This window comes from Microbacterium commune, assembly GCF_014836945.1.
Lineage (GTDB): Bacteria > Actinomycetota > Actinomycetes > Actinomycetales > Microbacteriaceae > Microbacterium > Microbacterium commune.
Genome location: NZ_JACSPX010000003.1, coordinates 513,192 through 563,932, shown reverse-complemented (window position 1 = coordinate 563,932; position 50,741 = coordinate 513,192). Strand labels below are relative to the sequence as shown.

Here is a 50,741-nt window from a genome sequence, read left to right as displayed (position 1 = left end):
GCTATCGATCACATGATGGACCGGGAAGATGTGACGTTCTGGGACCCGCGAAAGAAGCAGCTGGCGCTCATGGTCGCTCTGGCCGATCTTGCCTATGTCATCAGCCGCCGCTACCCCGTCCGAGATGGGTTCCTGTTGAAGCCCGTCATGAACCCAGAGGAGATCATCGCCTAACCCCGAGGGTCCGCGTTCATCGCGTACCCTCTCCCCCGATTAGCTCAGCGGAAGAGCGACGGCCTTCTAAGCCGGATGCCGCAGGTTCGAATCCTGCATCGGGGACCCTTAAGTCGCCTGTGGACAAGTTGTGCAATGCGCACTAGCTCAAGGCGAAATGACGCCTGATGCCCTGGTAGTTACACCGCGAGAAGCGCTGCTAATGCGACAGTTTGCACCCCTCAACTGACCCCGCGACACGCGGAGAGGCGCATAGTTCCGCGGAATTCGCTGGTGCGCCCATGTCAAACCATGAACCTACCCAGGGCAATTCGGAGTTACACCAAGAGCGCATCTCCGCAGGTTCGTTGCGGTTCGCCCTGGCCCGTCGTGGGAAACTAAATGCGATGAAAGGGAACGGTACCCCGTCCTCTTTATCGCACAACAGAAAAAGCGCACCCGCCTAAGACGGTCCAGGTCCGGCGGGTGCTAACCACAGAGACGGTCTAGGTCGGAGTGGGTACGTCAAGCGTACCTGCTCCCTCTCCGAATCAGGAGATGGGGAGAAGTAAACATGAAGCGCAATGGTTGGGGAACCATCCCGGAAGCGGCAGAAGTGTTGGGGGTGAGCAGCAAGACGGTGCGCCGGCGCATCGCGGACGGGAGCATCAACGCCCGCAAATTCGGGCCGCGTCTCATTCGCGTTGAGATGTCCAGCCTCGAAGAATTCGGCCGGCCACTCACCTACCGAGGAGCGGGCCATTAAGCCAGAGCGCCGCCCCGGTGAAACCGGAACGGCGCAGGAATCGGCTGGGCGGCTGATTAGTAAAGAGCATATCGGGTACTTCGGACCTTTGCGCATCAGCCGCACCGCATCCGAGACAATCACTGGATGGGTTGATCGGCTTGCCTCTGGCACGCTCAGCCTCGCAGCTCTCCCAGCGCCACTCTTTGCCCTGTACGAGCTCGGCGTGACGGATGGCCGGCAGCAGATGGAACCCGAGGTGCGGGCGGCGAAGCTCGACGCCGACCGGCTCTGGCTTCGTTCCTTCGGTGAAGCCGACCGCCGCGAATACCTCCTCGACAGGCTCGACCGTGCCGCAACGCTCGCGAACCGCCCCGATGTGGATGACGTTCTCGATGAGGCGTGGCGGGTCTACTGCGCATCGCTGAATGACGTGCGTTCGGAGGTGAGCGCATGACCGAGACCTTCTCTGCCGAATGGCTCATGCGACAGACGTTCCCGCCAGTGAAGTACGTCGTCCCCGATGTGATCCCCGAGGGCATGACACTGCTCGTCGCCGCACCGAAGATCGGCAAGTCATGGATGGTACTCGGGCTCGCTATCGCCCTCAGCGACGGCTCTGAGGCGTTCGGATGCATCCCCGTGGGCGAACCCCGCCCGGTGCTCTACCTGGCGCTGGAAGACGGCCCACGACGCTTGCAGGACCGCATGATTCGCCTGTCGGCATTCGCAGCATCCCCGCTCCTCGAGTTCCTGACCGGGCTCGGTGAGGCGAAGGTGATCGACACTATCGCGGCGTTCCTGACGAAGCACACGGGCAGTGACCCTGTGGTGATCCTCGACACGCTCGGCAAGGTGATGCCCCCGGCCGGCAACGCTTCCCAGTACGGGCACGACTACCGGATGCTCTCAGCACTGAAAGCAACCACCGACGCTGTACCGGGCTCGAGTCTCGTCATCGTGCATCACACCCGAAAGGGCGAGGGTGGCGACTTCCTGGACGCTGTGAGCGGCACCCAGGGCATCGCGGGCGCAGCGGACACCGTAATCGTGCTCAAGCGGGATCGGCACGAAAAGACCGCAACCATGCAGGTCACCTCGCGTGATGCCGCGGAAGGTGAGTACGCGCTGACGATGGTCGATGGCGCATGGCTGCTCGACGGTGGCGACCTACTCACGGCCGCTCGATCAGCGCAGACGATCAAGCAGACACAGGGCGTCGGTGATCGCATGGCGGAACTTATCGAGATCGTCGGTCGACACCCGCAGGGGATCGCCCCGAAGGGCCTGCGTGACCTGCTCCCCGGCGTATCGAACGTCGATGAGTACCTGCGTCGCGCTGTCACGGCGGAGCGAATCCAGAAGATCGGCCGCGGCCTCTATGCCCCCGTTAGTTATGAGAGTTTCGTGAGTTTTGAGGACGATCCCGACGCCGACTCTCACACTCCTCTCACTAATCACAGGGGGTTAGTAGGCGGTTGGGAAGATCCCGGCGTCTGCTCTCACGGCGTCACGGTCGGTGCTCGATGCAGCAAGTGCGGAGGTGCGGCCGCATGAGTGCTCCTAAGCCCCTGAACCTCCGAGCGATGTCCGACGCATGGGACGACCCCGTGGCCTTCGCCCGAGAACTCCACCGGTACTACTCCCAGCTCGAAGCATCCGGGCACCGACTCCCCACACACGACTGGACCAACACAGAAAGGAACAACACATGATCCGCACAGCAATGCTCTGCGACCACTGCGATGCAGTCTTCGCGCTCGAGGAATCCCCCCGACGCGGAGGGCTCGTCACCCGAGCCCACGAAAACGGGTGGTCATCCACCTACCAGCACGGCACCTGGACCAACCAGTGCCCCGACCACACCAACACCGCCGCAACCGCGGCAGAAAGCGAGTAACCACCATGGCTCACATCGAACGCAACCACCCCGTCCACACGCTGCTCGACCTCGCAGCGCACGGCAAGAACCTCAACAGCAACATCCTCGACCAGATGCTCATCGACGTACCCGCCGAACACCTCCCCGAAGGCAACAGCCTCAACCGATTCCGCAGCGACATCCTCGCCCACGCGAAACAGCTGACCGACCTCTACAACTCCGGAGCACACGGCCCCGCAGCCCGACAGGCAGCAGAAGCCGCCGCCGAGATCGCAGACCGCATGAACACCGAACAGCGATCCCTGCGCACCAACACCACCACCGCCCAGAACCGCGAGATCGAAGACATCGTTGCTCGCGTCTTCGACAACTGAAACGAGACACCATGACCTACCCCGACATCCGAACCAGCAACATCGACGGCAGCAGCATCCGCGCACTCGCCGGCATCCCCGACACCCTCAAAGAACAGGGCATCAGCATCCCCAAGGGGATCACGGAAGCACAGCAGCGACACGCTCACATCCTCGAGCACATCGCCGCCACCGCTGCGGCCGTCAACGTCGAAGACGCACACACGGCCGCAGCCCGAGCCCTCGCAGGCGGTGAAGGGAACGCCGCGCAGCTCACCGCCGCCGCCGCAACCCAGATCGTCAACAGCAAAGACCCCAGCGCACCGCTCAGCAAGATCCTCAACCGTGCACGCGACCTCGCAGCGCACGACCTGCAGGCCGCATACGCCGAACCGGGAGACACCTGGATCACCAAGCACCTCCGACCAGCGCTCGAAAAGGCGATCGCAACATTCACCACCGAGGCAGAGTACGCGGCCCCCATCGACCCGTTCATGGACCCCACCGCCGCCGACTACCTGACACGCAACCCCCGGGTCGATGACGCATGGCGCACCATCCGCACCATCTACGAAACGACCCGCACCCTCCGCCGCTACCGCTGCATCCCCACCACCACCCGCAGCGCAGACGCCTACGAATGGGAAGGCGACGGGGAACACCACGAACACCGAGGCGGACAGCACCTCATCGCCAGCATCCGCGACAACCTCCGTGACAACAACATCACATGGTTCGTCGCAGCCCTGCAGCACGGCATGACACCCGTCCTCCTCACCGAACAGGAGGTCGCGGGCGCATGAACACCAAGGGGAGTGGGGCCGGGCGCAGAAACCGCCCCACCCCCCTGCGGGTGACCCCCCTCAGCCCCTCCCGGGTCGCTGGGGTTAGCCGCCCACATTCTGGGTGCGGAAATGGCTCGGTTTTCCGGGCCTGTGCCCACGAAACCCGCGGAATGACGCGGAAGGAGCAGCGATGGAAGTAGCAAGAATGAGCAATTACAGGGCGCCTAAGGGGCTGAAACAGGCGGGTAAGGCGCTGTGGAAGGACGTTTCGAGCGGGTACACGTTGCGTCCGGATGAGCGTCGGGTGCTCGAGGCGGCGTGCAAGACGGCGGATCTGATCGATCATCTTGAGGCGTCTTTGGTGGGTCAGCCGGCGACGGTGACGGGCTCGAAGGGGCAGGAGGTCGCGCATCCGCTGATCGCTGAGGTTCGGATGCAACGGGTGGCGTTCGCGGGGCTGTTGAAGGCGTTGCGTCTGCCGGATGAGGGCTCGTATGAGGGTCGGAATCAGCAGCGGGATGCTGCGGTGTCGCGGTGGGCTCAGGCCTACGGCAAGTGAAAGGGAGTTACGGAATGAGTAATGAAGCAGAGCGGATTTCCCGCAATAACGAGTTGGCCGATCGGATGATCGCCGCTTATGTCCATCGTGCGGGATCTGAGGACCCGCTGACGTACCTGACGGAGTTCGTCGAGTCGATGGGCTCGGAGCAGGAAGCAGTGGATCGGCTGGCGGAGTTGGTGTTGACGCTGGCGGAGAAGGCAGCGCAGGCGTCAACGGTGGTCGATATTTGGGACCCGCGCCGGCGTGTGGACCCGACGAAGGCGATGCGGCTGGCGGATTCCGCTTCCAGTGCGTTCGTCGCGCTGGGCAACGAATTGATCGAGGAGGCGCAGCGTGGCTGACAGGAAAATCAGGATCGTACTGAGCGCAGATATCGCGCAGTACAAGCGGGCGTTTCTCGAGGCTTCGGAGGCGGCGAAGAGGGCCGCGGATGAGGGCACGAAGGCGTCGAAGCAGGAGTCGGAGGCGGCACGTAAGGCCGCTGAGGCTGCGAAGCAGAAGCTGGATGCGTGGAAGTCGCTCGGTACGGGTTTGCTGGCGGTGGGCGGCACAATGACGGCTCTGACGCTTGCTGTGGCGAAGACGGGTATTGAGTACAACACTCTGCAGCAGACTTCCCGTGCGGCGTTGTCGACCCTTCTGGGTGGTGCTCAGGCGGCGAATGCGCAGATGGACAAGCTGGATGCTTTCGCCCGCACGTCGCCGTTCTCGAAGCAGACGTTCATCACGGCTCAGCAGCAGATGCTCGCGTTCGGTATTGAGTCGAAGAAGGTCATCCCGTATCTAGATGCGATCGGTGAGGCTGTTGCTGCGGCTGGCGGGTCGAACCAGGAACTTGGGGAGATCGCGTTCATCATGGCGCAGATCAGCTCGGCCGGGAAGATCACGGCGCAGGATCTGATGCAGTTCGGTCAGCGTGGTGTGAACGCGGCGGAACTGATCGGGTCGCAGATGGGTAAGACGGGTGCTCAGATCCGGGCAGACATTACCGCCGGAACACTCGACGCGGATCGGGCGTTGGATGCTCTTGCTGCGGGGATGAAGGAGAAGTTCGACGGTGCGTCCGCGAACGTCAAGATGACGTATGCCGGGGCGATGGATCGCGTGAAGGCCGCGTGGCGTGACCTGTCCGCGGATCTCACGAAGCCCCTCGTTGATCCTTCCGGTGGTGGGTTGTTCGTTGACCTACTGAACCGTCTGGCGGATGTGCTGCGCATGTTCCAGGCGCTCCCTGAGCCGGTGAAGCTGGCCGGCGGTGCCCTGTTCGCCCTGGTGGGTATTACGGCGACGGTGACGGGTGCGGCGATCCTCGCGAAGATCAAGTGGATGGAGTTCTCAGCCACGCTCGACACTCTCGGGCCGATGGGCGCCCGGGTGAAGGGCATCCTGGGCGGGATTGGCAACTTCCTGTCCGGACCGTGGGGTGTCGCGCTGCTCGGTGCGACCGTCGCGCTGGGCGTGTTCATGCAGAAGCAGGCTGAGGCGAAGCAGCGCGCGGAGGCATACGCTGCGGCAATCGACACCGCCACAGGTGCTCTCAGCGCCCACGGCGACGAGTTGATCATGAACGACCTCACCAACCGTTCGTCCGTGATGTGGTGGCAGGACACCTCGATTGCGGACGCGGCGGAGAGTCTGGGTATCTCCCTCAACGTCGTCTTCGATGCGGTGAAGAACGGCGGCGACGCGATGACCGAGCTCGAGCGGCAGTTGGATGCGAAGCAGGCCGCATTCAAGGGCACCGCGGACGAGGCGGAACAGTTCGCCCTGAAGGTGGACAAGGTGCGCGGCGGTGTGCAGCGCATGTCCGGTGAGCTTGGCGATGCGACTGAGATGGCCCGTCAGCAGGCGGAGATGAGCGGCGAGCAGACGGATGCGTCCGGTCAGGTGTCCGAAGCGTTCGCGGAGCAGGAACAGGCGTCCAAGGAACTGCAGGACGCGCTGCAGGGTGTCGTCACCGCCTACGAGGAGATGGCGCACGGGCAGATGGATGTGGCGAAGTCGCACGATTCTGCTCTGAGCGCGATCAACTCACTGACTGAGGCGACGAAGAATGAGGAAGCGGCGATCGAGGGCACGAATGATGCGTCGATCAAGCTGCGCGATTCTCTCCGTGATGTGGAGCAGAAAAGCTACGACTCTGCCGTGGCGATCGTGCAGAACACGGGTGACATGGCTGCGGCGCGTGCCGAGTGGGATGCGGGCCGTGAGGCTGTCATTGCCCAGTTGAAGGCGAAGGGTCTTGATGAGGCCGCGGCGCGTGCGTGGGCGGATAAGAACCTCGGCTCAGCGAAAGACGTGGAGCTTGCGTTGGCTGCGGTGAAGGATCAGGCGAATGCACTGCCGAACAAGAAGGAGATTGCGATCTCCGAAAGCGGTAGTGAGGCGCTGGCGGTGCGGTTGGCGAACCTCCGTGACCTGATGTCGTCCATCCCGAACGTCAAGAAGGTCACGCTCGAGTCGTATGTGGTCGGTAACCGGACTGTGGGAATCCCTGGGCAGGCGACGGGTGGTCCGGTGTTCGGTCCCGGCCCGAAGGGTAAGGATTCGGAGCTTCGGATGCTCGCACCGGGTGAGCATGTGGTGACGGCGGCTGAGGTGGATGCGGCTGGTGGCCATTCGGCGATCATGCGGTGGCGTCAGTCGATCCTGAATGGCTCCATCCCTGGCCTTGCTACGGGTGGCCCCGTTCGACCCGAGTCCGTCCCGGTGTCCGCTCGCGTGGTCACGGGCGCCCCCGTGGTGAACGTCGCCGCGCCGTCGATGCCGTCCGAGTTCGTGCTGAAGGACATGGACGGGGCGCTGATTGGCCGTATGCAGGTGGAAGCCGCGGGAGTTGTGGCCGGCAATTCGGCTCGAGTCGCATCCGGCATCCGCTCCCGTCGCCGCAGTGACGCCTAGAACGCCACCAAACGCGCTGTGAGCGCCTGAAACCCCCTCCCCGGTATCAACTACTAGGGAGGGGGTTTCATCGCGTTACAGCGCATTCCGTCACACTATCCACCATGAATCGTGGGGCCGTCGAACTCGGGCGGCTGCTCTACGTCGTCGAAGCGTTGCAGATGCCCGCAGTGTGGGCACACGAACCCGGTCGCGGTGGTGTGCATCACGATCCCGTCTTCGGGGCAATGCGGCTGACCAAACTCATCCATGCGGGAATCGTAGCCTTCGAGGCTCAACCCACGTTTCAGCCCATGACCCTACCCCCTAGGGGTATCTGGGCAAAAGAAAACCCCCGGTAAACCGGGGGTTTCGTAAGTGCGCGATACTGGGATCGAACCAGTGACCTCTTCCGTGTCAGGGAAGCGCGCTACCGCTGCGCCAATCGCGCCTAGAAGGCTGTTCAGTTGTCAGAGAGGTGGCGACGGGATTCGAACCCGTGTAAACGGCTTTGCAGGCCGGTGCCTAGCCTCTCGGCCACGCCACCGCGAAGTGGATTCGAACCCACATGCCGAAACCCCCTGAAGGGGGCTCCTGCACTCGAGCGGATGACGAGACTCGAACTCGCGACCCTCACCTTGGCAAGGTGATGCGCTACCAACTGCGCTACATCCGCATATTCTGTTGTCGTTCCCGGCGTCCCGGGCACTTGAAATACATTAGCCCAGGATCGGCGCATCGCCAAACCGCTCCACGCCGCCGGGCGTGTCTTCTGATGCGGCTCGCGCCGCCACGCCCGGCCCGTCGCGCGGTGTCAGGAGGCGGGTGCGGATCGGGTATGCTTGCTGACTGTGCCACCGTGCACGACACAACTCCACATGGGCGATTGGCGCAGTTGGTAGCGCGCTTCCTTCACACGGAAGAGGTCGTCGGTTCGAGTCCGGCATCGCCCACCATCCAGAAGCCCCGACAGTGATCTGTCGGGGCTTCGTCGTGTGCAGGCTTCGTCTCTGCCCACGAGCCTCGTCTCCTGCACGCAGGGCCTCCGAGCAGCCTGACCTGTAGCACAGACGGTCGCGAATCGCGCCCCCGTTCACACATTCGCGTTCGGTGATCAGGCTGGAGGCATGCCTCACCGGATCGCAGACGACGCCCCTCTTCTTCTCGTGCACGGCTACGACCTCGGCGCCCGCATCTGGTCCCGCGTGCGCGATGGCGCACGCGGTGCGCCGATGCGACTGCTCGGCCATCGAGCCGTGTTCGTGCGAGGCGCGGAGGGCGTCGGGCTGTTCTACGACGAGACCCGCGTCGCCCGCCACGGCGCCATGCCGCGCTTCGTGCAGGAGACGCTGTTCGGCCACGGATCGGTGCACAGCCTCGACGGGGCCGAGCACCGCCACCGCAAGGCGACGTTCGTCGACGTCGCATACGAGGACGAGCAGGTGCGGCGTCTGCAGCCGGACCTCGAGCGCGAATGGCAGCGCGAGCTCGACGACTGGCTCGCCGGCGGAGACCGCACCGCGTACGACGCCGCGGTCGGTGCGTTCGGGCGCGCCGGGATGCAGTGGGCCGGCCTCCCCGGCTCCGACGACGCGCGCACGGGGTGGGCGGCGCGGCTCGCGCAGATCGTCGACGGCTTCGGCCGGCCGCTCTCCCTGGACTTCGCCGCGGCCCTGTTCAACCGCGTCTGGTCCGATCGGCGCGCCGCACGACTGATCCACGATGTGCGCGCCGGCAGACTCGTGCCACCGCAGGGCACGGCACTGTACGAGTGGGCCTGGCATCGGGGGCCCGACGGAGGGCTGCTGCCGGAGCGCCTGGCCGGCGTCGAGCTGCAGAACAGCATCCGTCCGCTCATCGCGGTCGCCCGCTTCGTCGCGTACGCGGCCAAGCAGCTGCTCGAGAACCCCGACTGGCGCCTGCGCATCCACGCCGAGACCGCCCGCAGCGGACAGCTCGTGGGTGGGCAGCTCGCCGTGGCCTTCGCGCAGGAGATCCGTCGGACCTCCCCGTTCGTGCCGATGCTGCCCGGTCGCGCGATCACCGACATCGACTTCGACGGCCAGCGCGTCCCGGCCGGCGGACGGGTCGTCATCGACATCCTGGGCACCGACCTCGATGACGCGTCGTGGGACGACGCGCACGAATTCCGACCGGAGCGCTTCATCCACCGACCCGACTACGAGGCGATCCCCGCGTTCATCCCGCACGGCGGGGCCGAGGTCGTCACCGGTCACCGCTGCCCGGGCGAGAAGCTCGCGATCGCCGGCCTGTCAGCCGCGATCGCCGTGCTCAGCGACCCGCGGGTGCGCATCTCACCCGAAGGCCTCGACGTCGATCGACGACGACTGCCCACCATGCCCGCCTCAGGCGGATGCGTGTATGCGGCAGCAGCGCAGCAAGCCGACCCCACCGATGACCGCGAGAGCGGCGAGCAGAGGAGCACCTCATGAAGGCACTGACCTGGCACGGCAAGCGCGACGTCCGCGTCGAGCAGGTGCCCGACCCGAGCATCCTCGAGCCGACCGACGCGATCATCCGCGTCACCTCCACCGCCATCTGCGGCTCGGATCTGCACCTGTACGAGCTGCTCGGACCCTTCCTCGACCGAGGCGACATCCTCGGTCACGAGACGATGGGCGAGGTCGTCGAGGTCGGCTCGGAGATCCGCACCCTCGTGCCAGGCGACCGCGTCGTGATCCCGTTCAACATCTCATGCGGCACGTGCTGGTTCTGCCGGCGGGGGCTGCAGTCGCAGTGCGAGACCACGCAGGTGCGCGAGTACGGCAGCGGCGCCGCGCTGTTCGGGTACACCAAACTGTACGGGCAGGTCCCCGGCGGCCAGGCCGAGTATCTGCGGGTGCCCCTGGCCGACTACAACCACGTGAAGGTCGGCGGTGAGCTGCCGGACGATCGCTACCTGTTCCTCAGCGACATCCTGCCCACCGCGTGGCAGGGCGTCGACTACGCCCACATCCCCGTCGACGGCACCGTCGCCGTGCTGGGTCTGGGCCCGGTCGGGCAGTTCGCCGCCCGCATCGCGCGCTCACGCGGACACCGCGTGCTGGCCGTCGACCCGGTTCCCGAACGTCGCGCCATGGCCGCCCGTCATGACATCGAGGTCTTCGACCTCGACGACGACGCGATCCCGCATCTGCGTGATATCACGGCGGGCCGCGGCCCGGACTCGGTGATCGATGCGGTCGGACTCGAAGCCCACGGCAATCCGGCGATCTCCGTGGTGCAGCAGGCGGTCGGGCTGCTGCCCGACCCACTGGCGCGCCCGATGCTCGAGCACGCCGGCGTCGACCGTCTCGCCGCGCTGCACGCCGCGATCGACCTCGTCCGCCGCGGCGGCACGGTCTCGCTGAGCGGCGTGTACGCGGGCGACGCCGACATCCTGCCGATGAAGACGATGTTCGACAAGCAGATCACCCTGCGGATGGGCCAGTGCAACGTGAAGCGCTGGACCGACGACCTTCTTCCTCTGGTGGAGGACGACGCCGATCCGCTGGGAGTGATGGATCTCGTCACACATCGTGCGCCGCTCGATGATGCGCCCGACCTGTACCGCACCTTCCAGCGCAAGGAGGACGGCTGCATCAAGGTCGTGCTGAGTCCTGGTTCGGCTCCCGCTGCACACGCCTCCGACGCTCAGGGCGACCTATGATCGGCTTCACCGGCACACGATCCCTGCCGCATCCCGAACGGTGGCGCACATGAACGACTCACGCATCGTCATCTCCGGAGCGAGCGGCCTGATCGGCGGCGCGCTCACGCGATCACTCCGCGCGGACGGCACCCGCGTGGTGCATCTCGTTCGTCGTCCCGCCCGCGGCGCCGACGAGGTCGAGTGGCTCACCGGCAGTCCGCTCGACCCAGACGTGCTGGCCGGCGCGGCCGCGGTCGTCAATCTCAACGGCGCGAGCATCGGCAGGCTGCCGTGGGGGGCGAGCTACCGGGACACCCTCCGCCGGTCGCGGCTGGAGCCCACCGCGGTGCTGGCTGATGCGCTGCTCGCTCTGGGGACCGCGGCTCCCGCCCTGCTGTCGGCATCCGCCGTCGGCTACTACGGCAACCAGCCCGGCGCCCGGCTCGACGAGGCAAGCGCACCCGGCGAGACCTTCCTCGCCGAGATCTGCGTGGAGTGGGAGCGGGAGGCGATGCGAGCCGCCGACGCCACCAGGGTCGCGCTGCTGCGCACCGCGCCGATCCTGCATCCGGATGCCGTGCTGAAGCCGATGATCGCCCTCACCCGGGTGGGACTCGGCGGCCCGCTCGGGTCGGGGCGCCAGGTGTGGCCCTGGATCTCGCTGGAGGACGAGGTCAGCGCGATCCGGCACGTCATCGACTCCGACCTGCACGGTCCGGTAAACCTCACCGGACCGCACCGGGCGACCGCAGGCGGGATCGGACGCACGCTGGCCTCCCTGATGCATCGCCCGTACCTCATCCCCGCGCCGGCGTGGGCGCTGCGCCTGGGTCTCGGTCGTGCAGCAGCCGATTCCCTGCTGCTGGCGGATGCCGACGCCGTGCCCGACGCGCTCACCGGCAGCGGCTTCGAGTTCCGGCACCCGACGGCCCCGGCGGCGCTCGCCGCCGTGCTGGGCTGAGCCCCGCCGTCCTGGGCTGAGCCCCGCCGTGCTGGGCTGAGCGGCGCCGGTCGCCCGGTGCGGGCGTCAGGGTGCTTCCGACCTCAGAGGTGCGCCTGACCTCAGAGGCGCGCCCACCCGTAGCGGCTGATGAGCGCCTGTGCGACGCGTCCGTATCGACCGGAGTCCAGCACGGATGCCTCCCGACGCATGCCGTCGTGGTGCACGCTGTACAGCTGCTCGATGTCGACCCAGGATTCGCGCCCCCGCGAATCCCAGCTGCCCGAGCCGATCAGGATGAAGTCGCGGTCGCGATCATGGCGTGTGCTCGTCATCCGCACGGCGTACACCCGGTCGGCGCTCTGCCTGCCGATCACGAGCACCGGGCGGTCCTTGCCGCGTCCGTCGTTCTCCTCGTACGGCACCCAGGTCCAGATGACCTCCCCGGAGTCCGGCATCCCGTTGCGCGAGGGCGAATAGCCGACGCTGACAGCGCCGACGCGGGCCGGATCCAGCCGGACCGTCTCGGATCCGGGCATCCGTCCCGCGTCGACGTCTCGCTGCCCGCCCTCACCCTCGACGCGAAGCCGCGCGCGAGAGCGGGGGCGGGACTGCTGCCCGCCCCCGCCTCGCCCTGACAGCGCCCTGCCGAGGATGTCGCCGATGACCGAGAGGAACCTGCTGCTCGAGCTCACCCGCCCACACTAGCGGCGGGCGCCGGCTCCAGCGCGTAGCCCTCCTCGCCGTGGACGGCGAGGTCGACGCCGGCGAGCTCGTCCTCCCCGGTGACGCGGAAGCCGATCGTCTTCTCGATCGCGAAGCCGATCGCGTAGGCCACGACGAACGAGTACACCATCACTCCCCCGGCCGCGATCACCTGCACAGCGAGCAGCCGCAGGTCGCCGCCGGTGAACAGGCCCTGGCCGGTGGCGAAGAACCCCAGGTACACCGTGCCCAGCAGCCCGCCCACGAGGTGCAGTCCGACGACGTCGAGCGAGTCGTCGAAGCCGAGCCGGAACTTCAGATCCACTGCCAGCGCGCACGCGACCCCGGAGAGGGCACCCAGCAGCAGCGCCCACCCCGGCGTCAGGTCGGCGCACGCGGGAGTGATCGCGACGAGTCCGGCGACCAGGCCGGAGACAGCCCCGACCGACGTCGGCTTGCCGACCCGCAGCTTCTCGACCAGCACCCAGCCGAGGATGCCGGCGGCCGCGGCCCCGAGCGTGTTGATCGCGATCAGGCCCACTCCGCCCATGTCCTCCGACAGCCACTCCGCGCCGGCGTTGAAGCCGAACCAGCCGAACCACAGCAACGCAGCGCCGAGCAGCGTGAGCGGCACGTTGTGCGGCTTGTTCAGCTCGCGTCCGAAGCCGATGCGCTTGCCGAGCACGAGGGCGAGGGCGAGGGCGGCCGCGCCGGCGTTGATGTGCACCGCCGTTCCGCCGGCGTAGTCGATCACGGCCACACCGCTGTCCTCCCCGAACAGGGTCGCGCCCAGGTGCATGATCCACCCGCCGCCCCACACCCACGCCGCGATCGGGAAGTACCCGATCGTGCCGAAGACGCCCACGAAGATCAGCCACGGTCCGAACCGGGCACGATCGGCGATCGCCCCGGAGATCAGCGCGACGGTGATGATCGCGAACGTCGCGCCGTAGGCGACGCCGAGCAGGGCCACGTTGGCATCCGGTGCCGAGGCCGCCGCCGCCAGACCGAGGTCCGCGAACGGATCCCCGGCGAAGTGCGCGGGCGACGACACACTGCTCATCGAGTACCCGTAGAGCACCCAGAGCACCGCGATCAGACCGATCGCGCCGAAGCTCATCATCATCATGCTCACGACGCTCTTCGCCCGCACCAGACCGCCGTAGAAGAACGCCACCCCCGGCGTCATCAGCAGCACGAGCGCGGTCGCGGTGATCACCCACGAGACGTTGCCTGTGGCATCCATATCGAAACCTCCTCCGTAGAACGAATGAGGTCAGTCTGTGCGCGCGATGTTTCGAGCGACGACGCGCCGTGTTGCGGGCGTGTTACAGCCAGGCGGCCGGTGTGACGATCGTGTTACTCGGCCGCCGAATGCGTCAGCGCGTTCAGACGCGAGATCGCCCGCAGGTACTTCTTGCGGTACCCGCCCGCGAGCATCTCGTCGGCGAAGACCTGATCGAGCGACACCCCGGTCGCGACGATCGGCAGCTGCGCGTCGTACACCCGGTCGACGAACGCCACGAAGCGCAGCGCCTCGGACTGATCGGTCAGTGTGCGCACCTCGCGCAGGCCCACCAGTGACAGCCCGTCGATCAGGCGGATGTAGCGCGACGGATGCACCTGTGCCAGGTGCTGGATGAGCGCCGCGAACTCGTCGTCGGAGGCAGCGCCGGATGCCGACGCGCTCTCGACGGCCCGGGCGTAGCGCGCGTCATCCGCCACGAGCGCGCTGCCGTCGAGCGCGCGCTGCCGATAGTCGACGCCGTCGATGCGCAGCGTCTCGAAGCTCTCGGACATCGCGTGGATCTCGCGCAGGAAGTCCTGTGCCGCGAAACGTCCTTCGCCCAGCGCGTTGGGTGGGGTGTTGGAGGTGGCGGCCAGTTTCGTTCCCGACGCCACGAGTTCACCCAGCAGCCGCGTCATCACCATGGTGTCGCCCGGGTCGTCGAGCTCGAACTCGTCGATGCACAGCAGGTCTGCGCCGCGCAGCAGGTCGACCGTGTTCTTGTAGCCGAGCGCACCGACCAGTGCGGTGTACTCGATGAACGAGCCGAAGTACTTCCGGCGTGCGTGAAGCGCGTGGTAGACGGACGCCAGCAGGTGGGTCTTGCCGACGCCGAACCCGCCGTCGAGGTAGACGCCGGGCTTCATCGGCGTCTCCTTCGGCGCCCGGCGGAACAGGCCCGCCTTCTTCGCCGGCGCCGCTCCCTCGCCGACGAAGCGCTGCAGCAGCTGCTTGGTCGCCTCCTGCGAGGGGTAGCGGTCATCGGAGCGGTAGCTGTCGAAGGTCGCCGCGTCGAACTGCGGAGGGGGGACGAGGCTTGCCAGCATCTCGGTACCGGTCACGACAGGCGTGCGCTCGGTGAGGTGCACGACGCCCGTGCTGATCTGCTGGGTCATCACGTTCCTGAGGTCATAGTCTTACGATCCGGATGCGGGTGCGCGCCGGGGGATCTATCGTCGTAGGGGGACGGCTCAACTTTACGCCGTCGCATGCCCACCCGAGCCCGACCCAGAGGAGCCACTGTGGCCGTCGATCACGACACGTCATCCCCCAAGTTCGCCGAGTACGCCGAGCCCGGCCGCCTCGTGTCGACCGAGTGGCTCGCCGCCCACCTGGGCGCCCCCGGCCTCGTGGTCGTGGAATCCGACGAGGACGTGCTGCTCTACGAGACCGGGCACATCCCGGGCGCGGTGAAGATCGACTGGCACACCGAGCTCAACGACCCCGTCGTGCGCGACTACGTCGACGGCGAGGGCTTCGCCGAGCTGCTGAGCCGCAAGGGCATCGCCCGTGACGACACCGTGGTCATCTACGGCGACAAGAACAACTGGTGGGCGGCCTACGCACTGTGGGTGTTCTCGCTGTTCGGACACCAGGACGTGCGCCTGCTCGACGGCGGTCGTGACCGGTGGATCGCGGAGGGACGCGAGATCACCACCGACAAGACCGTGCGAGCGCGCACCGAGTACCCGGTCGTCGAGCGCGACGATTCGCAGCTGCGTGCGTACAAGGACGACGTGCTGGCGTTCATCGGCACCGGGCCGCTGATCGACGTGCGCTCCCCCGAGGAGTACAACGGCGAGCGGACCACCGCGCCCGCGTACCCCGAAGAGGGCAGCCTCCGGGCCGGCCACATCCCCACCGCGCAGAGCGTGCCGTGGGGCAGGGCGGTCGCGGAGGACGGCGGCTTCCGCTCGCGCTCCGAGCTCGAGGCGATCTATCTCGACGAGGCCGGCATCGACGACTCCGACGATGTCATCGCCTACTGCCGCATCGGTGAGCGCTCCAGCCACACCTGGTTCGTCCTGAAGCACCTGCTCGGGATCGAGAAGGTGCGCAACTACGACGGCTCGTGGACCGAATGGGGCAGCGCGGTGCGCGTGCCGATCGTCAGCGGCAGCGAGCCCGGCTCGCTCTGACAGGCCCGGCCCGCGGCGAGGTGGGATGATGGCAGGGATGACTGACACGCACGTCCCCGCCACCCTCGCCGAGTTCCGCGACGAGTTCCTCGAGCTGCCCGAAGCGGATCGACTCGAGCTGCTGCTCGAGTTCGCGAACGAGCTCCCTCCCGTCTCCGATGAGATCGCGGCTCACCCCGAGATGGCCGAGCGGGTCGCCGAATGCCAGTCCCCCGTGTACATCTACATCGAGGTCTCCGACGGCGTCGTCACCATGCATGCGACGGCGCCGCCGGAGGCCCCGACGACACGCGGCTTCGCGAGCATTCTGGCCCAGGGGCTGACGGGTCTCACGGCCGACGAGGTCCTCGCCGTGCCGAACGACTACCCGCAGAGCATCGGCCTGACGCGGCTCGTCTCGCCGCTGCGGATCGGCGGCATGACCGGGATGCTGATGCGCGCGAAGCGCCAGGTCGAGGCCAAGCGCTGAACGACGACGGTCGGCGCCGCTCCCGGCGTCAGGCCAGACCCTGCGCGGTCAACCAGCCGGTGATGGCCGACGACCAGGCGCTCTCGTCGTAGTTCCAGAGCTTGGTGTGCCGCGCGACGTGGAACTCGGGCATCGTGACGAGATCCGGTCGGGCATCGGCCAGGGCGTGCGACGCGTCAGCGGGGACGAATCCGTCGTCGTCGCTGTGCAGGATCAGGATCGGGGCGTCGAGCTCCGACGCCCTGGCGACCATGTCGAGCCTGTCGAACGGGATCGCCTCCTCGGCGCCGCTGAGCCTGGCCAGGAACCTGTTCCCGAGCGCTCCCATGGCGAGACCGGGCAGCGGCTCGCGCAGTCCCGACTCGCGCGCCTGGAAGCGCAGCACCGTGCGCCAGTCGACCACCGGCGAGTCGAGGATGACGCCGGCGATGGCATCCCGCTGCTCGGATGAGACGGCGGTCTGCAGCGCGATCGCCCCGCCCATCGACCAGCCCATCAGCACGACGCGCTGCGCGCCCTGCCGCAGCGCGTATCCGATCGCGGCGTCGACGTCGCGCCACTCGGAGGCGCCCAGTGCGTAGGAGCCGCCCCGCGTGCGCGGCGCCTCGCCGTCGTTGCGGTACGACACGACCAGGGTCGGCAGACCCAGCGCGTGCATGACGGGGACCGCGCGCAGGCACTCGGAGCGGAGGGTGCCGCGACCGTGCACCTGGATCACCCACGTCGACGAGTCGGCCGGGAACAGCCAGGCCGGGCAGGGGCCTGCCGGCGAGCCGATCAGCACGCTCTCCCAGGGCAGGTGCAGCTCGCTCGGCGACTGGTGGTACCAGCCGCTGAACGCCGCGTCGCGATCGACTCTCGCGCCCGGCTCGATCTGGGTGAGCAGCTTGCGGCGCACGCTCGTGGCGTCGGCGCTGAGCACGGCTCCGAGCTTGACGTATCCGTAGGTGCCCGTGGTGAACAGCCCGTACCGCCCTGGCAGCTCGGTGTCGGGCGTGCGCGAGAGCTCGATCGTCTGGGCGCCGGTGTCGACAGCGAGGATCTGGGTGTCGTTCCGGCGCACGGAGGGCATCACCACCCGGCGTGCCGTCGCGAGGACGGCGGCCGCTCCTGCCGCGGCTCCCGCCGCGATGGCAGCGGGGACGGCGAAGGCTACGGCGTGCCTGAGACTCTTCATCGCCTCCCGACTCTAGCCTGTCCACGTGAGCGCACACCCGGATGCCGCAGCGCTGTTCGACGCAGCGGCGGCAGAGCTTCGTGAGACGGCGTTCCGCAGCGACATCGTCGTGCGGGAGATCCCGTCACCCGCCGGGCTCGCGCCCTTCGCCCTGGCCCTCGCCGCCGACGTGCGACCCGATGATCACGGCGACTCGGTGTACGGCACCGGGCGGTTCGTGCTGCTGCACGATCCGGACGAACCGGACGCCTGGGGCGGCGCGTGGCGCATCGTCGCGTTCGCGCAGGCCCCGCTCGAGCCCGAGATCGGCACCGACCCGCTGCTGGCGGACGTCGCCTGGTCGTGGCTGGTGGACGCCCTCGACTCGCGCGACGCGGGCTATCACTCGGCGTCCGGCACGTCGACGAAGATGCTCTCAAAGGGCTTCGGCGCGCTGGCGGCGGAGGGCGACGGGGCGCAGATCGAGCTGCGCGCGTCGTGGACTCCGGATGCTCCGCTGGGCCCGCATGTGGAAGCATGGGCGGAGCTGGTCGGGATGCTCGCAGGGCTCCCGCCGGGATCAGAGGACGTCGCCGTGTTCGGCGCGAGAAAGGGTGCACGTGGCTGAGTACTCCGTGATCGACGACCGTGCGGAGTTCGAGCGGGCAGCCGAGACGCTCGCCGAGGGGTCAGGTCCGGTGGCCGTCGACGTGGAGCGAGCATCCGGATTCCGCTACTCCCAGCGCGCGTACCTGGTGCAGGTGTTCCGCCGCGGGGCGGGTGTGTTCCTGTTCGACCCGCCCGCGATCGGCGACTTCCACCCGCTTCAGGATGCCATCGGCGACGCCGAATGGGTGTTCCACGCCGCCAGCCAGGATCTGCCCTCGCTGCGTGAGCTCGACCTCGAGCCGGCGCGCATCTTCGACACCGAGCTCGCCTCCCGGCTTCTCGGCAGCGACGGCTTCGGACTCGCCGCGGTCGTCGAGCACACCCTGGGCATCACCCTGGCCAAGGCGCATTCGGCCGCCGACTGGTCGACCAGGCCGCTGCCGGGCCCGTGGCTGGAGTACGCGGCGCTGGATGTCCTTCATCTCGTCGATGTGCGCGATGCGCTCGTCGACGAGCTCGAGGCCGCGGGAAAGACCGAGATCGCCGCCGAGGAGTTCGACGCGACGCTGCACCGTCTGCCGAAGCCGCCCCGCGAGGAGCCGTGGCGCCGGCTGAGCGGGCTGCACAAGGTACGCGGTGCCCGCCAGCTGGCTGTGGCCCGGGAGCTGTGGACGGCACGCGAGCAGTACGCCGAGCAGATCGATGTCTCGCCCGGCCGCCTCGTGCCCGACCGCGCGCTGCTCGCCGCACTGCTGGCCGCGCCGCGGTCGAAGCAGGAGCTCGCCGGACTCAAGACGTTCAACGGGCGTGCGAGTCGGACGCAGATCGATCGCTGGTGGGCCGCGATCGAGCGCGGTCGCACCACCGAGGACCTGCCCCGCGAGCGCGTGCCGAGCGATGCTCTCCCGCCGCCCCGAGCGTGGGCCGATCGCAACCCGGACGCCGACCTGCGGCTGAAGGCCGCCCGCCCCGTGATCGAGGCGCTCGCCGACGAGCTGCACATGCCGACCGAGAACCTGCTGACCCCCGAGCACCTGCGTCGTGTCGCCTGGCAGCCGCCGGCCGATCTGACCGCCGAGTCCGTCGCCGCCGCGCTGCTCGAGCTCGGCGCTCGCCCCTGGCAGGTTGCGCATACCGCACAGAAGATCGTCGATGCGTTTGTAGAGGGGCCGCAAACGGCCGTCGAGGGGCTCCCGAACGCTTCGTAGGTTCGATCCAACCGATTCAGAGCGGCCATACCCCGCTCCTAGGCTGGACGCGAACCCCAACCTATGGAGGCAGAGTGGCCGAGATCTCGGACGTCTACTTCGTCGATGGAGTGCGCACCCCGTTCGGGCGCGCCGGCGAAAAGGGCATGTACTGGAACACCCGCGCGGATGACCTCGCCGTCAAGGCGACCATCGGCCTGATGGAGCGCAACGCCGCCGTGCCGGCCGACCGCATCGACGACGTCGCCATCGCCGCGACCTCGCAGACCGGCGACCAGGGTCTCACCCTCGGCCGGTCTGTCGCCATCCTCGCCGGCCTTCCGCAGACCGTCCCCGGCCTCGCCGTCGAGCGCATGTGCGCCGGCGCGATGACCAGCGTCACCACGATGGCCGCGTCGATCGGCGTCGGCATGTACGACGTCGCCCTGGCCGGCGGCGTCGAGCACATGGGCCACCACCCCATCGGCGGCAACGCCGACCCGAACCCGCGCTTCGTCGCGGAGAAGATGGTCGACCCCGGCGCCCTGAACATGGGGGTCACCGCCGAGCGCATCTTCGACCGCTTCCCGCACCTCACCAAGGAGCGCTCCGACCGCTTCGGCATGCTCAGCCAGCACAAGGTGCAGGCCGCGTACGACGCGGGCAAGATCCAGCCCGACCTCGTGTCGGTGGCGATCAAGGGAGCCGACGGCGCCTGGGGACTCGCGACCGAGGACGAGGGCCGTCGCCCGCAGACCACGATGGAGGACCTCGCCGCGCTGAAGACGCCCTTCCGTCCACACGGTCGCGTCACCGCCGGCACCTCCTCGCCGCTGACCGACGGTGCGACCATGTCGCTGCTGGCCGGCGGCGGTGCGGTCAAGGAGTTCGGGCTCACCCCGAAGATGCGGATGGTCTCCTTCGCCTTCGCCGGCGTGCAGCCCGAGATCATGGGCATCGGTCCGATCCCCTCGACCGAGAAGGCCCTGAAGAAGGCCGGCCTCGAGATCTCCGACATCGGTCTGTTCGAGCTGAACGAGGCGTTCGCGATCCAGGTGATCTCCCTGCTCGATCACTTCGGCATCGCCGACGACGACCCGCGCGTGAACCAGTGGGGCGGCGCGATCGCCCTGGGACACCCGCTCGCGGCATCCGGAGTGCGTCTGATGATCCAGCTCGCCGCGCAGTTCGCCGAACGACCGGACGTGCGCTACGGCCTGACCGCCATGTGCGTGGGGCTGGGCCAGGGCGGCTCGGTCGTCTGGGAGAACCCGTTCTACGACGGCAAGAAGAGGAAGTGACGGCGATGAAGGACACGACCAACGCCCCGTATGCCGGCATCGACTTCACACCGCTCTCCGCTCTCGCCGACGGAGAGGTGGTCACGCACTCCCCCGTTCGAGACATCCGCCTCGGCTCGGGCCGGGTCCTCGCGCTCATCACCCTCGACAACGGTCGAGACCACACCAGGCCGAACACGCTGGGCCCTGCCACGCTGATCGAACTGGGCGAGACGCTCGAGTCGCTGAAGGCCCGTGCGGCGGCGGGCGAGATCCAGGCGGTCGGCGTCACCGGCAAGCAGTACATCCTCGCCGCCGGAGCCGACCTCTCCGACATCAGCCGGCTGGGCTCGAAGGACAACGCGCGCCTGATCGCGCAGCTCGGACACAAGGTGCTCGGCTCGCTGTCGGAGCTCGGCGTGCCGTCGTTCGCGTTCGTCAACGGGCTCGCGCTCGGCGGCGGCATGGAGATCGCCCTGAACTCCACCTACCGCACGGTCGATGCATCGGCTGCGGCGCTCGCGCTGCCCGAGGTCTTCCTCGGCATCATCCCCGGCTGGGGCGGCGCCTACCTCGTGCCGAACCTCATCGGCATCGAGAAGGCCCTCGAGGTCGTCATCTCCAACCCGCTCAAGCAGAACCGCATGCTCAAGCCGCAGCAGGCGTTCGAGCTCGGTCTGATGGATGCCATCTTCCCGGCATCCACCTTCCTGGAGAGCTCGCTCAGCTGGGCGGATGACGTGCTCGGCGGAAAGAAGGTCGAGCGCAGGAACGAGCCCGGCAAGATCGAGCGCACGGTCAAGTGGCCGATCGCGATCAAGACGGCACGCGGCATGCTCGAGTCGAAGATCGGCACCGTTCCGCGCTCGCCCTACGTCGCGCTCGACCTGCTCGACAAGGCCAGGAGCGGCACCAGGGCCGAGGGCTTCGCCCGAGAGGACGAGGCGCTGGCCGAGCTCGTCACCGGCGACCAGTTCGCCGCGTCGATGTACGCCTTCGACCTCGTGCAGAAGCGCGCGAAGCGCCCCGTCGGCGCTCCCGACAAGGCTCTGGCGAAGAAGGTCACCAAGGTCGGCATCATCGGTGCGGGTCTGATGGCCAGTCAGTTCGCGCTGCTCTTCGTGCGCAGGCTCCAGGTGCCGGTGCTGATCACCGACCTCGATCAGGCACGTGTGGACAAGGGCGTGGCGTACATCCACGACGAGATCGGAAAGCTCGAGCAGAAGGGCCGCCTCGACGGCGACACCGCCAACAGGCTGCGCTCGCTCGTCACGGGCACGACCGACAAGAGCCAGTACGCCGACTGCGACTTCGTGATCGAGGCCGTGTTCGAGGAGGTCGGTGTCAAGCAGCAGGTGTTCGGCGAGATCGAGAAGATCGTCGCCGACGATGCGATCCTCGCCACGAACACCTCGTCGCTGTCCGTCGAGGAGATCGGCTCGAAGCTCGCCCATCCCGAGCGCCTGGTCGGCTTCCACTTCTTCAACCCGGTTGCGGTGATGCCGCTGATCGAGATCGTGAAGACGCCGCACACGGCGGAGGCCGCGCTGTCGACGGCGTTCGTCGTCGCGAAGGGTCTGGGCAAGAACGCGGTCCTCACCGCGGACGCACCCGGATTCGTCGTGAACCGTCTGCTCGCGAAGGTCATGGGCGAAGCAGCACGCGCCGTCTACGAGGGCACGCCGATCGCCGACGTCGAGAAGGCCTTCGGTCCGCTCGGTCTGCCGATGGGGCCGTTCCAGCTGATCGACCTCGTCGGGTGGAAGGTCGCCGCACACGTGCAGGACACCATGGTGCGCCACTTCCCCGATCGCTTCTACGCCAACGAGAACTTCCACGCTCTCGCCCAGCTGGATGCCGTCGTCGAGAAGGACAAGGGCGGCCGGGTCGTCGGCTGGACCAAGAGCGCCGAGAAGGTGCTCAAGGGTCACGTCGGCAGCTCTCCGGCATCCGCCGACACCATCCTGCAGCGCGTGCAGGACGGCCTGGCGCAGGAGATCCGCCTCATGCTGGACGAGGGCGTCGTGCCCGAGGTGGAGGACATCGACCTCTGCCTGATCCTCGGCGCGGGCTGGCCGTTCATCGACGGCGGCGCCTCGCCCTACCTCGACCGCGAAGGCGCGTCGGAGCGGGTCTTCGGCGGCACGTTCCACACCCCGCCGATCCGCGGGATCGCGCAGAGCTGACGCTCGAGCGAGCAGGGGTCGCACCGTCTGGTGCGGCCCCTGTCGCCGTTCCGCGTGGCCCGCTCAGCCCGCCGGTGCGGGTCGGTGGTCGTCCTCACCGCGTCGCGGCCAGTGCGCGAAGGCCCGCTCCGCGAGCGCGGTGATCGTGAGCGACGGGTTCACGCCGGGGTTCGCCGGCACAGCCGAGCCGTCGACGACGTGCAGCCCCGGATGCCCCCACACCCGGTTCCAGGCATCCACCACGCCACGGTCGGGCGAGTCGCTGATCACCGCACCGCCGAGGAAGTGCGCCGTCAGAGGGATCCCGAACACCTCCGGCCACGAGCCGCGCGGCTCGGTTCGCACGCCGGTCTCGCGCTGCATGCGCCCGGCGATGGCAGCCACGGCGCGATGGGCCTCCGGCAGGTGCGACGGATTCGGCGCGCCGTGTCCCTGCCGACTCGTGAGCACGTCGCGTCCGAAACGGCGGCGCAGCGACAGGGTGAGCGAGTTGTCCGCGGTCTGCATGACCAGCGCGATGATGCCGCGCTCGCTCCAGCGGTGCAGGCTGGCCAGGCGCAGCTGGCGCAGCGGATGCCGGCCGAATGCCGCGAGCAGCGAACCGATCCTCCTGGCCAGGGAGCGACCTCCGGGGACGAGGACCGTCGCGAGAGCGCCCATCAGGTTGGACCCGGGACCGTAGCGCACGTTCTCGACGTGCGTGCGCTCGTCGACGTGGAACGACGTGGTGATCGCCACACCGTGGGCGTACCCCGCGGCATCCGGAACCCGCGTCGCCACCGCCCCGTCCAGCGCCTCCGAATTCGTTCGGGTGAGCCGTCCGACGGCATCCGAGATCCGGGGCAGCGCGGCCGACGCTCGCATCCGGTGCAGCAGCTGCTGGGTACCCCAGGTGCCGGCCGCGAGCACCACCTGCTCGGAGCGGATGGTCCGGCGTCGGCGGCGCAGCCAGGCGCCCGAGCGCTCGGTGGTGACGAGGTAGCCGCCGCGCGGATCCTCGCGCACCTCGACGACGGTGCGCAGCGCCTCGATCCGCGCGCCACGCCGCTCGGCGAGGGCGAGGTAGTTCTTCGCCAGCGTGTTCTTCGCGCCCACCCGGCAGCCGATCATGCAGTTGCCGCACAGCGTGCATCCGGTGCGATCCGGTCCCTGCCCGCCGAAGTACGGATCCGGCACCCGCACCCCCGGCATGCCGAGGAAGACCCCCACCGGAGCCCGGCGGAAGGTCTCTCCCACGCCGAGATCTTCGGCGGCACCCGCCATGATCCGCTCGACCGGACCGGTGTGCGGGTACTCGTCGACGACGCCCAGCATGCGCTTCGCCGTCGCGTAGTGCGGGGCGAGCTCGCTCTGCCAGTCGCTGCCGGCGGGCCAGTTCCGATCGGCGAAGAAGGCCGGCGGCGGCTCGTACAGCGTGTTCGCGTAGTTCAGCGATCCGCCGCCGACCCCGGCGCCGGCGAGGATCATGACATGCGGCAGGCGGTGGATGCGCTGCACGCCGAAGCACCCGAGCCTCGGTGCCCACAGGTAGCGACGCACATCCCACGACGTCTTCGCGAAGTCGCTGTCGTCGAAGCGTCTGCCGGCCTCGAGCACCCGCACTCGGTATCCCTTCTCGGACAGGCGCAGCGCCGCGACCGATCCCCCGAAGCCGGATCCCACGATCACGACATCCTCGTCGTACGGCACGTGCTCACTCCCTCGGAATCATCATGGTGACGGCGGCCGGGCGCACACCGATGCTGCACTCCCCCACCCCGACGCGCTCGCCGTCGGCGTAGACGACCAGATCGGGGGCCGACACCCGCACCGAGGTGGCCCGCTCGTGCCGCACCTCGGGACGCCGCAGGTGACGCCCGCGCAGCAGCAGCGGGAACAGGCGCACCAGCCGCGCGCGGCTGACGGGCGCGACGTGCACCACGTCGAGGTGACCGTCGTCAGGGTCGGCGCCGGGGCAGATCGGCATCCCGCCACCGTAGCTGCGGGTGTTGCCGACGGCCAGCAGGGTGCCCGGCCGCACCTGAGCGCTGCCGCCGTCGATCGAGACCCGGAACACGACCGGACGCAGGCGCACGAGTTCGATCACCAGCGCCAGGTAGTAGCGCAGCGGGCCGCGGGGGCGCCGCAGCGCATTCGTGCGCTCGCTCACCTTCGCGTCGAAGCCGAGGGCGGCGACGGTGAGGAAGACCCGTTCCGAGCCCCGCGACGAGACCGTGCCGAGATCGATGGTGCGGGCGCGGCCGTGGATCGCGGCGAGGGCGGCCGTCCGCGGATCGCGGGTGGGGATGCCGAGCGACCGGGCGAGGTCGTTCCCTGTGCCGGCAGGCACCAGTGTGATCGGCTTCCCGCTCTGCGCCAGCACGTCGACGATGCCGGTGAGGGTGCCGTCGCCGCCGACGACGACGATGCCGTCGGACTGGGCGCGCACCGCCCGGCGGGCGAGAGACCGGGTCTGCTCGGCCGACTCCCCCACGAGAAGGGTCACCTCGGCCCCGGCCGCCCGCAGCGCGCGCTCGGCCGCGGCTCCCACCCGCACGGCGTGCCCCCTGCCCGCCTGCGGGTTGACGATGAGGGCGAGGCGCACGGGTTCACCCACCGCGCGAGCTCAGCGCTTCTGGGTGAGAGAGAGGTCGAGGGCCCCGGTCTGGCCGGGAGCCTTCGCGACCGGGATCCGGGTACCGCCGACCTGCGCCACGATGTCGGCCGTGATCTTGTCGACCGTGAGTCCGGCGTCCTCGAGGATCTGCTCGCGGGACGCGTGCTGGAGGAACTCGTCCGGCACACCCAGCTCGTCCACCCCGGTGTCGATCCCCGCCTCGCGCAGCACCTGGCGCACCCGCGTGCCGATGCCGCCGACGCGGATGCCGTCTTCCAACGTGATCACCAGACGATGCCGTGCCGCCAGGGAGACGACCGACGACTGCACGGGCACCGCCCACCTCGGATCGATCACCGTCGCCCCGATGCCGCGCGCGCTCAGACGCGCGGCGATGTCGACGGCCACCTCGGCGAACGCGCCGATCGCGACGATCAGCACGTCCTCCTCATCGCCGCGGGCGAGCACGTCGGTGCCGTCGGCGAGACGCTCGATCGCGGTGATCGGGTCGGGCACATCGCCCTTGGGATAGCGGATCACCGTCGCCGCGTCGTCGATCGCGACGGCTTCGGCGAGGCACTCGCTCAGACGCACGGCGTCGCGCGGCGCGGCGATCCGGATGCCGGGCACCATCTGCAGCATCGCGAGATCCCAGACGCCGTTGTGACTCGGCCCGTCCGGCCCGGTCACGCCGGCGCGGTCGAGCACGAACGTCACCCCGGCGCGATGCAGGGCGACATCCATCAGCACCTGGTCGAAGGCGCGATTCATGAACGTCGCGTAGATGGCCACGACGGGGTGCAGGCCGCCGAACGCGAGTCCCGCGGCGGATGCCACGGCGTGCTGCTCGGCGATGCCGACGTCGTACACCCGATCGGGGAAGCGCTCGGCGAAGGCGGCCAGGCCGGTCGGACGCAGCATCGCGGCGGTCATCGCGATGACCTTGTCGTCGCGGCTGCCGATCTCGACGAGCGCGTCGGAGAACACCGAGGTCCACGAGGTGCCGGACGACGACGACAGGGCTCCGCCGGTCTTCGGATCGATGCGCCCGACCGCATGGAACTGGTCGGCCACGTCGTCGAGGGCGGGCTGGTAGCCGCGCCCCTTCTCGGTGATGGCGTGCACGATCACGGGTGCGCCGTAGTCCTTGGCGTAGCGCAGCGTCTCGATGAGCGCCTCGACGTCGTGGCCGTCGACCGGCCCCAGGTACTTGATGTCGAGGTTGGAATACAGCGCCACGTTGTTCGCGAACCGCGAGAGGAAGCCGTGGGTGCCGCCGCGCACGCCGCGGAACACCGCGCGGCCGAGCGGGCCGAACGCGCGGAACAGCCGGTCGGACTTGCGGTGCATCTCGCGGTACATGCCCGCGGTGCGCACGCGGTTGAGATAGCGCGACATGCCGCCGATGGTCGGCGCGTAGGAACGGCCGTTGTCGTTGACGACGATCACGAGGTTGCGCTCGTTGTCGTCACTGATGTTGTTCAGCGCCTCCCACGTCATCCCCCCCGTGAGGGCGCCGTCGCCGACGACCGCCACGACGTGCCGATCGGCGCGTCCTGTCGCGGTGAGCGCACGCGAGATGCCGTCGGCCCAGCTCAGCGAGCTCGACGCGTGCGACGACTCGACGACGTCGTGCACGCTCTCGGATCGCTGCGGGTATCCGGCGAGCCCGCCGCGGGAGCGCAGCTCGGAGAAGTCCTGGCGACCGGTGAGCAGCTTGTGCACGTACGACTGGTGGCCGGTGTCGAAGATGATCGGGTCGTCGGGAGACGAGAACACGCGGTGCAGCGCGATCGTGAGCTCGACGACGCCGAGGTTCGGGCCGAGGTGCCCGCCGGTGCGAGCGACGTTCTCCACGAGGAATGCACGGATCTCAGCCGCCAGCTCGACCAGTTCCCCGCTGGAGAGTCGATCGAGATCTCGGGGGCCGGTGATGCTCGGCAGGATCGGCATGGACGTCCTTCCGCGACGTGGATCGCCCGCCGGGGAAGGCGTGCGCATCCGAATATTCTACCTCGGGATGCGGCAGGGGCCCGGATGCCGAAGCATCCGGGCCCCTGCGCGACGCGGGTCAGACCAGCGAACGCAGCACGTACTGCAGGATTCCGCCGTTGCGGTAGTAGTCGGCCTCACCGGGTGTGTCGATGCGGACGACCGCGTCGAAGGTGATCGGCTCGCGACCCTCGGCGGAGAACTCGCTCGGGGTGGCCGTGACCTTGACCGTCTTCGGCGTGGTTCCCTCGTTGAGAGCCGTCAGACCCTCGATCGAGATGACCTCGGTGCCGTCGAGCCCGAGCGACTCCCAGCTCTCCCCGGCGGGGAACTGCAGCGGGACGACGCCCATGCCGATGAGGTTGGAGCGGTGGATGCGCTCGAAGCTCTCGGTGATGACCGCCTTCACGCCGAGCAGGTTGGTGCCCTTGGCCGCCCAGTCGCGCGACGAGCCCGATCCGTACTCCTTGCCGCCGAAGATCACCAGCGGGATGCCCTGGTCCTGGTAGTTCTGCGATGCGTCGTAGATGTACGCCTGCGGGCCACCCTCCTGCGTGAAGTCGCGGGTGAAGCCGCCCTCGATCTGCTGACCGTCGTTGACGGCCTTGACGAGCGCGTTCTTCAGGCGGATGTTCGCGAACGTGCCGCGGATCATCACCTCGTGGTTTCCGCGGCGCGAGCCGTAGGAGTTGAAGTCGCGCTGCTCGACACCGTGCTCGGTGAGGTACTGCGCGGCCGGCGTGCCGGCCTTGATGTTTCCGGCGGGCGAGATGTGGTCGGTGGTGACCGAGTCGCCCAGCGTCGCCAGCACGCGAGCGCCGCTGATGTCGGTGACCGGAGCGGGGGTCAGCTCCATGCCGTCGAAGTAGGGCGCCTTGCGCACGTAGGTCGACGCCTCGTCCCATTCGAAGATCGGCCCGGTCGGCGTCGGCAGGTTCTTCCAGCGCTCGTCGCCGTCGAAGACGGTGGCGTACTGCTTGATGAACTGGTCGCGCGAGATCGAGCTGTCGATGATCTCCTGCACCTCTTCGGTGGCCGGCCAGATGTCCTTGAGGAACACGTCGTTGCCGTCTGCGTCCTGGCCCAGAGCATCGGTCTCGAAGTCGAAGTGCATCGAGCCGGCGAGGGCGTACGCGACGACCAGCGGCGGGCTGGCCAGGTAGTTCATCTTCACGTCGGGGCTGATGCGCCCCTCGAAGTTGCGGTTGCCCGAGAGCACTGCCGTGACGGCGAGGTCGTGCTCGTTGATCGCCTCGGACACCTCTTCGATCAGCGGGCCGGAGTTTCCGATGCAGATCGTGCAGCCGTAGCCGACGGTGTAGAAGCCGAGACCCTCGAGGTCCTTGTCGAGGCCGGACTTCTCGTAGTAGTCGGTGACGACCTTCGAGCCGGGGCCGAGAGTGGTCTTCACCCACGGCTTCTGCTTCAGGCCCCTCTCGCGCGCCTTGCGGGCGAGAAGACCGGCGGCGATCATCACCGACGGGTTCGACGTGTTGGTGCACGACGTGATGGCGGCGAGGGTGACGGCGCCGTTGTCGAGGATGTACTTCTGCCCGTCGGGAGTCGTCACCTTGACCGGGTTGGATGCGCCGTGCCCGCCGCTCGAGGCGAGCATGGAGTGCTGGTGCTCGTCCTCGTGCTGGTACGACACGCCCTCCTCCGACACGTGCTCACGCTCGACGCCGGGCGCGTTGCCGGGATCGGATGCCGGGAACGTGCCCTCGACCTCGACCGAGGCCTCGTTCGCCGAGGTGTAGTTCAGGATGTCCTTCTCGAACTGCTGCTTCGCCTCGGCCAGCAGGATGCGGTCCTGCGGGCGCTTGGGACCGGCGATCGAGGGGACGACCGTTGACAGGTCGAGCTCCATGTACTCCGAGTACGTGGGCTCCTTGTCGGCGTCGTGCCACAGGCCCTGCACCTTGGCGTACTGCTCGACGAGCTCGACGGCGTGCTCGTCACGGCCGGTGAGGCGCAGGTAGTCGAGCGTCACGTCATCGATCGGGAACATCGCCGCGGTCGAACCGAACTCGGGCGACATGTTGCCGATGGTCGCGCGGTTCGCGAGCGGGACGGAGGCCACACCGGCGCCGTAGAACTCGACGAACTTACCGACCACGCCGTGCTGGCGGAGCATGTCGGTGATCGTGAGCACCACGTCGGTCGCGGTCACGCCGGCGGGGATCTCGCCGGTGAGCTTGAAGCCCACCACGCGCGGGATGAGCATCGACACCGGCTGACCGAGCATCGCCGCCTCGGCCTCGATGCCGCCGACGCCCCAGCCGAGCACGCCCAGACCGTTGACCATCGTAGTGTGCGAGTCGGTGCCGACGCAGGTGTCGGGGTATGCGCGCAGCACGCCGTCGACGGTGCGGTCGTAGATGACCTTGGCCAGGTGCTCGATGTTCACCTGGTGCACGATGCCGGTGCCCGGGGGCACGACCTTGAAGTCGTCGAACGCGGTCTGACCCCAGCGCAGGAACTGGTAGCGCTCGCCGTTGCGCTGGTACTCGATCTCGACGTTGCGCTCGATCGCGTCCGGGCGCCCGAACAGGTCGGCGATGACGGAGTGGTCGATGACCATCTCGGCGGGAGAGAGCGGGTTGATGCGATTCGGGTCACCGCCGAGCGCGGTGACGGCCTCGCGCATGGTGGCGAGGTCGACGATGCAGGGCACGCCGGTGAAGTCCTGCATGACCACGCGCGCCGGCGTGAACTGGATCTCGGTGTCGGGCTCCGCGGTGGGGTCCCACGAACCGAGCGCCTCGATCTGCGCCTTCGTGACGTTCGCGCCGTCCTCGGTGCGCAGCTGGTTCTCGAGAAGCACCTTCAGAGCGAAGGGGAGCCTCTCGTGACCCGCGACCGTGTCGATGCGGAAGATCTCGTAGTCGGTGCTGCCGACTGTCAGGGTGCTCTTGGCACCGAAGCTGTTCACCGTGGACACGAATCCGTCTCCTTCTGATCGGATGGGAGCGACAGGCGCTTCCATCTTGCTCGCCGAGTGAGCGGCACGGCTAGCAAGGTTGGCCTTACCAGTGTGCGTCGTGCGGCCGCTCGACGGAACGAGCAATTTATCTTGACGTCAAGATAAATCTACCAGAACGGACGCCGGTCCGCCGTCAGTCGGCGCGTCGGTAGAGCGCGCGGACGACGAGCCAGGTGACGGCGACCATCGGCGCGAACAGCGGCAGCCCCATCACCAGCTTGAGGGTGCCGAGCAGGGTCACCTGGTCGGTCAGGTACAGCGGCAGCTGCACGGACAGTCGCAGCAGGAACAGCGCACCCCAGGCCAGTCCCAGCCAGAAGAAGGCGCGCCGCTTGCGACGGTCCCCCCGCCACGCGGTGCCCTCTCCCATCAGGAACCCGACGGCGAGTCCGATGATCGACCAGCCGGCGAGGGCCGCGACGACCATCACCGTGCCGTAGAGCGCGTTCGTGATCAGACCGGGGACGAAGTTGTCGGCGCCGCGCCCCGTCCACAGCGCCAGGCCTGCCGCCGCGGCCACGGCCACCAGGCCGCCGAACGCCGCAGCGGGAGGCGACTTCTGCGCGATCCGGATGATCGTGAGCACACACGCGATGCCGACCGACACGCCGAGCGACAGCAGCAGGGGCTCCGGCTGCAGGGTGAACAGGACGACGAAGGCCAGGCTGGGAAGGACAGACTCGATGATCCCGCGCCAGCCGCCCATCGCACGCCACACGATGCGCTGCGCGCTCTCGTCGGTCTCCGAGCTCAGGCCGGCCCGGCGCGCCGCACCGCCGAGGGCGGTGCCGATCACCTCCGCAGCCGACGGCTCGGCAGCCGAGGGCTCCGCCGAGCCGATCGGCTCAGCCGCGGGATGCCGGGAGCTCGCCTCGTCGCGCCGGTCGTCGGCGGGTGTCACGCCGATCCCGGCGTGGACGGCATCTTCAGCGGGATCAGGTCGCGAGGGGGCATCGGCGTCGCGCCTCGCACCACGACGATCGACCGGAACAGGTCCTCCACCTGCTCGGCCGCTGCCGGATCGGACGCGGCATCGCCGCCGATGACTCCGCGCAGGAACCATCGCGGGCCGTCGACGCCGACGAACCTCGCCAGCCGCATGCCGGACCCCTCCGCAGCCGTGGCGGGTACCTCGGCCAGCAGCTCCTTGCCGAGCGTGCCCTCACGTTCCTCGACCCGTCCACCCTGCGTGCGGATCTGATCGCGCAGCTGCACGCGGGTCTCATCCCACAGCCCTCGCGAGCGCGGCGCGGCGAAGGGCTGCACCTGCAGCGACGAGCCGGCGTAGTCGAGGCCGACCGCGACGATCCGCTTGCTCTGCTCCTCGACCTCGAGGCGGAGATTCAGTCCCTCTCGGGGCAGCACCTTGATGCCGCCGAGGTCGATGTACGGGCGCACGGGGTTCGCCTCGCTGTCGTCGAACGGGCCGGCGGTCGCCCGGTCGGCCGGGGCGGACTTCAGCGTGGGTTCGATCTCTTCAGTCATTCGCTCTTTCCCTGGGTATAGCCGGTCGACCCGAATCCGCCGTCACCGCGGACGCTCTCGGGCAGTTCGTCGACGGGTTCGAACCGCGCTTGGACGACGGGCATCACGATGAGCTGCGCGATGCGGTCGCCGACCGCCACATCGTACGCTTCCCGGCTGTCGGTGTTCAGCAGGCTGACCCTGATCTCGCCGCGGTAGCCCGCATCCACGGTGCCGGGCGAGTTGACCACCGTGATGCCGTGCTTGGCGGCGAGACCGCTGCGCGGCACGACGAAGGCGGCGTACCCCTCCGGCAGCGCGATGCGCACGCCCGTTCCGATCAGCGCCCGCTCGCCGGGCTCGAGCCGGACGGCCTCGGTCGACACCAGATCGGCCCCGGCATCTCCGGGGTGCGCGTAGAACGGGACGTTCGCCGCGATAATGGGGACGGCAACGGAATGAGTCACCCCATGAGGCTAATGCAGAACCCCCACCCCGACACGCGCGAGACCTATCGCGAGCGACTGGCCCCCGGCCTCTGGCTCCTGGTCACCATCGCCCTGGCCGGCCCGATGGTGTCGCTCGTGCTGACGCCGCTCGACCCGAGCCTCGCGCTGGCGGTCGGAGCGATCGTCTCGCTCGTGCTGGTGACCCTGAGCATCGTGCTCTCCCCCACCGTCCGCGTGGTCGACGGCGTGCTGCACGCGGGGCGCGCGCACATCGACGCCGTGTGGCTGGGTGAGCCCCGCGAGTTCTCCGGCGAGGAGGCCAGGGCCCGACGCTCCCATCAGATCGCCAGGGACGGCTGGAACCTGCTCCGCGGCGGCATCGACGGCGTCGTCGTCGTGCCCGTCACCGACCCGGACGACCCGGTGAGCAGCTGGACGATCTCGTCGCGCACCCCGGACCGTCTCGCGGCGGCGATCAGCTCGGCGCGTGCAGTGCGCCGCTGACGGGCCGGAACGCAGAACGCGCCCCAGGCCATCGGGCCGGGGGCGCGTGCGGGTCGGTGATCAGGCGGCGCATTCCTTGCAGATCGGGCCGTCCGCGCCGTCGTGGTCGAGCTGCGAGCGGTGCTTCACGAGGAAGCAGCTCATGCAGGTGAACTCGTCCTGCTGCGCGGGCAGCACGACGACATCGAGCTCCATGTCGGAGAGGTCGGCGCCAGGGAGCTCGAACCCGGTGGGGTTGTCCGAGTCCTCGACATCGCCGGCGCCGGACTGGGTGCTCGGCACGCGCTCCTTGAGGGCTTCGATCGACTCGGAGTCGTCTTCGCTCTTGCGAGGGGCGTCGTAATCGGTTGCCATGCGGTGATTCTCCACTTCCGTGGTGCGAGTGTTCGAGGGTGGGGGGATCCGATTTCGGGTGATCGGCGGGCCATAGTTTGCACGACTGCGCACCAATAAGCAAATGCCATGCGGCCCGATCGGGGAAACTCGCGGCACGCCCACGGTATTCCGCACGCGATCAGGGTGCGCGTGACACCATGAACGCACACCCATCAGAGGGGCATTGGCATGGAAAACGTCACCATCATCGGAACGGAAGCGGGAGTCCTCGTCCTCGCGACCGAGTCCGGGCAGCGCTTCGCGCTGCCCATCGACGACGTCCTGCACCGCGAGGTGCGTCGCGCGACCCGCGAGTCCGAACCCGCGCCGGCGCGTCTGGCCGCGAGCCCGCGGGACATCCAGGCGCAGATCCGCGCGGGTCTGACGGCGGCAGAGGTCGCTGCGCTGCTCGGCGTCAGCGAGTCCGATGTGGCGCGCTTCGAGGGACCCGTCCTCGCCGAGCGCGAGCACATCGTCAACCAGGCTCTCGCGGTGCCGGTGCTGATCGGCAGCGAGGTGGAGCCCGACGCGCAGCCCACCTTCGGCTCCGCGGTGCGCGCCAAGCTGGCATACCTGGCTGCGTCGGACGAGCGCTGGGCGAGCTGGAAGGACGACACGGGCTGGACGGTCAAGCTCGAGTTCACGGCGAACGACGTCGCACACGACGCGCGCTGGGCCTTCGACCCGCGCCGCAGTACCCTGTCGCCCGTCAACGCCGACGCCACACAGCTCTCCCGGCAGGGGTCGCTTCCCGAGGGGCTCATCCCACGCCTCCGCGCGGTCGATGCGGAGCGCGTGTCGCCGTACAAGGACGACAGCCGTTTCGACTCCGGGGCGTTCGGACCCCGTCTTCTTCCGCCGCCCGAGGAGGCCGAGGAGATCCCCGTCGCGGAGCACTCCAGTGCAGCAGCTCACGATGCCGCCGCCCGGCGCGCCCCCGACGAGCACCGCACGAGTTCGGAGACCGCCGACCTGCTCGAGGCGCTGCGCCGCCGACGGGGCCAGCGCGAGAGCGCACCGCTGTTCGACGAGGCCGACGAGGACGCATCCCCGCTGGCGCTGTTCGACCCGCTCGACGAGCCTGCCGAGGCGCCTGCGGAGACCAGGTCGGCCGAGACGACGCCGACTGCGACGAAGCCTGCGCCGGAGGCTGCAGCCGAGCAGCCGAGCGGTCGCCGGAAGCGGCGCAATGCGATGCCCTCCTGGGACGAGATCGTGTTCGGAGCGCGCACGGACGAGTGAGCGCGGGCTGGTCCGTCAGCGCCGGAAGGCACCCAGCCTGATGAAGGGCACCCGCCACTCCTCGGGCGTGAGCGCGCCGTGCTGGCCCACCATGCCGCGGGCACGCTGGTCGTCGGCCTCACCGTCGTAGAGAGCGACGGTGCCGCGGGCGATCACCAGCATGTCGCCGATGCGTCGGCGCACGGCATCCGAGGCGACAGGCCCGAACAGGCCCGCCTCGATCGCCTCGGCGCGGCTGACGACGTCCGCCGCGCCCTCCAGATCCCGCCGCCAGCGCGACAGCAGCGCCGTCTGGTCGACGTCGGGCTCGGTGTAGACGTGCAGCATCCGCGGTTCGCCGCCGATGTGCCGGATGCCGTCGTGCCAGCCACCTGCGGCATCCAGGATCAGGTGACGGTGCTGCGGCACATCGATCATCCCGTGATCCGCCGTGACCAGCACCCCCACCCCGTCGGGAACCGTCCGCGAGAGCGCGGCGTCGACATCCTCCAGAGCGGCGACCCACTCGGCCGAGTCGACGCCGTGCCGGTGCCCTGCTTTGTCCACCTCGGGCAGGTAGCAGTACACGATGGCGCCGTCGTGGGCGTCGGCGAGCTCCCACGCGAGCTGCACGCGCTCGGCCGCGCCCGGGGCCGAACGGAACTCGGCTCCGCGCAGCGTCGCCCCGGAGAACCCGCTGCCGGCGTAGGCCGGGATGCCCAGGGCGAAAACTGGATGTCCGCTCTCTGCGGCCTGCTCGAAGACGGTCGGGGCGCTCTGCCACTCCAGCGGATCGATGCCTCCGGCCTCCCATCCGCTGAGCAGGTTCACCAGCGCATCGGACTCGGGATCCCGCACGCTGTAGCCCACCAGGCCATGCGCCCCGGGGACGGCCCCGGTGAGCAGACTGGTCAGCGCGGCCGCGGTCGTGGTCGGGAACACCGATCCCGCGACGTCCTTCTTCGCCATGGCCGACGACAGCGTGCGCGCGTGCCCGGCGTGCGCGCGCAGCGCCGGCGCCCCCAGTCCGTCCACGACCACCAGCACGACCGACCGCGCCAGGGGAAGGTCCGCGGATCCGCCCCGCAGCGCGGCGAGGAGCTGCGGCGCCACCCCGCTGATGTTCCGCGTCGAATCGAGGCTGGTCGGTAGGATGAGAGGCATCCGGGTCAGTCTCGCACAGGTGGCCCGACGCACCGCGCCCGAGCGCCGTCGCGAGTCCGCACCGAGCGACCAGCAGGAAGTCCATGCCAAAGCCCTCGTCATCCGAGCCCGTTCAGGAGCGCATCCAGGACATCGACCTGTCGCAGGAGATGCAGGGCTCGTTCCTCGAGTACGCCTACTCGGTGATCTACTCCCGTGCGCTGCCCGACGCGCGCGACGGTCTGAAGCCCGTCCAGCGGCGCATCCTCTACCAGATGGCCGAGATGGGGCTGCGCCCCGACCGCGGGCACGTCAAGAGCGCCCGCGTCGTCGGCGAGGTGATGGGAAAGCTGCACCCGCACGGCGACTCCGCCATCTACGACGCTCTCGTGCGCCTGGCGCAGGACTTCGCACTGCGCGTGCCGCTGGTCGACGGACACGGCAACTTCGGCTCGCTCGATGACGGACCGGCGGCATCCCGGTACACCGAGGCGCGCCTGGCGGCATCCGCTCTGGCGATGACCGAGAGCCTCGACGAGGACGTCGTCGATTTCGTACCCAACTACGACGGCCAGTTCCAGCAGCCCGCCGTGCTCTCCGCCGCCTTCCCCAACCTGCTCGTCAACGGCGCCAGCGGCATCGCCGTCGGCATGGCGACGAACATGGCCCCGCACAACCTCATCGAGGTCGTCGCCGCCGCGACCCACCTGCTCGAGAACCCCGAGGCCACCACGGCCGAGCTGATGGAGTTCGTACCCGGGCCCGACTTCCCCTCCGGGGGGATCCTGATGGGTCTCGACGGGGTCAGGGACGCGTACGAGTCGGGTCGGGGGGCCTTCCGGCTGCGGGCCAAGACCTCCATCGAGCCGCTCGGCCCGCGCAGGACAGGCATCGTCATCACCGAGCTGCCCTACCAGGTGGGGCCGGAGCGGGTCATCGAGAAGCTCAAGGATGCGGTCACCGCGAAGAAGCTCCAGGGCATCAGCGACGTGCAGGATCTGACCGACCGGAAGAACGGTCTGCGGCTGGTCATCACCGTCAAGACGGGTTTCGACCCGGCCGCGGTGCTCGAGCAGCTGTTCCGCTTCACCCCGCTCGAGGAGTCGTTCTCGATCAACAACGTCGCCCTCGTCGACGGACAGCCGCGCACGCTCGGCCTCAAAGAGCTGCTGCGGGTGTACCTGCAGCACCGCGTCGAGGTCGTCACCCGGCGCAGTCGCTTCCGCCTGGCACGGCGCAACGAGCGCCTGCACCTGGTGCGCGGCCTGCTGGTGGCCATCCTCGATATCGACGAGGTCATCCAGGTCATCCGCACCTCGGACGACTCCGAGACCGCCCGCTCGCGACTGCAGCAGGTGTTCGAGCTCGACGAGGTGCAGGCCGAGTACATCCTCGAGCTCCGCCTGCGCCGCCTGACGAAGTTCTCGCGTCTGGAGCTCGAGGCAGAGCGCGACAAGCTGCTCGCCGAGATCGCCGAACTCGAGACGCTGCTGGCCGATCCCGCCCGGGTGCGCGCTCAGGTCGCGCAGGAGCTGGATGCGGTGGCCGACCAGTTCGGCACGCACCGGCGAACCCTGCTGCTCAACGCCGCGCCGCCCAAGGCGCGTTCGGCGAAGTCCGCTGCGGAGCTGCAGATCGCGGACGCCCCGACGACGCTGCTGCTGTCGACGACGGGTCGCGCCGTGCGCGTCGACCTCGAACCGGGCGCGGTGATCACCACGCCTCCGCGTCGCAGCAAGCACGATGCGATCCAGGCTCGTCTGGAGACGACCACGCGCAGCGAGATCGGCGCCGTCACGACCGCGGGACGCGTGGTGCGATTCACGCCCGTCGACATCCCCGCGGTGCCCGCCTCCTCGGTCGGGCTCGGTGCGGGCGTGCGCATCTCCGACTACCTCGGGCTGAGCGATCGCAGCGAGCGGGTCGTCGCGCTCATCCGCTTCGACGACGACACGCCGCTCGCGGTGGGCACCAGAGACGGCGTAGTCAAGCGCATCGTGCCCTCCGCTCTCGCGGTGCGACCCGAGCTGGAGATCATCGGGCTGAAGCCGAAGGACGTCGTCGTCGGCGCAGCTCCCGCCCCCGATGACGCCGAGCTCGTGTTCGTCACCTCGGACGCCCAGCTGCTGCACTTCTCGGCATCGAACGTGCGGCCCCAGGGTGCGCCCGCAGCGGGAATGGCCGGCATGAAGCTCGGCGCGAAGAGCCAGGTCATCTCGTTCACGGTGGTCTCGTCTGCGGATGATGCCGTGGTGGTGACCGTCTCGGGCTCGGAGGGCACCCTCGCCGGCGCGGACGCCGGTCGAGCCAAGGTCTCGGCGTTCGCCGAGTTCCCGGCGAAGGGCCGCGCGACCGGAGGTGTGCGGGCGCACGCGCTACTCAAGGGCGAGGACGGACTTCGCCTCGCCTGGGTGGGCGTGGATCCGCGCGCGGTCGGGACCGACGGCGCGGCCCGCGTGCTGCCCGAATCCGGTGCGAAGCGCGACGGATCGGGGCAGCCCCTGGATGCCGTGATCGGGTCGGTCGGCACCGCGATCGGCTGACCCCCGGACGAGGCACCCGACGCGGCGGCCTCGACGCGCCCGGATCCGGCGGTCTCAGGCGTCGATCGCCTCGCGGCTGAGCCTGTCGCTCGAGCTCATGATGAACTCGCGGCGCGGCGCCACTTCGCTGCCCATCAGCAGCTCGAAGGTGCGCACGGCGGCGTCCGCCGACTCCGCGTCCTCGATCGTCACGCGCCGCAGCAGACGGCCGGACTTCTCCATGGTCGTGTTGGCCAGCTGGTCGGCATCCATCTCGCCCAGACCCTTGTAGCGCTGGATGGGGTCCTGCCAGCGCTTGCCGGCCTTCTGCAGCTTGGCGAGCAGAGCGTGCAGCTCGGCCTCGGAGTAGGTGTAGATCGTCTCGTTCGGCTTGGAGCCGGGGTTCATGACGATCACCCTGTGCAGGGGCGGGACCGCGGAGTAGACGCGGCCCGCCTCGACGAGCGGACGCATGTAGCGGAAGAAGAGGGTGAGCAGGAGGGTGCGGATGTGCGCACCGTCGACGTCGGCGTCGCTCATCAGGATGACCTTGCCGTAACGAGCGGCACTGAGGTCGAACGAGCGGCCGGAGCCGGCGCCGATCGTCGTGATGATCGCCGCGCACTCGGCGTTGCCGAGCATGTCGCTGACCGATGCCTTCTGCACGTTGAGGATCTTGCCGCGGATCGGCAGCAGCGCCTGGAACTCGCTGTTGCGTGCGTGACGTGCCGTGCCGAGCGCGGAATCGCCCTCGACGATGAACAGCTCGCTCTGCTCGAAGTCCTTCGACCGGCAGTCCACGAGCTTCGCCGGCAGCGACGACGACTCGAGCGCGGTCTTGCGCCGCTGGGTCTCCTTGTGCGCTCGCGCCGAGACGCGGGCCTTCATCTCGGAGACGATCTTGTCCAGCAGCATCGACGCCTGGTTGCGGTCGTCCCGCTTGGTCGAGGCGAAGCGCTCGGCGAGCTGCTTGCGCACCACCTGCGCGACGATCGTGCGCACGGCGGGAGTGCCGAGCACCTCCTTCGTCTGCCCCTCGAACTGCGGTTCGGGCACGGTGACGGTGAGCACGGCCGTGAGGCCGGCGAGCACGTCGTCCTTCTCGAGCTTGTCGTTTCCGACCTTGAGGCGCCGGGCGTTCTGCTCGACCTGGGCGCGCAGCGTCTTCAGCAGCTCCTGCTCGAAGCCCTGCTGGTGCGTGCCGCCCTTGGGCGTGGCGATGATGTTCACGAACGAGCGGACCGTGGTCTCGTACCCGGTGCCCCATCGCAGGGCGAGATCCACCTCGCATTCGCGCTCGACCTCGGTGGCCTTCATGTGCCCGTCGGCCTGCAGCACGGGCACCGTCTCGGTGAAGCGTCCGCTGCCCTGGATGCGCCAGGTGTCGGTCACCGGAGCATCGGATGCCAGGAACTCGACGAACTCCGAGATGCCGCCCTCGTACCGGTACGACGTCACCCGAGGGCCGGCGGGCGCGTCCGCGTCGGGTGACGGGGCATGAAGCGGGCGCTCGTCGCGGATCTCGAGCTCGAGGCCGGGAACGAGGAACGCGGTCTGACGCGCGCGCGTCTCGAGCTCGGAGAGCTGGAACGCGGCGTCCTTCGTGAAGATCTGCCGGTCGGCCCAGTAGCGCACCCTGGTGCCGGTGACGCCCTTGGCGACCTTGCCGATCACACGCAGCTCGCTCTGCTGCTCGAACGGGGTGAACGGAGCGTCGGGGCGCGGCTCGCCGTCATCGGCGAAGATGCCCGGCTCACCGCGGTGGAACGACATCGCGTAGGTCTTGCCTGCGCGGTCCACCTCGACGTCGAGACGCTCCGAGAGCGCATTGACCACCGAGGCCCCCACGCCGTGCAGACCACCGGAGGCGGCGTACGAGCCGCCACCGAACTTCCCGCCGGCGTGCAGCTTGGTGTAGACGACCTCGACGCCGGTGAGCCCGGTGCGCGGCTCGACATCGACGGGAACGCCACGACCGCGGTCGGCGACCTCGACGCTGCCGTCGGCATGCAGGGTGATCGCGATTTTCGAGCCGTTGCCGTCGACGGCCTCGTCGACCGAGTTGTCGATGATCTCCCACAGGCAGTGCATGAGGCCCGGCGACCCGTTCGAGCCGATGTACATGCCGGGACGCTTGCGCACCGCCTCGAGGCCCTCGAGAACCTGGAGGTGGTGGGCGGAGTACTCGGAAGTCACAATCATCGATTCTATTTCCGCGGCGACAGGGGCCGACGCCGCGACACTCCCGCACGGCAAGCCAGGGCGTGCGGCGTACGCGCACAGCGAAACACGCCCGGATCCGGGCATGCATACAGGCGGCGCGTGGTTGTATTGAGCACGATCTCAAAGGATCCGAACCGCTGAGGAGGCACCGAGATGAACGCCACGACTGAGCGCGAGACTGCCGAGTACCGCCTCACCGCGATGGACCGCTGCGACTCCTGCGGGGCGCAGGCGTACATCGCCGCCGAGGTCAACGGCACCGAGATGCTGTTCTGCGCACACCACGGACGCAAATACGAGGAGAAGCTGCGCGCCGTCGCCACCTCGTGGCACGACGAGACCGCCCGCCTCATCGAGGCGTGAAGCAATCAGTCGACCACGAGTCGACGCACCGCCGGAGTGAGCCTGGTGATGATCTCCTCGCCGACCGTGCCCACATGCTCGGCGAGTGCGGTCGCATCATGCTCACCCGCCTCGCCCGGCCCGAAGAGCACCACGCGCTGACCTGAGGCCACACCGCCCCACGGCTCGACCGTCATGGTCGTGCCGCCGATGTCGACGATGCGGCGCAGCCCGCCCGGTGTGGCGATCTGCGCGCCGCGCAGGATCGACGGCAGACCGTGGAATGCTCCGATGCCGACACGGACGACGCCGCCATCGATCTGCTCGACGGGCGCGCTGAGCCGCGCGACGAGTCGGAGACCCTCGAGGGGCGGACCGTCGGCGGAGCGGATGCCGTAGCAGAACGCCCCGACGCGACTCAGCGAGCCGCGCAGCTCGGGCCGCCACCACGCGGCGGCGGACGCTGTCAGGTGCAGCACCTCGGGTTCGCCGCCGGCCTCGACGAGATGCGCGACCGCGTCCAGGAACACCCGCTGGGCGGTGTCATCGTCCGCATCGCTCGCCTCGGCGAGGTGGCTCCACACGCCCGACACCACCACGCTGCCGCGGCGCTGCGCGGCCATGGCGGTGGCGACGGCATCCTGCCACTCCTCGGGGCGGAAGCCGTTGCGGTGCAGGCCGGTGTCGATCTTCAGATGCACGCGCACACGCGCGCCCGCGGCCTCGGCCTCGCCGATGACGGCGTCGAGATAGGCCGCCGATCCCACGCCGAGGTCGATGTCCGCCGTGATCGCCGTGGCGACCTCGGACCGCGCTGACGTCGCCCACGCGTACACCCGCTGATCGGTGAGCGCGCGGATGCGCAGCGCGGTGGGGATGTCGTATCCGCCGAACCAGGTCACCCCGGCGGCCGTCGCCTCGGCGACCGACCAGTCGACGCCGAGACCATACGCGTCGTCCTTCATCACCAGCAGCAGCTCCGACGGAGACAGGCGTCGCTGCACCGCGGCGATGTTGCGGCGGAATGCGCCGCGCGAGATCTCGAGCAGAGGTCCGCTCATGCGACCCACTCCCCCTGTCCGTGTCGTCCGATGACCACGGCCATCTCCAGCGCCGTGAGTCCGCTCACCGATGCCCAGTGCGCGAGCGCATCGCGGGCGCCGCCGACACCGCCGAAGTACACGACGGGCGTGCCGTCTTCAGCATCGCCGCCCTCCAGATCGACCACGCACACGTCCATCGCGATGCGTCCGACCACGGGGAGCATCCGCTCGCCGATCTGCACCCGGACCCGGTTTCCGAGCACGCGCGGGATGCCCTGGGCATAGCCGCCGGTGACCAGCGCGATGCGCGTGTCGTCGACGGCGCGATGGGTGTAGCCGTACGAGACGGCCTCCCCGGCGCGCAGCGGCTTAGTGGAGAGCACGTGCCCCTGCAGGCTCATCACCGGCTCCGACGTCCGAGACCCGTCGGCATCCGGAATCCCGAACAGCGCGGCGGGCTCGACGTCGGCCGCACCCGCGGTGTGCACGCGCAGTCCGGGACGGGACGACACGACGGCGACGTGCTCGGGGTCGACGATCACATCTGTGATCCCGGCATCCGCGAGGACCCCGGCGACCTCGGCTGCGCCGTGACCGAACCCGTCGTGCCGGAGGTCGACGATCGCTCCGGGCGCGACGAGCGCGCGCGACGCGCGTTCGAGTGCTCCTCGGGAGAGGAGCACCCTGGGCAGCGCGCTGCTGGCAGTCATGCGGATCTCCGGCTCTCAGAGCTGGATGGTCTTGAAGCCCTTGTCGTGCACGAAGCGCTCGATCGCATCGCGCGCGCCCTTCGCGTACTCATCGAACGGGCTCGGCGTGGCATCCGGAAGATCCAGGCCGCGGCGGGCGGCGGCTGCGCTGACGAGAACGTCGGCCAGCGCCGGGTTGAGCGGCAGGACGGGCCCCTGCACGTTGCCGACGACCGCGTTGCGGTGGCGCACGAACTCGCCGCGGGCGTCACCGCGGGAGTAGCTGCCGCGACCGGCGACGACGGTGCCGTACGCGGCGGACTCGTCGGTCAGCGTCCACTCGGAGGCGTGGTCCTCGAAGCCGACGACGGCGGCGTCCGGCGTGCGCACGGTGATGTATCCGACCCGACGGTCGCGCGTGCGCGACACCCGGTACGGCATGACGCCCACGCCGTCGACGCTGTCGCCGTCGGTGAGATCGATGCGCTCACCGAGCAGCTCGGCCGACCCGCCGATCGCGAACAGCGTGCGGTCGTCGGCGATGAAGGAGCGCAACTGCTGCGCACGGGCGACGAAATCGGCGTGCACACCGCGCAGAGCCGAGAGCGGACCGTTGCCGATCACGACGATGTCGACGTCCTCCGGCAGAGGCTCGCCGACTCCGACGTGCGCCGTGGTCGATGCGACGCCCCGCGCGCGGAGGCGCTCCTCGAGCGTGCGGACGTTGCCGCGGTCTCCGGTGATGCCGAGCTCGGCGGGATACAGCTGGACGATGCTGATCTGCGTCATCGGCGCGCCACCTCCTGGTCGCCGTACCCGAGGATGCGGCGACCGATCATCATGAGCTCGTAGTTGACGAACCAGGTCTGCTTGCCGGTCGTGGTCTCGGGGAACGAGCGCATGATCGCGACCGCCTTCTCCATGTCGGGCTCGACGGTGCCGATCTCCACACCCGCGTACGCCAGGGCGAGAGCCAGCTGATGGGCCTTGTCGCCGGTGACCACGTCCACGCGCGGCAGCGGCGCGAAGTCGACGTCGTACAGCCACGAGACGTCAGGAGTCCCCTCGTCGATCGCGATCAGGGCACGCTCGGGTGTGCCCTCCAGTGCGTCGAGGTTCATCTGGATGCTCGGAGCGTTCTTGAACATCACGAACTCGACCTGCTCGCCGGCGGGGTCGCGACGCAGCGGGATGACCTCGCCACGGCCGTAGGCCGGTGCCATGCTCGCGAAGCCGGTGGCCGCGCGCTGCGTGTCGAACTCGGCGCCCAGCACTCCGGATGCGACCGCCAGGGCGGCCGCGGCGTCCGCGGCGTAGTGCAGCCCCCTCGCGGGAAGGGTGATGCGGGCATCCGCCTCCCCCACCCTCACGACCACGTCTCGACCGGACACCTCGCGGACCTCCGCGAACGCCTCCCGGTCGATGATGCCGGCCGTGCCGCTGCGGGTGTCGACGGCGTTGGCGAGGCCGTGCGCGGAGGATGCCACGATGTCGGACGCCACCCCGAAGAACGTCACGGGGGCGCGCATCGCGTCGACGTCGATCTTCGACAGGTACGGATCGTCGCGGTTCACCACGACGTGCGCCGAGGCGCGCTTCGACGCCTCGAGCATCATGTCGGCCACCCGTTCGGTCTCGTAGAACCGGTACAGCTGGTCGACCTGCACGTTCAGCGAGAGGATCACCGACGGCGACAGGCGGTCGGCGAGGTCAGCGGCGAAGCCCTCGTCGATCTCGAGCACGGCGACGTCTGCGCGGATGCGACCGGTCAGCGTCGCGTCGGCGAGCAGGGCGCTGGTGACCCCCTGCGGCAGGTTGGCACCGGTCGGGTTGGTGAACACCCGCAGACCGTGCGCGCGCAGCACTTCGCTGATCATGTGCGTCGTCGTCGTCTTGCCGTTGGACCCGAGCACGAAGACCACGCCGTAGCGGAACTGGTCGGCGAGCGTCGGCAGCAGCGTCGGGGCGAGACGGTTGGTGAGGTAGCCGGGGAAGGCAGACCCTCCCCCGCGCAGACGGGTCGCGAAGCGCGCGAGCTTGCCCGCCAGCACGGGGAAGACGTACCGCAGGCCGGCCGAACGCGCCTGGGGTGTCGCCTGCATCATTCGAGGTAGTCCCGCAGCGACTGCGACCGGCTCGGGTGACGCAGCTTGGCCATCGTCTTCGACTCGATCTGACGGATGCGCTCACGCGTCACGCCGAAGGTGTCGCCGATCTGGTCGAGGGTCTTGGGCTGACCGTCACCGAGGCCGAAGCGCATCCGGATCACGCCGGCCTCGCGCTCGGACAGCGAGTCGAGCAGCTGCTCGAGCTGACGCTGCAGCATGGTGAACCCGACGGCGTCCGCAGGGACGACCGCCTCGGTGTCCTCGATGAGGTCACCGAACTCGCTGTCGCCGTCCTCGCCGAGCGGGGTGTGCAGCGAGATCGGCTCGCGGCCGTACTTCTGCACCTCCACGACCTTCTCCGGAGTCATGTCCAGCTCGCGCGACAGCTCCTCGGGCGTGGGCTCGCGGCCCAGGTCCTGCAGCATCTGACGCTGCACGCGGGCGAGCTTGTTGATGACCTCGACCATGTGCACCGGAATGCGGATGGTGCGGGCCTGGTCGGCCATGGCGCGGGTGATCGCCTGACGGATCCACCACGTCGCGTAGGTCGAGAACTTGAAGCCCTTGGTGTAGTCGAACTTCTCGACCGCGCGGATCAGACCGAGGTTGCCCTCCTGGATGAGATCCAGGAACTGCATGCCGCGACCGGTGTAGCGCTTCGCGAGCGAGACGACGAGGCGCAGGTTGGCGCCGAGCAGGTGGCTCTTCGCGCGCTGACCGTCGCGCGCGACCCACTGCAGGTCGAGCCCGAGCTGGCTGGACTTCTCGGCCGCCGACATCGTCGACAGCTTCTCCTCGGCGAACAGGCCCGCCTCGATGCGCATCGCGAGCTCGACCTCTTCGGCCGCGTTCAGCAGTGCGACCTTTCCGATCTGCTTCAGGTAGTCCTTGACGGGGTCGGCGGTCGCGCCGGTGATCTGCGTGGAGTAGACGGGGACATCGTCCTCGTCCTTCGAGGTCAGGACTATGGCGCCGGTGGGCAGCGGCTCGGTGAAGGCGGGCTTCTTGTCGCCCTCCTCATCGTCGACGTCATCGGTCTCGACGGCCTCGTCGTCGACCGGAGCCTCGTCGTCCTTCTTCTTCGCCGTGCGACGGGCGGGAGCCTTCTTGGCGGGGGCCTTGGCAGCGGGGGCCTTCTTGGCAGCGGGGGCCTTCTTGGCAGCAGCGCCCTTCGTCACCTTCTCGGGCGCCGCCTCGGCGGCGCCCATCACCTCGGCCTCGACGGCGTCGGGGTCGGCAGCAGTCTTCGTCGTCGTCCGGGAGTTCTTGCTCGTGGCAGGAGTCACGTTTCGCCTTTCACGGAGCGGTGCGCGCGCTCCGAGCCGTTTCGGACACTAGTAAGACCCTTGTCAAGTCCATCCGCGAGGAATCTGTTGACAACGGGTCGAGTATCCATTATCACACACGACACCGCCGGCTTTCTCCGATTCGCGGAATCCGCCTCGGCTCAGCGCTGCTTGTCGTCGTCTCCGGGGCGTCGCGAGGCCAGATACCGCTCGAGCTCGGCGGCGAGCTCGTCGGCGCTGGGCAGGTCGCGCTCGTCGAAGCCGCCCTCGTCGCCGGTCTCGTCCCGGCCGGCCATGTACGCGTCGTAGCGCTGCTCGAGGCCGTGCAGCATCTGCACGAGCTCCTCGCTGCCCTGCACCTGCTCGGCGACGCGCGCCTGGAACTCCGCGCTGCGCTCGTGCACGGCATCCATCCTCAGGACCAGACCCGTGCCCGCCATCAGCTTGTCCGCCGCTGCGGCGATCGTGTCGGGGTACTCGGTGTCGGCGAGGTAGTGCGGCACGAGGAGGACGAACCCTGCCACGCGCACGTCGTCCTCGACCAGCCGGAACTCGAGCAGGTGCGCCGCGGTCGCCGGCACCTGGGTGCGGGGACGCCAGACCGAATGCACGGCCGTGAGGTCGCGGCGGTTGCCGCTGACCGTGACGCCCAGCGGGCGAGTGTGCGGGACGGGCATGGCGATCGAGTGCACCCAGGTGACCGTCGAGACCTGCAGAGCCTCCACGAAGTCGACGACGGCGCGCGCGAAGGCGTTCCAGGCGAAATCGGGCTCGTACCCGGAGAGCAGCAGGAACGCCTGACCGAGCGCGTCGTGCGCGAGCGAGAGCTCGAGCCGCGCCGGGCGGTACTCGGTCAGGTGGTCCTGATCGAAGAGCATGATCGGCCGCCGCGCGCGGTAGTCCAGCAGCACGTCGTTGTCGAACACGGCGACCGGCGCCGGGTCGGTCGTCGCGTTCAGGTGCTCGATCAGCCCCGCGACGGCGCTGCCGGCATCGGTGAAGCCGGTGAGCAGGATGACCAGGGGCAGCCCGGCAGGCACGTCCGGAGCCCCGGGAACCGACTCGAAGAGGTCAGCAGGTGACGGCATGACTCCATGCTACGAGTCGCATCCCCGGCCCGGGCGGCGCGGTGCATGCTCACAGCGAACACGGCTGCAGCGCCTCGGCTCCGCAGGAGTGCCCGTCCATAGGATGGAGTCATGACGCTTCCCGTGATCACCCACACGACCGATCCGTTCCCCGGAGGCACCGCAGACGCCGCAGTGCTCGTCATCCCCGATCCCTCCTCCGCCGCCGACGCGCTGAGCGGGTACGAGGGTCTTGCCGACACTCTGGCAGGCATCGGATACAAGGGAACCGCTTCCGCCTATGCGCGCGTGCACCTGCCGACGGTGACGTCGCTGCCCCTCGCCGTCGTCAGCGTCGGGAAGCAGCCGGATGCCGCAGCCGTGCGCGACGCCGTCGCGACCGCGGTGCGCTCGCTGACGGGCTTCGCCACGGTGTCGATCGGGTTCGCCGGCGACCTCGATCAGCACGCCGACGCCGCGGCGGAGGGCGCGCTGCTCGGCGGCTACCGCTTCGACGACTACCGCTCCGAGAAGAAGCCGTCTCGCGCCGAGACGATCGTGCTGCACGCCGCATCGATCGGTGGGGGTGCGCTCGAGCACGCCCGCGCGGTGGCCGAGGCCGTCGCCCTGGTCAAGGATCTCGTCTCGGTGCCCGCGGAATGGCAGAGTCCTGCCCAGCTCGCCGATGAGGCCGCCAAGGCCGTCGCCGAGCTGCCCATCGAGATCGAGGTGCTCGATGAGAAGCAGCTCGAGGAGCAGGGCTACGGCGGCATCCTCGGCGTCGGACGCGGATCCGACCGCCCGCCGCGACTCGTGCGACTGTCGTACTCCCCCGCCGAGGCCGGCCGCCACATCGCCCTGGTCGGCAAGGGCATCACGTTCGACACCGGTGGTCTGTCGCTCAAGCCGGCCGCCAGCATGGTCGGGATGAAGTTCGACATGGCGGGGGCTGCCACCTCGCTCGCGGCGATCCGCGCGATCGCGGCCCTCGGCCTTCCGGTGCGCGTCACCGCCTTCCTGTGCATCGCCGACAACATGCCGTCGGGCCGCGCGACGCGTCCCGGCGATGTGCTTCGGATGCTCGACGGCCAGACCGTCGAGGTGATGAACACCGACGCCGAGGGTCGCCTGGTCATGGCCGACGGACTCGTCGCCGCCAGCAGGGAGAACCCCGACGTCATCATCGACGTCGCGACGCTCACCGGCGCGATCATCGTCGCGCTGGGCATGCGCCACACCGGCGTGATGGGCGACGACGACGCCGTCGCCGAATATCTCGCCGCAGCCGAATCGGTCGGAGAGGACGCCTGGCCGCTGCCGCTTCCCGAATTCATGGAGGAGAGCCTCGACTCGCAGATCGCCGACATGGTGAACGCGAACATGGGCGACCGCTCCGGCGGGTCGCTCTTCGCCGGACTCTTCCTGCGTCGCTTCATCGGCCGCACCTCGGATGCCGAGGATGCACCGCGCATCCCCTGGGTGCATCTCGACATCGCGGGTTCGGGCGAGCACAAGGGCGCACCGTACGGGCACACGGAGAAGGGCCCGACCGGCGCCGCGGTGCGCTCCCTCATCGCCTTCGCGCGGGCATCGGCAAAGGAGTCCTGATGGCCACGCACGAGTTCGACGTCGTGATCCTCGGCGGCGGCAGCGGCGGCTACGCCGCTGCGCTGCGGGCCAGCGAGCTCGGCAAGAAGGTCGCGCTCATCGAGAAGGACAAGGTCGGCGGCACCTGCCTGCATCGCGGGTGCATACCCACCAAGGCGCTGCTGCACGCGGCAGAGGTCGCCGACCACGTGCGGTCCGCGGCTTCCGTCGGAGTGACGGCCACCTTCGAGGCGGTCGACGCGGCGGGGGTCCGCTCGTACCGCGAGGGCATCGTCGCCAAGAAGTTCAAGGGCCTCGAAGGACTCGTCAAGGCGCGCGGCATCACGACGGTGCACGGCGAGGGCCGTCTGGATGCCGATCGCTCGGTCGTCGTCGGCGACGACCGCTACGTGGGCGCCGACGTCGTCCTGGCCACCGGCTCGTACAGCCGCTCCCTGCCGGGTCTCGAGATCGGCGGGCGCATCCTCACCAGCGAGCACGCGCTCGCGCTCGACGAGGTGCCCGGCAGCGTGATGATCCTGGGCGGCGGTGTCATCGGCGTCGAGTTCGCCAGCGTGTGGAAGTCGTTCGGAGCAGAGGTCACGATCATCGAGGCGCTGCCGCACCTCGTCCCGAACGAGGACATCGCGATGAGCAAGGGACTCGAGCGCGCGTTCCGCCGTCGCGGCATCCGGTACTCGCTGGGCACGCGCTTCGCGACCGCCGAGCAGGACGACGCGCAGGTGACCGTCACTCTCGAGGACGGGACCCGCTTCAGCGCCGACTACCTCCTCGTCGCGGTGGGTCGCGGACCTGTGACCGACGGGCTCGGCTTCGAGGAGGCCGGCGTCGGCCTCGAACGAGGATTCGTGACCGTCGACGATCAGCTGCGCACCGCCGTTCCCGGCATCTGGGCAGTCGGCGACATCGTGCCGGGTCTGCAGCTCGCGCACCGCAGCTTCCAGCAGGGGATCGCCGTGGCCGAGCGGATCGCGGGGATGGATGTGCCCACTCCCCCGGACTCCCAGATTCCCCGGGTGACGTACAGCAGCCCCGAGGTCGCGTCGGTCGGCATCACCGAGGAGGCGGCCGTGGCGGCGCATGGCGCTGACGGGGTCGTGTCGTACGAGTACAACCTCGCCGGCAACGGCAAGAGCGAGATCATCGGCACCGGCGGCATGGTGAAGGTCGTCCGCCGCAAGGACGGCCCCGTCCTCGGTGTGCACCTGATCGGCGACCGCGTCGGCGAGCTCATCACCGAAGGCCAGCTCGCCGTGGCCTGGGAGGCGCACCCGGAAGACATCGCGCCGCTCATCCACGCGCACCCCACGCAGAGTGAGGCACTCGGCGAGGCTTTCCTCGCACTCGCCGGAAAACCGCTGCACGCCCTGTAGGAACGCACAAATATCCATAGACTCCCAGGTCACTAAGCTTGGGGCATCACAATTTTCCGAAGGAGACTCGACATGAGCACAGCCGTGGTCCTTCCCGCACTCGGGGAGAGCGTCACCGAGGGCACGGTCACTCGCTGGCTGAAGCAGGTCGGCGACACCGTGCAGGCTGATGAAGGCCTGCTGGAGATCTCGACCGACAAGGTCGACACCGAGATCCCGTCCCCCGTCAGCGGTGTGATCGAGGAGATCCTCGTCGCAGAGGATGAGACCGTCGAGGTCGGCGCGCTGCTTGCGCGCATCGGCGACGGCAGCGGCGCGGCGTCGAGCGACGACGCCCCGGCCGCCGAGGCACAGGCCGAGCAGCAGCAGGCGCCCGCAGAGCAGGCGCAGTCGCCGGCATCCCCGGCGGAGAACGAGGTCGAGGCGGCTCAGGAGTCGGCGCAGAGCGATGCGCCCGCCCCCGCGGCGTCGGGCGACGCCACCGACGTGGTGCTGCCTGAACTCGGCGAGAGCGTCACCGAGGGCACGGTCACCCGCTGGCTGAAGCAGGTCGGCGACGACGTCGCCGTCGATGAGGCACTGCTGGAGATCTCCACCGACAAGGTCGACACCGAGATCCCGTCGCCGGTCGCCGGAACGCTGCAGGAGATCCTGGCCGGTGAGGACGAGACCGTCGAGGTGGGCGCTGTTCTGGCCCGGATCGGCTCGGGCGCCCCCGCAGCCGCACAGGAGGCTCCGGCACAGGAGGCTCCCGCACAGGAGGCACCCGCACAGGCGGCACCC

45 protein-coding genes and 5 tRNA genes are annotated in these 50,741 nt (G+C 69.0%); 27 read left to right on the top strand and 23 right to left on the bottom strand.

Annotated features, from left to right (window positions below; translation table 11 throughout):
- Nucleotides 1-207: 207 nt before the first annotated feature.
- The 10 genes from H9633_RS12880 to H9633_RS12840 all read left to right on the top strand — a co-directional run bounded on the left by H9633_RS12880 (nt 208) and on the right by H9633_RS12840 (nt 7,381).
- Nucleotides 208-279 (top strand) — tRNA-Arg (locus tag H9633_RS12880).
- 448 nt (nt 280-727) lie between these two features.
- Nucleotides 728-919 (top strand): helix-turn-helix domain-containing protein, encoded by a 192-nt coding sequence (locus H9633_RS12875; protein WP_191713408.1) that lies wholly within the window; start codon nt 728-730, stop codon nt 917-919.
- A gap of 205 nt (nt 920-1,124) precedes the next feature.
- A complete protein-coding gene (locus H9633_RS12870; protein WP_191713407.1) occupies nt 1,125-1,355 on the top strand; it encodes a hypothetical protein in 231 nt (76 codons plus the stop codon).
- A complete protein-coding gene (locus H9633_RS12865; protein ID WP_191713406.1) occupies nt 1,352-2,455 on the top strand; it encodes an AAA family ATPase in 1,104 nt (367 codons plus the stop codon). Before H9633_RS12870 ends, H9633_RS12865 begins: the two co-directional genes overlap by 4 nt.
- Before the next feature lie 29 nt (nt 2,456-2,484).
- Complete coding sequence (locus H9633_RS13185; protein WP_263598409.1) at nt 2,485-2,613, top strand: hypothetical protein; 129 nt, start codon at nt 2,485-2,487, stop codon at nt 2,611-2,613.
- Between the two features lie 190 nt (nt 2,614-2,803).
- Complete coding sequence (locus H9633_RS12860) at nt 2,804-3,154, top strand: hypothetical protein (RefSeq protein ID WP_191713405.1); 351 nt, start codon at nt 2,804-2,806, stop codon at nt 3,152-3,154.
- Nucleotides 3,155-3,165: 11 nt separating this feature from the next.
- Nucleotides 3,166-3,936 (top strand): hypothetical protein, encoded by a 771-nt coding sequence (locus tag H9633_RS12855; protein ID WP_191713404.1) that lies wholly within the window; start codon nt 3,166-3,168, stop codon nt 3,934-3,936.
- 187 nt (nt 3,937-4,123) lie between these two features.
- Nucleotides 4,124-4,477: a hypothetical protein gene (locus H9633_RS12850; protein WP_191713403.1), complete on the top strand. Its 354-nt coding sequence runs from the start codon at nt 4,124-4,126 to the stop codon at nt 4,475-4,477.
- Nucleotides 4,478-4,491: 14 nt separating this feature from the next.
- A complete protein-coding gene (locus H9633_RS12845) occupies nt 4,492-4,821 on the top strand; it encodes a hypothetical protein (protein ID WP_191713402.1) in 330 nt (109 codons plus the stop codon).
- Nucleotides 4,814-7,381: a tape measure protein gene (locus H9633_RS12840; protein WP_191713401.1), complete on the top strand. Its 2,568-nt coding sequence runs from the start codon at nt 4,814-4,816 to the stop codon at nt 7,379-7,381. Before H9633_RS12845 ends, H9633_RS12840 begins: the two co-directional genes overlap by 8 nt.
- Before the next feature lie 358 nt (nt 7,382-7,739).
- Here the strand turns inward: H9633_RS12840 and H9633_RS12835 are convergent.
- From H9633_RS12835 to H9633_RS12825, 3 genes are all read right to left on the bottom strand, one after another.
- Nucleotides 7,740-7,811 (bottom strand) — tRNA-Val (locus H9633_RS12835).
- Between the two features lie 25 nt (nt 7,812-7,836).
- Nucleotides 7,837-7,907: transfer RNA gene (locus tag H9633_RS12830), tRNA-Cys, on the bottom strand.
- 56 nt (nt 7,908-7,963) lie between these two features.
- Nucleotides 7,964-8,036, bottom strand: a tRNA-Gly gene (locus tag H9633_RS12825).
- A gap of 204 nt (nt 8,037-8,240) precedes the next feature.
- On the opposite strand from H9633_RS12825, the gene H9633_RS12820 reads away from it, so the two are divergent.
- From H9633_RS12820 to H9633_RS12805, 4 genes are all read left to right on the top strand, one after another.
- Nucleotides 8,241-8,316 (top strand) — tRNA-Val (locus H9633_RS12820).
- Nucleotides 8,317-8,487: 171 nt separating this feature from the next.
- On the top strand, nt 8,488-9,813 hold the full coding sequence (locus tag H9633_RS12815; RefSeq protein ID WP_191713400.1) for a cytochrome P450: 1,326 nt from the start codon (nt 8,488-8,490) through the stop codon (nt 9,811-9,813).
- Complete coding sequence (locus tag H9633_RS12810) at nt 9,810-11,030, top strand: zinc-dependent alcohol dehydrogenase (RefSeq protein WP_071640372.1); 1,221 nt, start codon at nt 9,810-9,812, stop codon at nt 11,028-11,030. Before H9633_RS12815 ends, H9633_RS12810 begins: the two co-directional genes overlap by 4 nt.
- A 49-nt stretch (nt 11,031-11,079) precedes the next feature.
- On the top strand, nt 11,080-11,973 hold the full coding sequence (locus H9633_RS12805; protein WP_191713399.1) for a TIGR01777 family oxidoreductase: 894 nt from the start codon (nt 11,080-11,082) through the stop codon (nt 11,971-11,973).
- A 101-nt stretch (nt 11,974-12,074) separates the two neighbouring features.
- On the opposite strand, the gene H9633_RS12800 is transcribed toward H9633_RS12805, so the two are convergent.
- The 3 genes from H9633_RS12800 to zapE form a co-directional block, all read right to left on the bottom strand.
- Nucleotides 12,075-12,647 carry a type II toxin-antitoxin system PemK/MazF family toxin gene (locus tag H9633_RS12800; protein ID WP_318247281.1) on the bottom strand — a complete coding sequence of 191 codons (573 nt, stop codon included), beginning with the start codon at nt 12,645-12,647 and terminating at the stop codon, nt 12,075-12,077.
- Nucleotides 12,644-13,903 (bottom strand): ammonium transporter, encoded by a 1,260-nt coding sequence (locus tag H9633_RS12795; RefSeq protein WP_071640378.1) that lies wholly within the window; start codon nt 13,901-13,903, stop codon nt 12,644-12,646. The genes H9633_RS12800 and H9633_RS12795 overlap by 4 nt, the downstream gene beginning before the upstream one ends.
- Before the next feature lie 113 nt (nt 13,904-14,016).
- Nucleotides 14,017-15,060, bottom strand: a complete 1,044-nt coding sequence (gene zapE / locus H9633_RS12790) for a cell division protein ZapE (RefSeq protein WP_191713398.1) — start codon at nt 15,058-15,060, stop codon at nt 14,017-14,019.
- A gap of 126 nt (nt 15,061-15,186) precedes the next feature.
- Here zapE and H9633_RS12785 point away from each other — a divergent pair, with 126 nt between their 5' ends.
- Together H9633_RS12785 and H9633_RS12780 are read left to right on the top strand one after the other, a co-directional pair.
- Nucleotides 15,187-16,083, top strand: a complete 897-nt coding sequence (locus tag H9633_RS12785) for a sulfurtransferase (protein ID WP_071640382.1) — start codon at nt 15,187-15,189, stop codon at nt 16,081-16,083.
- A gap of 37 nt (nt 16,084-16,120) precedes the next feature.
- Complete coding sequence (locus tag H9633_RS12780) at nt 16,121-16,552, top strand: SufE family protein (RefSeq protein WP_071640384.1); 432 nt, start codon at nt 16,121-16,123, stop codon at nt 16,550-16,552.
- Between the two features lie 28 nt (nt 16,553-16,580).
- Here H9633_RS12780 and H9633_RS12775 read toward each other — a convergent pair whose 3' ends face one another.
- The gene (locus H9633_RS12775; protein WP_071640387.1) at nt 16,581-17,729 is read right to left on the bottom strand and encodes an alpha/beta hydrolase family protein; all 1,149 of its coding nucleotides are present in this window, start codon (nt 17,727-17,729) and stop codon (nt 16,581-16,583) included.
- A gap of 25 nt (nt 17,730-17,754) precedes the next feature.
- Here H9633_RS12775 and H9633_RS12770 point away from each other — a divergent pair, with 25 nt between their 5' ends.
- The 4 genes from H9633_RS12770 to H9633_RS12755 all read left to right on the top strand — a co-directional run bounded on the left by H9633_RS12770 (nt 17,755) and on the right by H9633_RS12755 (nt 22,970).
- A complete protein-coding gene (locus tag H9633_RS12770; RefSeq protein WP_071640389.1) occupies nt 17,755-18,336 on the top strand; it encodes a DUF3000 family protein in 582 nt (193 codons plus the stop codon).
- Complete coding sequence (locus H9633_RS12765; protein ID WP_071640391.1) at nt 18,329-19,525, top strand: ribonuclease D; 1,197 nt, start codon at nt 18,329-18,331, stop codon at nt 19,523-19,525. The genes H9633_RS12770 and H9633_RS12765 overlap by 8 nt, the downstream gene beginning before the upstream one ends.
- 74 nt (nt 19,526-19,599) lie before the next feature.
- The gene (locus H9633_RS12760) at nt 19,600-20,805 is read left to right on the top strand and encodes a thiolase family protein (protein ID WP_071640393.1); all 1,206 of its coding nucleotides are present in this window, start codon (nt 19,600-19,602) and stop codon (nt 20,803-20,805) included.
- Nucleotides 20,806-20,810: 5 nt separating this feature from the next.
- Nucleotides 20,811-22,970, top strand: a complete 2,160-nt coding sequence (locus tag H9633_RS12755) for a 3-hydroxyacyl-CoA dehydrogenase NAD-binding domain-containing protein (protein ID WP_191713444.1) — start codon at nt 20,811-20,813, stop codon at nt 22,968-22,970.
- 63 nt (nt 22,971-23,033) lie between these two features.
- Here the strand turns inward: H9633_RS12755 and H9633_RS12750 are convergent, their stop codons facing one another.
- The 7 genes from H9633_RS12750 to dut form a co-directional block, all read right to left on the bottom strand.
- Nucleotides 23,034-24,659 carry a GMC oxidoreductase gene (locus tag H9633_RS12750; RefSeq protein ID WP_191713397.1) on the bottom strand — a complete coding sequence of 542 codons (1,626 nt, stop codon included), beginning with the start codon at nt 24,657-24,659 and terminating at the stop codon, nt 23,034-23,036.
- Between the two features lie 4 nt (nt 24,660-24,663).
- Nucleotides 24,664-25,566 (bottom strand): YegS/Rv2252/BmrU family lipid kinase, encoded by a 903-nt coding sequence (locus H9633_RS12745; protein ID WP_318247280.1) that lies wholly within the window; start codon nt 25,564-25,566, stop codon nt 24,664-24,666.
- Between the two features lie 9 nt (nt 25,567-25,575).
- Nucleotides 25,576-27,519: a 1-deoxy-D-xylulose-5-phosphate synthase gene (gene dxs / locus H9633_RS12740; RefSeq protein WP_191713442.1), complete on the bottom strand. Its 1,944-nt coding sequence runs from the start codon at nt 27,517-27,519 to the stop codon at nt 25,576-25,578.
- A gap of 118 nt (nt 27,520-27,637) precedes the next feature.
- Nucleotides 27,638-30,544: an aconitate hydratase gene (locus tag H9633_RS12735; RefSeq protein ID WP_191713396.1), complete on the bottom strand. Its 2,907-nt coding sequence runs from the start codon at nt 30,542-30,544 to the stop codon at nt 27,638-27,640.
- A 130-nt stretch (nt 30,545-30,674) separates the two neighbouring features.
- Nucleotides 30,675-31,442, bottom strand: a complete 768-nt coding sequence (locus tag H9633_RS12730; RefSeq protein ID WP_371260966.1) for a DUF3159 domain-containing protein — start codon at nt 31,440-31,442, stop codon at nt 30,675-30,677.
- Complete coding sequence (locus tag H9633_RS12725; RefSeq protein ID WP_071640401.1) at nt 31,439-32,026, bottom strand: DUF3710 domain-containing protein; 588 nt, start codon at nt 32,024-32,026, stop codon at nt 31,439-31,441. Before H9633_RS12725 ends, H9633_RS12730 begins: the two co-directional genes overlap by 4 nt.
- Complete coding sequence (gene dut / locus H9633_RS12720) at nt 32,023-32,472, bottom strand: dUTP diphosphatase (RefSeq protein WP_071640403.1); 450 nt, start codon at nt 32,470-32,472, stop codon at nt 32,023-32,025. The genes H9633_RS12725 and dut overlap by 4 nt, the downstream gene beginning before the upstream one ends.
- 3 nt (nt 32,473-32,475) lie before the next feature.
- On the opposite strand from dut, the gene H9633_RS12715 reads away from it, so the two are divergent.
- A complete protein-coding gene (locus H9633_RS12715) occupies nt 32,476-32,958 on the top strand; it encodes a DUF3093 family protein (protein WP_071640405.1) in 483 nt (160 codons plus the stop codon).
- 60 nt (nt 32,959-33,018) lie between these two features.
- Here H9633_RS12715 and H9633_RS12710 read toward each other — a convergent pair whose 3' ends face one another.
- Complete coding sequence (locus H9633_RS12710; protein WP_071640407.1) at nt 33,019-33,312, bottom strand: DUF4193 domain-containing protein; 294 nt, start codon at nt 33,310-33,312, stop codon at nt 33,019-33,021.
- 210 nt (nt 33,313-33,522) lie between these two features.
- Here H9633_RS12710 and sepH point away from each other — a divergent pair, with 210 nt between their 5' ends.
- Nucleotides 33,523-34,575, top strand: a complete 1,053-nt coding sequence (gene sepH / locus H9633_RS12705; RefSeq protein WP_191713395.1) for a septation protein SepH — start codon at nt 33,523-33,525, stop codon at nt 34,573-34,575.
- A 15-nt stretch (nt 34,576-34,590) separates the two neighbouring features.
- On the opposite strand, the gene H9633_RS12700 is transcribed toward sepH, so the two are convergent.
- Entirely contained in the window at nt 34,591-35,718 is a 1,128-nt protein-coding gene (locus tag H9633_RS12700; RefSeq protein WP_225211436.1) for an alkaline phosphatase family protein, read from the bottom strand.
- A gap of 83 nt (nt 35,719-35,801) precedes the next feature.
- Between H9633_RS12700 and H9633_RS12695 the strand changes: the two genes are divergently transcribed.
- Nucleotides 35,802-38,240 carry a DNA gyrase/topoisomerase IV subunit A gene (locus H9633_RS12695; protein WP_191713394.1) on the top strand — a complete coding sequence of 813 codons (2,439 nt, stop codon included), beginning with the start codon at nt 35,802-35,804 and terminating at the stop codon, nt 38,238-38,240.
- A 54-nt stretch (nt 38,241-38,294) separates the two neighbouring features.
- Here H9633_RS12695 and H9633_RS12690 read toward each other — a convergent pair whose 3' ends face one another.
- Nucleotides 38,295-40,421: a DNA gyrase/topoisomerase IV subunit B gene (locus H9633_RS12690; protein WP_191713393.1), complete on the bottom strand. Its 2,127-nt coding sequence runs from the start codon at nt 40,419-40,421 to the stop codon at nt 38,295-38,297.
- A gap of 174 nt (nt 40,422-40,595) precedes the next feature.
- Here H9633_RS12690 and H9633_RS12685 point away from each other — a divergent pair, with 174 nt between their 5' ends.
- Complete coding sequence (locus H9633_RS12685; protein WP_071640416.1) at nt 40,596-40,805, top strand: DUF7455 domain-containing protein; 210 nt, start codon at nt 40,596-40,598, stop codon at nt 40,803-40,805.
- A gap of 5 nt (nt 40,806-40,810) precedes the next feature.
- Here H9633_RS12685 and H9633_RS12680 read toward each other — a convergent pair whose 3' ends face one another.
- The 6 genes from H9633_RS12680 to H9633_RS12655 all read right to left on the bottom strand — a co-directional run bounded on the left by H9633_RS12680 (nt 40,811) and on the right by H9633_RS12655 (nt 46,998).
- Nucleotides 40,811-41,845: an alanine racemase gene (locus tag H9633_RS12680; RefSeq protein WP_191713392.1), complete on the bottom strand. Its 1,035-nt coding sequence runs from the start codon at nt 41,843-41,845 to the stop codon at nt 40,811-40,813.
- The gene (locus H9633_RS12675) at nt 41,842-42,537 is read right to left on the bottom strand and encodes an alanine racemase C-terminal domain-containing protein (protein WP_191713391.1); all 696 of its coding nucleotides are present in this window, start codon (nt 42,535-42,537) and stop codon (nt 41,842-41,844) included. Before H9633_RS12675 ends, H9633_RS12680 begins: the two co-directional genes overlap by 4 nt.
- Nucleotides 42,538-42,552: 15 nt before the next feature.
- Nucleotides 42,553-43,305, bottom strand: a complete 753-nt coding sequence (locus tag H9633_RS12670; protein ID WP_191713390.1) for a type 1 glutamine amidotransferase — start codon at nt 43,303-43,305, stop codon at nt 42,553-42,555.
- The gene (locus tag H9633_RS12665) at nt 43,302-44,621 is read right to left on the bottom strand and encodes a MurT ligase domain-containing protein (RefSeq protein ID WP_225211435.1); all 1,320 of its coding nucleotides are present in this window, start codon (nt 44,619-44,621) and stop codon (nt 43,302-43,304) included. Before H9633_RS12665 ends, H9633_RS12670 begins: the two co-directional genes overlap by 4 nt.
- Nucleotides 44,618-45,910, bottom strand: coding sequence for an RNA polymerase sigma factor (locus H9633_RS12660; RefSeq protein WP_191713389.1), 1,293 nt, complete (start codon nt 45,908-45,910; stop codon nt 44,618-44,620). The genes H9633_RS12665 and H9633_RS12660 overlap by 4 nt, the downstream gene beginning before the upstream one ends.
- 161 nt (nt 45,911-46,071) lie before the next feature.
- Nucleotides 46,072-46,998, bottom strand: coding sequence for a proteasome assembly chaperone family protein (locus H9633_RS12655; protein ID WP_071640425.1), 927 nt, complete (start codon nt 46,996-46,998; stop codon nt 46,072-46,074).
- 111 nt (nt 46,999-47,109) lie between these two features.
- On the opposite strand from H9633_RS12655, the gene H9633_RS12650 reads away from it, so the two are divergent.
- The 3 genes from H9633_RS12650 to H9633_RS12640 form a co-directional block, all read left to right on the top strand.
- Entirely contained in the window at nt 47,110-48,585 is a 1,476-nt protein-coding gene (locus tag H9633_RS12650) for a leucyl aminopeptidase (RefSeq protein ID WP_191713388.1), read from the top strand.
- Nucleotides 48,585-49,958 (top strand): dihydrolipoyl dehydrogenase, encoded by a 1,374-nt coding sequence (gene lpdA / locus H9633_RS12645; RefSeq protein ID WP_191713387.1) that lies wholly within the window; start codon nt 48,585-48,587, stop codon nt 49,956-49,958. Before H9633_RS12650 ends, lpdA begins: the two co-directional genes overlap by 1 nt.
- Before the next feature lie 72 nt (nt 49,959-50,030).
- Nucleotides 50,031-50,741: biotin/lipoyl-containing protein (locus tag H9633_RS12640; protein ID WP_318247279.1), on the top strand; the 711-nt coding region annotated here is incomplete at its 3' end.

What these genes read in the sequence shown, in the direction of transcription:
- H9633_RS12875 (WP_191713408.1), top strand. Translation starts at nt 728, where the DNA reads ATGAAGCGCAATGGTTGGGGAACCATCCCGGAAGCGGCAGAAGTGTTG.
- H9633_RS12865 (WP_191713406.1), top strand. Translation starts at nt 1,352, where the DNA reads ATGACCGAGACCTTCTCTGCCGAATGGCTCATGCGACAGACGTTCCCG.
- H9633_RS13185 (WP_263598409.1), top strand. Translation starts at nt 2,485, where the DNA reads ATGTCCGACGCATGGGACGACCCCGTGGCCTTCGCCCGAGAACTCCAC.
- H9633_RS12860 (WP_191713405.1), top strand. Translation starts at nt 2,804, where the DNA reads ATGGCTCACATCGAACGCAACCACCCCGTCCACACGCTGCTCGACCTC.
- H9633_RS12855 (WP_191713404.1), top strand. Translation starts at nt 3,166, where the DNA reads ATGACCTACCCCGACATCCGAACCAGCAACATCGACGGCAGCAGCATC.
- H9633_RS12850 (WP_191713403.1), top strand. Translation starts at nt 4,124, where the DNA reads ATGAGCAATTACAGGGCGCCTAAGGGGCTGAAACAGGCGGGTAAGGCG.
- H9633_RS12845 (WP_191713402.1), top strand. Translation starts at nt 4,492, where the DNA reads ATGAGTAATGAAGCAGAGCGGATTTCCCGCAATAACGAGTTGGCCGAT.
- H9633_RS12815 (WP_191713400.1), top strand. Translation starts at nt 8,488, where the DNA reads ATGCCTCACCGGATCGCAGACGACGCCCCTCTTCTTCTCGTGCACGGC.
- H9633_RS12810 (WP_071640372.1), top strand. Translation starts at nt 9,810, where the DNA reads ATGAAGGCACTGACCTGGCACGGCAAGCGCGACGTCCGCGTCGAGCAG.
- H9633_RS12805 (WP_191713399.1), top strand. Translation starts at nt 11,080, where the DNA reads ATGAACGACTCACGCATCGTCATCTCCGGAGCGAGCGGCCTGATCGGC.
- H9633_RS12795 (WP_071640378.1), bottom strand. Translation starts at nt 13,903, where the DNA reads ATGGATGCCACAGGCAACGTCTCGTGGGTGATCACCGCGACCGCGCTC.
- zapE (WP_191713398.1), bottom strand. Translation starts at nt 15,060, where the DNA reads ATGACCCAGCAGATCAGCACGGGCGTCGTGCACCTCACCGAGCGCACG.
- H9633_RS12780 (WP_071640384.1), top strand. Translation starts at nt 16,121, where the DNA reads ATGACTGACACGCACGTCCCCGCCACCCTCGCCGAGTTCCGCGACGAG.
- H9633_RS12775 (WP_071640387.1), bottom strand. Translation starts at nt 17,729, where the DNA reads ATGAAGAGTCTCAGGCACGCCGTAGCCTTCGCCGTCCCCGCTGCCATC.
- H9633_RS12755 (WP_191713444.1), top strand. Translation starts at nt 20,811, where the DNA reads ATGAAGGACACGACCAACGCCCCGTATGCCGGCATCGACTTCACACCG.
- dxs (WP_191713442.1), bottom strand. Translation starts at nt 27,519, where the DNA reads ATGCCGATCCTGCCGAGCATCACCGGCCCCCGAGATCTCGATCGACTC.
- H9633_RS12735 (WP_191713396.1), bottom strand. Translation starts at nt 30,544, where the DNA reads ATGGAAGCGCCTGTCGCTCCCATCCGATCAGAAGGAGACGGATTCGTG.
- H9633_RS12725 (WP_071640401.1), bottom strand. Translation starts at nt 32,026, where the DNA reads ATGACTGAAGAGATCGAACCCACGCTGAAGTCCGCCCCGGCCGACCGG.
- H9633_RS12715 (WP_071640405.1), top strand. Translation starts at nt 32,476, where the DNA reads ATGAGGCTAATGCAGAACCCCCACCCCGACACGCGCGAGACCTATCGC.
- H9633_RS12710 (WP_071640407.1), bottom strand. Translation starts at nt 33,312, where the DNA reads ATGGCAACCGATTACGACGCCCCTCGCAAGAGCGAAGACGACTCCGAG.
- sepH (WP_191713395.1), top strand. Translation starts at nt 33,523, where the DNA reads ATGGAAAACGTCACCATCATCGGAACGGAAGCGGGAGTCCTCGTCCTC.
- H9633_RS12700 (WP_225211436.1), bottom strand. Translation starts at nt 35,718, where the DNA reads ATGCCTCTCATCCTACCGACCAGCCTCGATTCGACGCGGAACATCAGC.
- H9633_RS12695 (WP_191713394.1), top strand. Translation starts at nt 35,802, where the DNA reads ATGCCAAAGCCCTCGTCATCCGAGCCCGTTCAGGAGCGCATCCAGGAC.
- H9633_RS12690 (WP_191713393.1), bottom strand. Translation starts at nt 40,421, where the DNA reads ATGATTGTGACTTCCGAGTACTCCGCCCACCACCTCCAGGTTCTCGAG.
- H9633_RS12685 (WP_071640416.1), top strand. Translation starts at nt 40,596, where the DNA reads ATGAACGCCACGACTGAGCGCGAGACTGCCGAGTACCGCCTCACCGCG.
- H9633_RS12680 (WP_191713392.1), bottom strand. Translation starts at nt 41,845, where the DNA reads ATGAGCGGACCTCTGCTCGAGATCTCGCGCGGCGCATTCCGCCGCAAC.
- H9633_RS12675 (WP_191713391.1), bottom strand. Translation starts at nt 42,537, where the DNA reads ATGACTGCCAGCAGCGCGCTGCCCAGGGTGCTCCTCTCCCGAGGAGCA.
- H9633_RS12670 (WP_191713390.1), bottom strand. Translation starts at nt 43,305, where the DNA reads ATGACGCAGATCAGCATCGTCCAGCTGTATCCCGCCGAGCTCGGCATC.
- H9633_RS12665 (WP_225211435.1), bottom strand. Translation starts at nt 44,621, where the DNA reads ATGATGCAGGCGACACCCCAGGCGCGTTCGGCCGGCCTGCGGTACGTC.
- H9633_RS12655 (WP_071640425.1), bottom strand. Translation starts at nt 46,998, where the DNA reads ATGCCGTCACCTGCTGACCTCTTCGAGTCGGTTCCCGGGGCTCCGGAC.
- H9633_RS12650 (WP_191713388.1), top strand. Translation starts at nt 47,110, where the DNA reads ATGACGCTTCCCGTGATCACCCACACGACCGATCCGTTCCCCGGAGGC.
- lpdA (WP_191713387.1), top strand. Translation starts at nt 48,585, where the DNA reads ATGGCCACGCACGAGTTCGACGTCGTGATCCTCGGCGGCGGCAGCGGC.